The organism is Scytonema sp. NUACC21 (genome assembly GCF_054684315.1).
In genome coordinates, this window is sequence record NZ_BAAFZH010000102.1 from 173,015 (window position 1) to 230,685 (window position 57,671).

General features: G+C 42.5%; 47 protein-coding genes and 3 pseudogenes (2 of these 50 running past the window's edge). 27 read left to right on the forward strand and 23 right to left on the reverse strand.

Going from position 1 to position 57,671, the window contains the following annotated elements; all coding sequences use genetic code 11:
• On the forward strand, positions 1 to 771 hold the 3' portion of the coding sequence (thrC, locus tag ACYRY3_RS34135; RefSeq protein ID WP_460206104.1) for a threonine synthase. The gene continues 321 nt to the left of window position 1, outside the view; the window shows 771 of its 1,092 coding nt (coding positions 322-1,092); its start codon lies beyond the left edge, outside the window; it ends in the stop codon at positions 769 to 771.
• Between the two features lie 47 nt (positions 772 to 818).
• Here thrC and ACYRY3_RS34140 read toward each other — a convergent pair whose 3' ends face one another.
• Positions 819 to 1,268, reverse strand: a complete 450-nt coding sequence (locus ACYRY3_RS34140; RefSeq protein WP_460206105.1) for a hypothetical protein — start codon at positions 1,266 to 1,268, stop codon at positions 819 to 821.
• Positions 1,269 to 1,337: 69 nt separating this feature from the next.
• Between ACYRY3_RS34140 and ACYRY3_RS34145 the strand changes: the two genes are divergently transcribed.
• Complete coding sequence (locus ACYRY3_RS34145) at positions 1,338 to 1,862, forward strand: DUF4112 domain-containing protein (RefSeq protein ID WP_460206106.1); 525 nt, start codon at positions 1,338 to 1,340, stop codon at positions 1,860 to 1,862.
• A 19-nt stretch (positions 1,863 to 1,881) separates the two neighbouring features.
• A complete protein-coding gene (locus tag ACYRY3_RS34150; protein ID WP_460206107.1) occupies positions 1,882 to 2,817 on the forward strand; it encodes an alpha/beta fold hydrolase in 936 nt (311 codons plus the stop codon).
• Positions 2,818 to 3,016: 199 nt separating this feature from the next.
• Here the strand turns inward: ACYRY3_RS34150 and ACYRY3_RS34155 are convergent.
• Both ACYRY3_RS34155 and ACYRY3_RS34160 read right to left on the reverse strand, forming a co-directional pair.
• Positions 3,017 to 3,349: pseudogene (locus ACYRY3_RS34155) on the reverse strand (photosystem II q(b) protein); the annotation flags it as partial.
• 314 nt (positions 3,350 to 3,663) lie between these two features.
• A complete protein-coding gene (locus ACYRY3_RS34160; RefSeq protein ID WP_460206108.1) occupies positions 3,664 to 4,014 on the reverse strand; it encodes a histidine triad nucleotide-binding protein in 351 nt (116 codons plus the stop codon).
• Positions 4,015 to 4,732: 718 nt separating this feature from the next.
• On the opposite strand from ACYRY3_RS34160, the gene ACYRY3_RS34165 reads away from it, so the two are divergent.
• A complete protein-coding gene (locus tag ACYRY3_RS34165; protein WP_460206109.1) occupies positions 4,733 to 6,262 on the forward strand; it encodes a YifB family Mg chelatase-like AAA ATPase in 1,530 nt (509 codons plus the stop codon).
• Positions 6,263 to 6,467: 205 nt separating this feature from the next.
• Here ACYRY3_RS34165 and ACYRY3_RS34170 read toward each other — a convergent pair whose 3' ends face one another.
• On the reverse strand, positions 6,468 to 7,250 hold the full coding sequence (locus ACYRY3_RS34170; protein WP_460206110.1) for an SDR family oxidoreductase: 783 nt from the start codon (positions 7,248 to 7,250) through the stop codon (positions 6,468 to 6,470).
• 240 nt (positions 7,251 to 7,490) lie between these two features.
• On the opposite strand from ACYRY3_RS34170, the gene ACYRY3_RS34175 reads away from it, so the two are divergent.
• Complete coding sequence (locus ACYRY3_RS34175) at positions 7,491 to 8,657, forward strand: PucR family transcriptional regulator (RefSeq protein ID WP_460206111.1); 1,167 nt, start codon at positions 7,491 to 7,493, stop codon at positions 8,655 to 8,657.
• 140 nt (positions 8,658 to 8,797) lie between these two features.
• Here the strand turns inward: ACYRY3_RS34175 and ACYRY3_RS34180 are convergent, their stop codons facing one another.
• Entirely contained in the window at positions 8,798 to 9,457 is a 660-nt protein-coding gene (locus ACYRY3_RS34180) for a hypothetical protein (RefSeq protein WP_460206112.1), read from the reverse strand.
• 449 nt (positions 9,458 to 9,906) lie between these two features.
• A complete protein-coding gene (locus tag ACYRY3_RS34185; protein ID WP_460206113.1) occupies positions 9,907 to 10,083 on the reverse strand; it encodes a hypothetical protein in 177 nt (58 codons plus the stop codon).
• Positions 10,084 to 10,402: 319 nt separating this feature from the next.
• On the opposite strand from ACYRY3_RS34185, the gene ACYRY3_RS34190 reads away from it, so the two are divergent.
• Together ACYRY3_RS34190 and ACYRY3_RS34195 are read left to right on the forward strand one after the other, a co-directional pair.
• Entirely contained in the window at positions 10,403 to 10,642 is a 240-nt protein-coding gene (locus tag ACYRY3_RS34190; protein ID WP_460206114.1) for a hypothetical protein, read from the forward strand.
• Positions 10,630 to 11,073, forward strand: a complete 444-nt coding sequence (locus tag ACYRY3_RS34195; RefSeq protein WP_460206115.1) for a type II toxin-antitoxin system VapC family toxin — start codon at positions 10,630 to 10,632, stop codon at positions 11,071 to 11,073. The genes ACYRY3_RS34190 and ACYRY3_RS34195 overlap by 13 nt, the downstream gene beginning before the upstream one ends.
• Positions 11,074 to 11,147: 74 nt before the next feature.
• On the opposite strand, the gene ACYRY3_RS34200 is transcribed toward ACYRY3_RS34195, so the two are convergent.
• Both ACYRY3_RS34200 and ACYRY3_RS34205 read right to left on the reverse strand, forming a co-directional pair.
• Entirely contained in the window at positions 11,148 to 11,816 is a 669-nt protein-coding gene (locus tag ACYRY3_RS34200) for a response regulator transcription factor (RefSeq protein ID WP_460206116.1), read from the reverse strand.
• 56 nt (positions 11,817 to 11,872) lie between these two features.
• On the reverse strand, positions 11,873 to 13,123 hold the full coding sequence (locus ACYRY3_RS34205; protein WP_460206117.1) for a sensor histidine kinase: 1,251 nt from the start codon (positions 13,121 to 13,123) through the stop codon (positions 11,873 to 11,875).
• A gap of 352 nt (positions 13,124 to 13,475) precedes the next feature.
• Between ACYRY3_RS34205 and ACYRY3_RS34210 the strand changes: the two genes are divergently transcribed.
• From ACYRY3_RS34210 to ACYRY3_RS34220, 3 genes are read left to right on the forward strand one after another with little or no spacing between them, the layout of a single operon-like run.
• Positions 13,476 to 14,924 (forward strand): efflux RND transporter periplasmic adaptor subunit, encoded by a 1,449-nt coding sequence (locus ACYRY3_RS34210; protein WP_460206118.1) that lies wholly within the window; start codon positions 13,476 to 13,478, stop codon positions 14,922 to 14,924.
• 12 nt (positions 14,925 to 14,936) lie between these two features.
• Positions 14,937 to 16,196 carry an ABC transporter permease gene (locus ACYRY3_RS34215; protein ID WP_460206119.1) on the forward strand — a complete coding sequence of 420 codons (1,260 nt, stop codon included), beginning with the start codon at positions 14,937 to 14,939 and terminating at the stop codon, positions 16,194 to 16,196.
• Between the two features lies 1 nt (position 16,197).
• Complete coding sequence (locus tag ACYRY3_RS34220; protein ID WP_460206120.1) at positions 16,198 to 16,884, forward strand: ABC transporter ATP-binding protein; 687 nt, start codon at positions 16,198 to 16,200, stop codon at positions 16,882 to 16,884.
• Between the two features lie 409 nt (positions 16,885 to 17,293).
• Here ACYRY3_RS34220 and ACYRY3_RS34225 read toward each other — a convergent pair whose 3' ends face one another.
• On the reverse strand, positions 17,294 to 17,440 hold the full coding sequence (locus ACYRY3_RS34225) for a DUF302 domain-containing protein (protein ID WP_460206121.1): 147 nt from the start codon (positions 17,438 to 17,440) through the stop codon (positions 17,294 to 17,296).
• Positions 17,441 to 17,947: 507 nt separating this feature from the next.
• Between ACYRY3_RS34225 and ACYRY3_RS34230 the strand changes: the two genes are divergently transcribed.
• The 6 genes from ACYRY3_RS34230 (at position 17,948) to ACYRY3_RS34255 (ending at position 24,689) form a co-directional block, all read left to right on the forward strand.
• A complete protein-coding gene (locus tag ACYRY3_RS34230; protein ID WP_460206122.1) occupies positions 17,948 to 18,328 on the forward strand; it encodes a hypothetical protein in 381 nt (126 codons plus the stop codon).
• Positions 18,329 to 18,473: 145 nt separating this feature from the next.
• On the forward strand, positions 18,474 to 20,099 hold the full coding sequence (locus ACYRY3_RS34235; RefSeq protein WP_460206123.1) for a GMC oxidoreductase: 1,626 nt from the start codon (positions 18,474 to 18,476) through the stop codon (positions 20,097 to 20,099).
• A gap of 48 nt (positions 20,100 to 20,147) precedes the next feature.
• Entirely contained in the window at positions 20,148 to 21,008 is an 861-nt protein-coding gene (locus tag ACYRY3_RS34240) for a hypothetical protein (RefSeq protein ID WP_460206124.1), read from the forward strand.
• Positions 21,009 to 21,812: 804 nt separating this feature from the next.
• Positions 21,813 to 22,052: a DUF7219 family protein gene (locus ACYRY3_RS34245; RefSeq protein WP_460206125.1), complete on the forward strand. Its 240-nt coding sequence runs from the start codon at positions 21,813 to 21,815 to the stop codon at positions 22,050 to 22,052.
• An 873-nt stretch (positions 22,053 to 22,925) separates the two neighbouring features.
• Positions 22,926 to 24,194, forward strand: a complete 1,269-nt coding sequence (locus tag ACYRY3_RS34250; RefSeq protein ID WP_460206126.1) for an EndoU domain-containing protein — start codon at positions 22,926 to 22,928, stop codon at positions 24,192 to 24,194.
• A 165-nt stretch (positions 24,195 to 24,359) separates the two neighbouring features.
• Entirely contained in the window at positions 24,360 to 24,689 is a 330-nt protein-coding gene (locus ACYRY3_RS34255) for a hypothetical protein (RefSeq protein WP_460206127.1), read from the forward strand.
• A 146-nt stretch (positions 24,690 to 24,835) separates the two neighbouring features.
• Here ACYRY3_RS34255 and ACYRY3_RS34260 read toward each other — a convergent pair.
• The 6 genes and pseudogenes from ACYRY3_RS34260 to ACYRY3_RS34285 all read right to left on the reverse strand — a co-directional run.
• Positions 24,836 to 25,273: pseudogene (locus ACYRY3_RS34260) on the reverse strand (IS1634 family transposase); the annotation flags it as partial.
• A 180-nt stretch (positions 25,274 to 25,453) separates the two neighbouring features.
• Positions 25,454 to 26,449, reverse strand: a complete 996-nt coding sequence (locus ACYRY3_RS34265; RefSeq protein WP_460206128.1) for a hypothetical protein — start codon at positions 26,447 to 26,449, stop codon at positions 25,454 to 25,456.
• Positions 26,450 to 26,871: 422 nt separating this feature from the next.
• A complete protein-coding gene (locus ACYRY3_RS34270) occupies positions 26,872 to 28,539 on the reverse strand; it encodes a hypothetical protein (RefSeq protein ID WP_460206129.1) in 1,668 nt (555 codons plus the stop codon).
• 561 nt (positions 28,540 to 29,100) lie between these two features.
• Positions 29,101 to 30,498 (reverse strand): ATP-grasp domain-containing protein, encoded by a 1,398-nt coding sequence (locus ACYRY3_RS34275; protein ID WP_460206130.1) that lies wholly within the window; start codon positions 30,496 to 30,498, stop codon positions 29,101 to 29,103.
• A 266-nt stretch (positions 30,499 to 30,764) separates the two neighbouring features.
• Positions 30,765 to 31,601, reverse strand: a complete 837-nt coding sequence (locus ACYRY3_RS34280; RefSeq protein WP_460206131.1) for an O-methyltransferase — start codon at positions 31,599 to 31,601, stop codon at positions 30,765 to 30,767.
• On the reverse strand, positions 31,601 to 32,836 hold the full coding sequence (locus ACYRY3_RS34285; protein WP_460206132.1) for a sedoheptulose 7-phosphate cyclase: 1,236 nt from the start codon (positions 32,834 to 32,836) through the stop codon (positions 31,601 to 31,603). Before ACYRY3_RS34285 ends, ACYRY3_RS34280 begins: the two co-directional genes overlap by 1 nt.
• A 754-nt stretch (positions 32,837 to 33,590) precedes the next feature.
• Between ACYRY3_RS34285 and ACYRY3_RS34290 the strand changes: the two genes are divergently transcribed.
• The 7 genes from ACYRY3_RS34290 (at position 33,591) to ACYRY3_RS34320 (ending at position 44,770) form a co-directional block, all read left to right on the forward strand.
• Positions 33,591 to 35,069 (forward strand): aromatic ring-hydroxylating dioxygenase subunit alpha, encoded by a 1,479-nt coding sequence (locus ACYRY3_RS34290; RefSeq protein ID WP_460206133.1) that lies wholly within the window; start codon positions 33,591 to 33,593, stop codon positions 35,067 to 35,069.
• A 19-nt stretch (positions 35,070 to 35,088) separates the two neighbouring features.
• A complete protein-coding gene (locus tag ACYRY3_RS34295) occupies positions 35,089 to 35,628 on the forward strand; it encodes a GAF domain-containing protein (protein WP_460206134.1) in 540 nt (179 codons plus the stop codon).
• Between the two features lie 302 nt (positions 35,629 to 35,930).
• Positions 35,931 to 37,421, forward strand: a complete 1,491-nt coding sequence (locus ACYRY3_RS34300) for a C1q-like domain-containing protein (protein ID WP_460206136.1) — start codon at positions 35,931 to 35,933, stop codon at positions 37,419 to 37,421.
• Between the two features lie 409 nt (positions 37,422 to 37,830).
• Complete coding sequence (locus tag ACYRY3_RS34305; protein ID WP_460206137.1) at positions 37,831 to 38,025, forward strand: hypothetical protein; 195 nt, start codon at positions 37,831 to 37,833, stop codon at positions 38,023 to 38,025.
• Between the two features lie 939 nt (positions 38,026 to 38,964).
• Complete coding sequence (gene bshC, locus ACYRY3_RS34310) at positions 38,965 to 42,345, forward strand: bacillithiol biosynthesis cysteine-adding enzyme BshC (RefSeq protein ID WP_460206138.1); 3,381 nt, start codon at positions 38,965 to 38,967, stop codon at positions 42,343 to 42,345.
• Positions 42,342 to 43,571 carry a glycosyltransferase gene (locus tag ACYRY3_RS34315; protein ID WP_460206139.1) on the forward strand — a complete coding sequence of 410 codons (1,230 nt, stop codon included), beginning with the start codon at positions 42,342 to 42,344 and terminating at the stop codon, positions 43,569 to 43,571. The genes bshC and ACYRY3_RS34315 overlap by 4 nt, the downstream gene beginning before the upstream one ends.
• Positions 43,568 to 44,770: an MFS transporter gene (locus ACYRY3_RS34320; RefSeq protein ID WP_460206140.1), complete on the forward strand. Its 1,203-nt coding sequence runs from the start codon at positions 43,568 to 43,570 to the stop codon at positions 44,768 to 44,770. Before ACYRY3_RS34315 ends, ACYRY3_RS34320 begins: the two co-directional genes overlap by 4 nt.
• 122 nt (positions 44,771 to 44,892) lie before the next feature.
• Here ACYRY3_RS34320 and ACYRY3_RS34325 read toward each other — a convergent pair whose 3' ends face one another.
• The 4 genes from ACYRY3_RS34325 to ACYRY3_RS34340 form a co-directional block, all read right to left on the reverse strand.
• The gene (locus ACYRY3_RS34325) at positions 44,893 to 46,557 is read right to left on the reverse strand and encodes an iron uptake porin (RefSeq protein WP_460206141.1); all 1,665 of its coding nucleotides are present in this window, start codon (positions 46,555 to 46,557) and stop codon (positions 44,893 to 44,895) included.
• Positions 46,558 to 46,591: 34 nt separating this feature from the next.
• Entirely contained in the window at positions 46,592 to 47,611 is a 1,020-nt protein-coding gene (locus ACYRY3_RS34330; RefSeq protein WP_460206142.1) for a substrate-binding domain-containing protein, read from the reverse strand.
• Positions 47,612 to 47,660: 49 nt separating this feature from the next.
• Positions 47,661 to 48,293: a hypothetical protein gene (locus ACYRY3_RS34335; RefSeq protein ID WP_460206143.1), complete on the reverse strand. Its 633-nt coding sequence runs from the start codon at positions 48,291 to 48,293 to the stop codon at positions 47,661 to 47,663.
• Positions 48,294 to 48,354: 61 nt separating this feature from the next.
• Positions 48,355 to 48,588: a hypothetical protein gene (locus ACYRY3_RS34340; RefSeq protein WP_460206144.1), complete on the reverse strand. Its 234-nt coding sequence runs from the start codon at positions 48,586 to 48,588 to the stop codon at positions 48,355 to 48,357.
• A gap of 595 nt (positions 48,589 to 49,183) precedes the next feature.
• Here ACYRY3_RS34340 and ACYRY3_RS34345 point away from each other — a divergent pair.
• Positions 49,184 to 53,263 (forward strand): two-partner secretion domain-containing protein, encoded by a 4,080-nt coding sequence (locus ACYRY3_RS34345; RefSeq protein WP_460206145.1) that lies wholly within the window; start codon positions 49,184 to 49,186, stop codon positions 53,261 to 53,263.
• A 163-nt stretch (positions 53,264 to 53,426) separates the two neighbouring features.
• On the opposite strand, the gene ACYRY3_RS34350 is transcribed toward ACYRY3_RS34345, so the two are convergent.
• The 4 genes and pseudogenes from ACYRY3_RS34350 to ACYRY3_RS34365 all read right to left on the reverse strand — a co-directional run.
• Positions 53,427 to 53,588, reverse strand: a complete 162-nt coding sequence (locus ACYRY3_RS34350) for a hypothetical protein (RefSeq protein ID WP_460206146.1) — start codon at positions 53,586 to 53,588, stop codon at positions 53,427 to 53,429.
• A gap of 108 nt (positions 53,589 to 53,696) precedes the next feature.
• The gene (locus ACYRY3_RS34355; RefSeq protein ID WP_460206147.1) at positions 53,697 to 54,665 is read right to left on the reverse strand and encodes a hypothetical protein; all 969 of its coding nucleotides are present in this window, start codon (positions 54,663 to 54,665) and stop codon (positions 53,697 to 53,699) included.
• A gap of 33 nt (positions 54,666 to 54,698) precedes the next feature.
• Positions 54,699 to 55,028, reverse strand: a complete 330-nt coding sequence (locus ACYRY3_RS34360) for a 4Fe-4S ferredoxin (protein WP_460206148.1) — start codon at positions 55,026 to 55,028, stop codon at positions 54,699 to 54,701.
• A pseudogene (locus tag ACYRY3_RS34365) lies at positions 55,003 to 55,485 on the reverse strand (FAD-dependent oxidoreductase); the annotation flags it as partial. The pseudogene ACYRY3_RS34365 and the gene ACYRY3_RS34360, both read right to left, overlap by 26 nt.
• A 197-nt stretch (positions 55,486 to 55,682) precedes the next feature.
• Here ACYRY3_RS34365 and ACYRY3_RS34370 point away from each other — a divergent pair.
• From ACYRY3_RS34370 to ACYRY3_RS34380, 3 genes are all read left to right on the forward strand, one after another.
• A complete protein-coding gene (locus tag ACYRY3_RS34370) occupies positions 55,683 to 56,585 on the forward strand; it encodes a class I SAM-dependent methyltransferase (protein WP_460206149.1) in 903 nt (300 codons plus the stop codon).
• A 127-nt stretch (positions 56,586 to 56,712) separates the two neighbouring features.
• A complete protein-coding gene (locus tag ACYRY3_RS34375) occupies positions 56,713 to 56,967 on the forward strand; it encodes a potassium-transporting ATPase subunit F (protein WP_460206150.1) in 255 nt (84 codons plus the stop codon).
• A gap of 437 nt (positions 56,968 to 57,404) precedes the next feature.
• On the forward strand, positions 57,405 to 57,671 hold the 5' end (the start) of the coding sequence (locus tag ACYRY3_RS34380; protein ID WP_460206151.1) for a fatty acyl-AMP ligase. It continues 1,503 nt past the right edge of the window; the window shows 267 of its 1,770 coding nt (coding positions 1-267); it begins with the start codon at positions 57,405 to 57,407; its stop codon lies beyond the right edge, outside the window.

Sequence of the window (57,671 nt, forward strand, 5' to 3'; positions counted from 1 at the left end):
TATGCCAGACGTGGAGGAATGCGTGCTTTTGTGATAATTCCAGATGGCTACGTAGCACTAGGCAAATTAGCACAAGCATTGTTGTACGGGGCGGAAGTCCTGGCAATTAAGGGGAATTTTGACCAAGCTTTGGAAATCGTGCGTGAAATGGCCGAAAGCTATCCAATTACTTTGGTGAATTCGGTCAATCCTTACCGCCTAGAAGGGCAGAAAACCGGCGCATTTGAAATTGTTGATAGCTTGGGTGATACCCCAGACTGGCTTTGTATCCCAGTAGGTAATGCGGGCAATATCACTGCGTATTGGATGGGATTTTGTCAATATCATCAAGATGGAAAATGCACTCGCCTCCCCCGGATGATGGGTTTCCAAGCGGCAGGTGCAGCACCTTTAGTGAACGGTCAACCCGTAACACATCCAGAGACAATAGCAACAGCGATTCGTATAGGGAATCCCGCAAGTTGGGAGAAAGCAGTCGCTGTACAGCAAGCTAGTATGGGAAGTTTCCATGCTGTCACCGATATAGAAATTCTTGATGCTTATCGACTTTTGGCATCAGAAGAAGGGATTTTCTGCGAACCCGCTAGTGCCGCTTCCGTTGCCGGGTTGTTACAGGTGAAGGACCAAGTGCCCGCAGGGGCGACAGTTGTTTGTGTCCTGACCGGCAACGGTCTCAAAGACCCCGACACAGCTATTAAACATAGTTCCAGCCAATTTAAACAAGGTATTGAACCGGAACTCGGATCTGTAGCTGAAGCAATGGGATTTTAAAAAGGATGAAGTATGAAGGATGAAGTATGAAGTAAATTTTTTATCCTTTATCCTTTCTCTTTGTCCCTTGTCAGTCTGTCGATAGCATCTCCTAGGGCAGTTGTCAAGCTTTTCCGTGTCTGAGCATGGTTGTCTTGCTCTGTTTTTAAAGCTTGAATTACGCGATCGCGTTCTTTGATTGCGGCAATGAGTTGGGTTTTTAACTCCTCGACAGATTCGATTTGTTCGACTTCTTGCTGAATGGCAGTTGTGGCTGTTGGGTCGTCAAGTAATTCTTCTTGAATACCCTTGATTTGCTGTAGTTGTATTTTGAAAGACTCTATAGTTTGTTTTGCCATCTGAGCATCGGAACGACGCTGCTCTGCTTCGGTATTGTAAAGCTTACGCCATTTTTCTGCACTTTCCCAACCCGCATCGCGTTCTGCTTGGAGTTCTGCAATCTGTTGTTTGAGTGCTTTGATTTCGGCTAGCCACTGTGGTGTTAATTCTTGAGTCATAGGAGTTAATTTTAAAACCCTGGGCTTATATTAAGAGATTGGAAGTAGAATAGAAATGCGATCGCACCAATGTCTCAGCCTCCTCAGTACCCTGCCATGAATTCTGACGCCAAAGCACCTACTTTAAAACGGCTGCGTCAGCTAAGTCGCATCATGGATAAAGCTATTACCGTTCCAGGAACCCAGATCGGTATTGGTCTAGATCCCATTTTAGGATTTATTCCGGTTGGCGGTGATTTTTTGGGAATTATGTTTTCGGCATACATAGTCCTAGAAGCAGCACGTTTGGGTGCATCAACTGCCACGATCGGCAGAATGGTTCTGAATATAATCATAGATGGATTATTAGGTGCTATACCCTTAGTAGGAGACTTGTTCGATTTTGCCTGGACAGCTAATGAGTACAACATTAAACTACTGGAAGATTACTTAAAGTTTCCCAGGCAGAGGACAAGCACAGACAAGTGGTTCGTATTGGCGGTTTTAATTGTATTGTTCATTGTCACTATTGGACTAGTCGCATTTACCGTGATACTTATGAGACTGCTTGGAACGTTGCTTGAAACACTACTGAGATTCTTAACTGGCAGTTAAATAAGTTACGACAAAATTAATGAAAGATTGGTGGCAAGAGACTTTCCCTCAAGGTCGGCAAAGTCTAATCATTACTGATGCTAGTGGATACCCCGTACAAATTGCATATGGTGAAAAAGGCACGGGTAAACCCCTGTTTTTACTACACGGTGTTGGTAGTTGGAGTTACAATTGGCGTCACAGCATTGATGCATTATCCAAACATTTTCGAGTTATCTGCTTTGATGCGAAAGGTTATGGTTTTTCGGAAAAACCAGTATCTCGTAAAGAACACAATGGGCATCAAATGATTGAGTTAGAGAGAATTATTTTTTCCCTGTGTGATGAACCGGTTGTTATCGTAGCAGAATCATTAGGTGCATTAATTGCTCTTGCGCTTGCTGCAAAAAAACCCCAATTAATAGCGCGGCTCATTGTATTAAATGTTCCTATTTTTGCACAACGGTTACCTCATTGGGGAATGTGGTTGCTTTCCCAATTGCCTTTAGAAATAGTGCAAGCAATTGACTCATCACGTCTGGCACTCTTATTTGCGCCACTAGTTAGAGAAATTATGGCTATAGAAAGACGTGGGGTTCTGTTTGACCCATCCATATTAACGCAGGAAGATGTTTACTGGATAACTTACCCTTATATTGAGCTTCCCGGTACTTTTGCAAAGGTAGCCGAAGAGTTAAAAATTGCAGCACGGGAAATTGAGCATTTACAAACTAATAAACCCAGTTTGCTCGCTAACATTCAAAATAACCTTAGTACTATCAGATGTCCCACACTTATTTTATGGGGGGAACAAGATACTTGGTTCCCTGTTAGCGATGGTAAAAAACTGTATCAACATCTTCCTAATGCAAGGCTACAAATTCTGACTAACTGCTGTCATGATGCATCTTCTGGTGCTTCAAAAGCTGTAAATGCAGCGATTATTGAGTTTTTGCAGGATACAAATTTCGTTTAGCTATAAAAAAGTTTAGCTATAAAAAAAGAGAGTGGGAGCAAGCATACCAGTCGCTTTAAATGCTCCCACTTATAATTTGTCGCTAAAGCATCAGGAATACGCGCTCGAACGCTGTCAATTATTTAGAATGTGTTTCTGCATTTTTTGTAGAAAGTGTATCACAAATTATTCGATATGTGATACACCCTGATAACAACTATGGACCACCGTTGTACAACCACTCATCTAAGGAAGCCGCTTCCCAGATGGGGTAGAAGTGAAGACCAATCGCGTTGGAGGAAGGTACAACTGCACCGGAGATGATGTTGTTGCCGTAAATTAAGGAACCTGCAACGGGCTCGCGAATACCGTCAATGTCTACTGGAGGTGCAGCAATGAAGGCGATGATGAAGCAGATGGTTGCGGAAAGCAGGGTAGGGATCATCAATACGCCGAACCAACCGATATATATACGGTTTTCGGTGGAGGTGATCCAGCTGCAGAACCGCTCCCAAGCATTGGCGCTTTCGCGACGCTGTAAGGTTGTGGTCATAATTGTTATGAGTGCTTAATTTCTGAAAACTTTCCTGAAATCTCACGTAGGTGTGTTCACCTACGCTGCTTCTACATTAAAAGCCAAATAGACATTTGTAAATGATTTGTAAAGGTATTTTAATTTAAATATTTTTATATGTAATATTTAATTTACTTATCAATAAACAGCTAGAAGCAGGTAAGTCGGCGTACAGTAAGGGTTGTTAGTGGTTAGTGGTTAGCGGGGGTGGACAGATATCTTGTGGGGTGGGCGTCCTCGCCCGCCCAAACAAACTTAATTGAATTGCAAACCGCTATTTTGTCAATGATGAATCAACCAGGAGGCCATGCCATTTGGCGTCCGCCTAGAACGTGTACGTGTAAGTGGAACACCGTTTGACCGGCGTCAGCATCGGTGTTTATGACAACACGATAGCCATTAGTTAGCCCTGCTTCTTCAGCAATACGTTTGGCAGTTAACAAAAGATGTCCCAATAGGGCAGCATCTCCAGACTCGGCATCAGCTAATTTGGGTATTGGTTTTTTAGGAATGACGAGGATATGAACGGGCGCTTGGGGATTCACATCTTTGAAGGCAAGCGCTAAATCATCTTCATAAACAATGTTGGCGGGAATTTCCCTACGAATGATTTTGCTGAAAATCGTCTCTGTTGTTTCACTCATGGCAATTGACTAGTTCTTCTGCTAGAGATTTTGTCATGTTTCGTACACTGCAATAAGTTTACAGTCAATGCCTGCTCTGTTCTTGCTACTCTCGACAAAGCAATTCCAATTGAAATAGAGCTATTGAAATCTCAACTCATTAGACTTATCCGACAAAGAATAATGTAGAGACGTGACATGGCACGTCTTTGCAAGGGTTGCAAATAAAACATAATTATGGTGGTTTGCAATGAAGGCGATCGCTGACTACTTCATATGCACCTTGCATTTGATATATTAGGGTAATTGTCTGGTCGATTGCCCAAGCGCATTCCAGTCTACGCAATTTTCCTGCAGCACAAGTGTCCTTATATATTTCGGGTGAAGCAATCTTTATTGAAGATAAGGCTTAAATGCTGAGCAACAACTGCTAAGCATTTCTAACCTTTTGAAGTTAGAAGTAGAAGCTTGAAAAATTTTTCTAAAATTTAGCCATATTAGTATGGGGATTTTGGTAGCTTCTAAGCAAGTTAGTGCTGAGTTGTTGGGAGATTATCTTTTCTGAGGAAGATTTCTCTGGATGGTAGCCTTCGACCCGACTCGTTGCTGATGTCCTGCCCATCCCATTGAAAAAATAACCGTATTTTTACTTAATGAATTTCCATTGCATTTGGGCATACTAAATGACGAAATGTAATAAATTTTCAAACAATTCTAAATAACTGTTATAAGGAATATTATGCTGGCTAGAGTCTGGAGCGCGTCAATTGTCGGCATCGACGCAGTTAAGGTGGGCGTTGAAGTGGATGTGTCAGGAGGATTGCCGGGAATTGTCATTTTGGGGCTTCCAGATGCAGCCGTTCAAGAAGGAAAAGAAAGGGTTAAGGCAACACTAAAGAATACTGGTTTTGCTTTTCCAATTAGGAAGATTGTTATTAATCTGACACCTGCGGATTTACGCAAGGAAGGTCCCTGTTTTGATTTACCCATTAGTGTGGGGATTTTGGCAGCTTCTGACCAAGTGAGTGCTGAGTTGTTGGGAGATTATCTTTTTTTGGGGGAGGTTTCTTTGGATGGTAGCCTCCTTCCTGTTGCTGGTGTCTTACCCATTGCAGCTGCTGCCCACCAAATGGGCATTGCAGGTTTAGTTGTCCCTGCTGATAATGCACAAGAAGCTGCTCTAGTTGAAGGATTGCCAGTTTATGGGTTTAAACATCTGTCTGAGGTGACTCATTTTTTAAACAATCCGAAGCGATATCAACCCGTACAGTTAGGTGACATTCTAGAGACATTGCATGCTCCTTCTCCACAAGCAGATTTGAAAGATGTGAAAGGACAAGCTCATGCTCGCCGTGCTTTGGAAATTGCCGCAGCTGGTGGGCATAATTTAATTTTTGTGGGTCCGCCAGGAAGTGGCAAGACGATGCTGGCACGTCGTTTGCCAGGAATTCTACCAGCAATGCAATTTCAGGAAGCTTTGGAGGTGACTCGGATTCATTCAGTAGCTGGCTTATTAAAAAATAGGGGATCGTTGGTGCGCGATCGCCCTTTCCGCAGCCCCCACCACTCCGCCTCCGGTCCTTCTCTTGTAGGTGGTGGTAATTTCCCTCGTCCTGGAGAGATTTCCTTAGCACATAAAGGTATTCTTTTCTTAGATGAATTAACAGAATTTAAAAGAGATGTTTTAGAATTTTTACGGCAACCTTTAGAAGATGGACAAGTCACAATTTCCCGTACCAGACAATCAACGATTTTTCCCGCTCAGTTTACTCTAGTTGCCAGTACAAATCCCTGCCCTTGCGGTTATTACGGTGACACTATCCAAAATTGTACCTGTTCCCCAAGGCAAAGAGAACTTTATTGGGCGAAACTTTCGGGTCCTTTAATGGACAGAATTGACTTACAAGTTGCGGTGAATCGTTTGAAAGCAGAAGAGATTACCCAACAATCAACAGGAGAATCATCAGCATTAGTTAGAGAAAGAGTACAACAGGCACGGGATATCGCAGAGCGTAGATTTAAAGATGAAGCCAATTTATCTTGCAATGCACAGATGCAAAGCAAACATCTTCATAAATGGTGCAAGTTGGATGATAGCAGCCTTAATTTGTTGGAAGGAGCAATTAGAAAATTGGGTTTATCTGCAAGAGCAAGCGATCGCATTCTTAAAGTAGCACGCACTATCGCTGATTTATCAGGCGATGATGACCTAAAACCTTACCATGTTGCTGAAGCAATCCAGTATCGTACAATAGATAGAATGCAGTAAATATTTCATTCTTTTATAGATGAGTAGGAGCCCGAACTTTATGGAAAGCAACACTTTAAAAACATCACAAAATACAGATTTAAAGGTTAATATTGTGCTGGAAACCAAAGAGGATGGTAGTGCGATCGCATCTATTTTGGAACTTCCACAGTGAGGTATGTAGAGACGCGCCATGGCGCGTCTGTTAGTTATTCAGAATCTTTGCCTAAGCTTTCAGCAACGATTCTCCCCCATCAATCCAAACCTCAGTACCGGTGATATGACTTGATGCATCGGATGCTAAAAAGAATGCTAACTGTGCCACTTGCTCAGAGGTTCCCGGTTTACCATCAGTTAGAGGAATCTTTCCTTCAGGAAACTCAACAGGTTCTTGAATGTGTTCTAAATCCCTTCTTTGAGTATTTTCTTCAATACTTGTTTCAATTGCCCCAGGGCAAATGACATTAACACGAATGCGATGTTTGGCTAATTCCAAGGCAACCATTTTGGTAAAAGCAACTTGTGCAGCTTTTGAGCAGGAATATGCAGTTGCACCAGTGTTGCTAAAGGTGCGCGTGCCATTAACGGATGAGGTAATAATGACAGAACCGCCCTGCTTCTTTAAATAAGGCACTGCATATTTGACTGTGAGGAATGTTCCTTTCAAATTGACGTTTATTGTTTTATCCCATTCTTCTGGTGATAATTCCTCAATAGGTGCCCACACACCATTTATGCCAGCGTTTGCAAACACAATATCCAAACGTCCCCACTTATCTACCAATTCCTTGGTAATTTGTTGCATTTCTTCTGGCTGTGAAATATCAGCAATTAATGGTATCGCTTCACCATTATTCTTTTGAATTTCAGCAACAGTGTCTTCTAGTTCATCTTTTGTCCGACCTAATGCGCCAACCTTTGCACCTTCTTTAGCAAACAACTTTGCTGCTGCTTTAGCTATACCTGAACCTGCCCCCGTGATCAGAGCTACTTTACCTGCTAGTTGCATAAATAATTCTATTTTTATGACAACTGCTGTCTAACATGAAAAGCATTGCTATTTCATATTGCTAATGGTAGAAATATTTTCTCTATCTATTTATATAGTAATTTATTACTAGAAAATCAAAACTAAGTATTGAAAACTACTTCATTCATACTCTGTCGTAAGAGTGATGATTTTATAGCATGGTTCCTCGATACTGCTTTCGATATGACAGCACTAGCCCCTGCTTGGAAGCACGAATAAATGACAGCTTTATTAACTACTAATGCACAATTTGAGCGAGTTGCTAAAATTATCGCGGAAAGAGTGGCACAGCTATTGTGTGCGTCAGTTTTTGTTATTGACCAGCATGCGATCGCAATAGCTAGTAGTAATCCCAAGCTAGTCGGGCTTTCCTTTGACCGTATTTGTGGAAAACTAGCTCTCAACTACTTACGAGTCCCATTTACCTTTGATACACAAGTGGGTGAAGTCATTATTGGCAAATCTGTTAATGGAGAAGAAGTTTCTCCTCGTTTAGCACAGGGAATAGTGGAATTGGTGGTGAATCAAGCAACAGTCATTGATGCATTGCCCAACCAACACCAATTCAAAAATAAGTTTATCTCCGACTTACTCCACGGATTGATAGACGAAGCAACGGTCTTACAATACACCAAACTTTTGGGCTTAGACCTAACACCTCCCCGTGCCGTGATTTTAATTGATGCAAGCGATTACATTTTGGGATTCTCGGAGGCTCAAATACGGCGACGGGTTGCTTTAGTAATAGGTAGCGTTGTCAATTTTTTCCATCTACCTAGCGATACAATTTGTGCCTACCTTGGTGATGGTGAGGTAGCTGTCCTCAAAGCAAGTGATACAAAAAACTTGGGGAGTTGGGCAAATCAGGGTGATGTACCGGAACAATGTAGTTCTTCTTGGGCAAATTTGACAGCCTTGAAGCGAGCTGCTGAGGCATTATTGAAGCAGTTGCGTTCCGACACCGATACGTCAATTAGTATTGGAGTAGGTCGCTATCACCCAGGAATTCGAGGGCTTGCCCAGTCCTACAGAGACGCACGGGCTGCTTTGTCTCTGGGGTGTCGCTTTCACGATCGCAACCAAGTTCATTGCTTGGATGGATTGGGAATTGCAGCTTTTATTGGTGTTGCAGACGAGCAAACCAAAATTGAACTAGCAACGCACCTCTTAAGCCCCCTCAACCACGAACCGGAATTGCTTGCGACATTAGATGCTTTCTTTGCGGAAGACTGTTGTCCCTCTTCCACAGCCAGTCGGATTTCGATTCACCGCAATACTCTCAGTTACCGTTTAGACAAGATTACCTCACTCACCGGTCTTGACCCACGTTGCTTTGACAATGCGGTGCAGATTCGCTTGGCTTTGCTCATGGGAAGATTGCGATGATGGCGTAACAACATATCGAAGTAAATCGGAGTAAACCCTAAGATATACAATTGTTCAAAAGTTTCGCGGTCTGATTGACGGTAGTAACTGAATCACCTTTCCCCTACAACTTTGGCTTATTTACCTGAAAATTACTGTAACTATAGCGTTCTCGGTTGCCTGCACAGAAAGCTAACTCCCATTGCGCCCATACCTATGAGCGCCGCTGTGTTGCTTGGTTCTGGAACTCTCTGAATTGAAGGAACTTGAATTATACCGCTCACTCTCACAGCCCCTCTAACACTGCTAGTTGGATCTACTAAAAGATTACCGACTTGATAAACTTCAGAACTAGTCAATGTGCCAGTCGCACCTTCAAATAAACCTTCACCACCAGTAATATTGACAGTATTCGAGGCTGTAGTGGTTAAAGTCGTCAAATCAACAACTCCAGTACCGTTTTCAACGCTATAAAATAACTTATTTTCCCCCAATCCAAATAATGTGACGCCACCCACTGGCAACCCTGCTAAGCCAAATGTTTCTGGATTAGTGCTAAAACGGAAAGAACCAGTGGTTAAATCAGTTTCGTTGTAAAGTAGAACACTTGCTTTGGTCAAACCAAAGGGTGCATTATTACTTTCCCCTGAGGCGATATTTGCCGTTATACCCTCAGTAATGAAGCTACTAACACTAGACACTGCGTCATAAGTAGTGTCAAAGGTGTAAGTTGTTTGCCCTACTGCCCTTTGTACATTTAACCCAAAACCTGTCAGTGTGAAAGCTACACCAAGTAGCTTAGCAGTGGATAAGCGAAGCATAATTCACCTAACTTAATTGTGGAAAATACTGAAACCTTTTCCTGTAAAATACACCAAAATGTGATTTTTGACCAGCCAGGTAGCTCTGAGTTTGAGCATGCATAATTTTATAAGGAAGTATCTTTAACAAATCACCCGACTAGACGAAGCTAAAGCCATGCCACGTACAGTATCTTATACTCTTACTGGCATATTGTATGGGGGTATTACTGAAGAATTGTTCTCGTTGAGCAGGTTATTTTAAAATTGTGCTCCGAACATTATTTACCACTTAGAACACTAGCTGAATTACTGGGACGAGAACCAGACAGCATTCGGAACCACTATGTAAACCCAATGTTGGAGAGAAGCTTATTGAAACTGCGGTACCCTGAACAACTGAGCCATCCTCAACAGGCATACAGAACAGTATCTTTAACAAAAACAGAGCTTAATATCGATTCACCCAACTAGAAGAAGCTACTGAATTTTTCAGAGGAATCGCATTCGGACGCGATCATCTTCAATGACACTGAAATGTCCAGCCCAGTCAGTTCGAGATGCAATAGCGATCGCCACTTTTTGAGCAACACCTGCACCTGAAGGCGCACAGGTAATACTCGTGCCTCAAGCGGAACTGATATCAAAGCGCAGTCCAACAAGGAGCTCTTTCTTATAATTAATTGGAAGAAGCACAACTCTTTATTGACCAGCAATCATCAGCAGTTAAGGTATTGACTGTTTAGAGGTTAGTTAGAGAAAACGTAACGCCTTGGTTCTCCAAGTCGGGTACAATGCAATACGGTTCAGATAAGACCAGAACCCCGATTGGGAACACAACATAAAGACGCGCCATGGCGCGTCTCTACAACGTGATTATTTACACATCAGCCTTAACTAAACCGTATTGGGGTATAATGGCGGAAATCAATGAAGACCTGCTAACTGGATAAAGTTAGATAAATTATGCAACCTGCTTTACACATTACAACCCAGATTTTACCAGGAAACAAGATAGAAATTCAAATCCCAGAAGCGAAAGTTGGCGATACAGTCGATTTATTTGTCATCTTAGCTGACAAAGCACCATCAAAACGGAGTTCTGTTCTAGAGATAATAGAACAAATCCGTAGTAAACGCCCGTTTAGAACCACCGAGAATATAGATAGACAACTGCAAGAGGAACGGGATTCATGGGAAAGCTAGTACTTCCCTCATCTGGCATTGTCTATGTAGACACATCAGTCTTGATTTATACTATAGAGGGTCATCCTGATTATTATTCACTACTCCAACCCTTATGGTTGAAATTTCAATTAGGTGAAATTGAAATTGTTAGCAGTGAACTCATAATTCTGGAAGTGTTAGTCTTGCCATTGAGAAATGGAGATGCATCTCTCATTGCAGACTATGAACAACTGCTCTTTTCATCAGAAATACAATTAATTCCTATCAGCCAATATGTGCTAAGAGAAGCCGCAAATTTCAGGGCTACCACGAATCTTAAAACACCCGATGCTATTCATGCTGCTACAGCCTTGTCTGTAAATTGTACCCCATTTCTGACTAACGATAAAGGCTTTCGTCATGTTGTTGATTTACCCGTTGTTGTCCTCAGTGAAGTCTTGGCATCTTGAACTGTAGGTTACTTGTGAGCAGACAAAATCAAAGATGCTAAAGTGAATTTGTTTATTAGTGTTCAGAAGCGATATTATATTTCTAACTGCGGTAAAAACGTACTTGCGAATAAAGCAGCTTGAGTGCGATCGCGCAAATTGAGTTGACTCAAAATACTTGTCACGTGATTTCTCACAGTCCGTTCGGAAATATAAAGTTCATGAGCAATTTCACGGTTGCTATACCCCATTGCAATTAAGCGCAACACCTCTTTTTCTCTAGGAGAAAGTTTCGTGATTTCTGCTGGAACAGCTGACGGTACGGTTACCGTTTCTTGAGGGAAAGCAAACGCTTTTTCAAACAGTCCCGGTCCCATGTGGGTATAACCTTGATAAACGACACGAATAGCTGTTGCTAACTCATCAAGCGGTGTATGCTTCAAAACATAACCTCTTGCCCCATAACGCATTGCTTGCGTTACATATTCATCGTCATCAAATGTTGTCAGCACCAAAACTCTAACTTCTGGAAAACGTTGGGAAAAAATCTGAGTTGCTGCCACACCATCCATCACGGGCATTCTCACATCCATCAGCACAACATCAGGCTGCATCGACGTTCCGTACAGTGCTACCATAGCGTCAACCGCACGTTGACCATTCTCAGCATCTCCTACCACTTGCAAATCGGGTTTTGATTCCAGCAAGCTTTTAAGACCCTGACGAATAATCACTTGGTCGTCTACTAGTAACAGACGAATCATTGGCAGATAGAAGCAGGCTTACGTAAATAATTATACCAACATCTGCGATGCTAATTTCAAATGCGTGCTGCAGTTTCGGAAGTTATCACAGCAGAATTGATTGTGGGAATGATGACTTGAATTCGACATCCCTTTCCTGGTAGGCTGAAGATATGGAAAGTTCCACCCAATGCCGCAGATCGTTCTCGCATACCCTGAAGCCCAAACCCAGTGGTATTTTGTTCTGGATTAAAGCCTCTGCCATTATCTTCTACAAGCAAGTTTAGCTGTCCGGCTTGGGACTGTAGTTGAACGGTTACCTGGGTTGCTGCACTGTGTTTTGATATATTGGTGAGTGCTTCTTGTAAGATGCGATAGATAGTAATACTTATTTCAGGGGTTAAAGGAGATGTCAGATTAATTTTCCAATCTGGGGTAAGATTGTTTGTGTTGCGGAAGTCTTGAATGAGATGGCTAACTGCGTTTTCTAGGGTTCTACCCCGTAAAGGATCGGCTCGAAGTGTTGCGACTGAACGAGAAACTTCTTGCAGGGCTTGGTAAGCTAGCTGTTTCGCTTCTTTGACAAACTCTATTGCTCTATCCACATTTGACGGCAATAACAATAAAGCATTTTCTAATTGAATGGTTTGTGCTGTTAAGGCGTGTCCTAAAGAATCGTGAATTTCGCGGGCAATGCGGTTTCGCTCTTGTAAGGTTGCTTGGTTTTCAATTCGTAAAGCATATTGGCGGAGTTGTTCGTGAGCGATTGCCAGTTCTTGTCGGCTTTTACGTTCTGACAAAACAGCATTTACTAACATCAATACAAATGCTAAAGTAAGTGCAAAAGTAATAGCATTATTGAGTATTAAGCTGGCTGTGTTAGTGGCAATTTGTTCTGCTATTGGTTTTGGTTGTCCAACAAGAATTCTTAGGAATATAATCGATCTACTTCTTAAGATGATTATGTAAAGGTATGATATGTAAACGAAACCGGCTACAATCAAACGACCCGATATCTTAAACATTTGGCAACTGCGAATAAGCGCAATTAAACCAAGCATGGGAATAAAGCGAATATGATGATTGAGGAATGCTGGTAGGGCAACAATCCCTAATTCTACAGCTGTATAAATGACTTTGTAACTGAGCCTTTTGGTTGGAAGTTTCAAACCCATCACCCCAAAAAAGGCAATACTCACGATAGTTAACCAAGGGGAAGCCTTTAATGGATAGATTGGCGGCAGCAGGAGCGCAGTTAAGGTACTCATGCCCAATAGCAGCCATTCCAGGTATAGCAGTAAGCGCAGGGGAGGGAGTGAGCGTGACATGAGGATAATACAATAATCGACACTGCTGATTCTTAAAGTAGTTTAGTCTGCGATCGCATACCAGGGCTTGATGACTCATTATTGTCCGTAAGAACCATGACAAAAGTCACAAAGCTGTAGTTACTTTTTTCCCAATATTTTTGGGAGTTTTGCTCCATGCGATCTATAAGGTTACCCCCCTACCATAATCAATGAACAGTCATCAGTTATCAGTTATCACGTGTCAGCGGTCACTGTTCACTGGTCCCTGTTCACTGATAAAGTGTCTCATGCTCCATCTCCCTGGTCCCAAGCAAATGAGGGCTTGGGAGTTTCTTAAATTAATTGTTAGAGTACAGGATATTGTTACAGGATGACAGAAGTGAAGGAAGCATCTGGTTTGGAAAGCAACGTGCAGCCCTGGAAAGAAGCTGATTCTGTCAAGGGTGGCGTAAAAATCAGAATACCAAAATGGTTGGTAGGATTCCTGATTTTAGGTCTTCTCATTGGAGGAGGCTATTTGGGGGTACGCCAAATAATGATGACACAGCGTCAGGAATCCCAGCGTCGCATACAATCTGCACCTGTTGAACGAACAAATCTTCCTGTCACGATTTCAGCTAACGGCACTATAAAGCCAGAGCGAGCGATTAACGTCAGCCCGAAAACTTCAGGTGTTCTCAAGGAACTCCTTGTGAAGGAGGGCGAACGCGTTCAGCAAGGACAAATCATCGCCTATATGGACGACTCCAACCTGCGAGGACAACTCACCCAAGCAAAGGGGGAATTGGCAAACGCTCAGGCAAACCTGCGGCTGGTGTTGGCAGGTAACCGCAATGAAGATATTGCCAAAGCCCAAGCTGATGTCAACAGGAACGAAGCTCTACTTCTCCAGGCACAATCCCGGCTGGACTTGGCATCATCTCGGGTTCGGCGGTTGCAGGGTCCGGTGTCAGAAGGAGCAGTTGCTCGCGATTCCTTGGACGAAGCTTTAACTGAAGAACGGAATGCTAAAGATAATTTGGAACAGGTAAAAGCTAGCATTGCTGTGGCAAGACAAGAATTTGCCAAGCAGAGAAACGGCTCACGACCGGAAGAAATTGAACAGGCAAAAGCCCAAGTGCTAGCGGCTCAGGGACGTTTGCAGACAATACAAGAACAAATCAACGATACAGTTATTCGCGCTCCCTTTACGGGAGTGGTTACGCGTAAGTTTGCCGACCCCGGTGCCTTTGTTGCCCCCACCACAGCAGGAAGTGATGTTTCTTCGGCAACTTCTTCTTCTATTCTGTCACTCGCGTCTCGAAATGAAGTGACGGCAAAAGTTGCTGAAACCAATATTTCCCAAATCAAATTAGGACAATCGGTTAGTATTCAGGCAGATGCGTATCCGGAAAAAACTTTTACGGGAAAGGTTACCCAAATTGCTGCTCAATCTACCGTAGACCAAAATGTGACAAATTTTGAAGTCAAAACCTCCGTTTCCGACCCGCAAAATCTACTCCGGGCAGGGATGAACGCAAACGTAGATTTTAAGGTGGGGCTGTTAGATAACGCGTTAGTCATTCCTACAGTTGCGATCGTGCGGCAAGAAAATTCCAGTGGAGTCATGGTGTTATCAGGGGAAGGTGACAGAAAAAGACCAAAATTCCGACCAATTACCACTGGGGTCACAGTGGGTAATAAAACTGTAGTTCGCTCTGGGGTGCGTGAGGGCGAGCAAGTCTTGCTGAGTTTTCCCCCAGGAGCACGTCCTCAAGGGATGACTCCTAGGATGATGCCTTTCGGCGGCGGACCTGGCGGCTCAAGGCGTATGCGCTAGGAGGGGATTCCAATGGCAAAATCTATTCGACCAACTAAAGTTTCGATAGTTGAAATTCTATCAATGGCATTAGAAGCCCTTTGGAGCAATCGCCTCCGCACGGGGCTCACCATGATGGGAGTGATTATTGGTATCACCTCTGTCATTGCCGTTACTTCAGTGGGGCAGGGTATCCAGAAAGCAACGGAACTCCAGATTCAATCCCTGGGTTCTAATGTCATGCTAGTTCTGGCAGGATTTGCTCGTTCTGGGGGTATCAGTCAGGGTGTCGGTACGGCATCAACTCTCACCTGGGAGGATGCACAGGCGATCGCGCAACAAGTAACCGCTGCTCAATCTGTCACAGCTTACCTACAGCGAGGAGTGCAAGTGGTTTATGAAGGACAGAATATTTCCAGCACGGTTCTAGGTACCGATTTAAATTATCCAGAAGTGAGAAACGTCTACCCTCAAGAAGGGCAGTACTTTACTCAGGAAGATTTAGATAGCGCCAAACCTGTTGTTGTCCTGGGTAGTAAGGTACGGGACGATTTGTTTGGTATTGGGGGATCAGCGATTGGTGCAAGTATTCGCATTCAGGGGGGACGCTACACAGTTATTGGGGTGATGGAGTCGAAGGGTGCATCGGGTGCTCAAAACCTGGACGATCAGATGTACATTCCACTAACAAATATGTCTGCTCGAATCGTTGGTAATAATGCTCTTAACGGCACTGCTATTAACGGTGTATGGGTGAAAACTCAAGGTGAGGCGCAGTTGGATGCTGCTCAGTTCCAAGTGACGAACTTGCTTCGCATCCGTCATAATATCTACCCACCTCAACCAGATGACTTTCGCATTATCAATCAGGTTGACATCATTAATACTTTTACTAGTGTTGTGGGACTGTTCACTGTTCTCGTGGGAGCAATAGCTGGTATTTCCCTGGTCGTTGGGGGCATTGGTATCGCTAACATTATGCTAGTTTCAGTGGTGGAACGAACTCGGGAAATTGGCATCCGCAAAGCGGTAGGAGCAACTAAGAGTGCTATTCTAAGCCAGTTTCTGACTGAAGCAGTGGCAGTTGCTATTGTCGGTGGAGCAATTGGTATTGGTTTTGGCATTTGCCTGACCTTTGCAGCTGCTAACGTGTTTAAATTTCCGTTTATTGTGTCCTTCTGGGCAATTGTCGCTGGATTTGGAGTCTCCTTTGTCACTGGACTGCTGGCAGGGGTGATTCCAGCCCGTAACGCTGCTCGACTCGATCCAATTAATGCTTTGCGGAGTGATTAATATGGCAACGATGATTTGGATGGAAGGCATTACCAAAACCTACCGTTTGGGTGAGACTGAGATGCCAATTCTCAAAGGGATTGACCTAACTATAGAAGAAGGTGAATATGTTGCCATCATGGGGATGTCCGGTTCAGGTAAGTCTACCCTCATGAACATTATGGGTTGTTTGGATCGTTCCACCAGTGGGTACTATGTTTTAGAGGGTCAGAATTTAACGACGCTCAACGATGACGAGTTAGCATTTATCCGCAATCAGCGCATTGGCTTTGTGTTTCAGCAATTTAATTTGCTGCCTCGCGCTACGGCTGTGGAAAATGTGATGCTGCCTATGGTATATGCGGGTGTTCCGAAACATCAACGGCAGAAGCGGGCGATCGCAGCTTTGACAAGAGTTGGGCTAGCAGAAAGATTATACAACCGCCCCAATCAACTTTCTGGCGGACAGCAGCAAAGAGTCGCTATTGCCCGTGCCTTAGTGAATCGTCCTGCTTTAGTGCTTGCGGACGAACCAACAGGAGCCTTAGACAGCCAAACTTCTCAAGAAGTGATGGATTTATTGAGTGAATTAAATCGTCAAGGTATCACAATTGTGATTGTCACCCACGAACCTGATGTTGCAGCACAAACTCAAAGAGTCATTCACGTTAAGGATGGATTGATTGTTTCACCTGTTGGCAAAGCTTAGTTTAATCCTAAAGTTCCTACTTAGTAGTTAGGCTTTAATAAAACTATCTTTGTTAAGAAATACAAAAGATAGCTAGTACTTTGGCTATATTTGTGTATTGAGACGGCTTGGGGTTGGATGGAAAAATGATACTGTTTGGGTGTGTGGCTACACTAATGCGTTTCGGCATTGGTTATGTTTACACTCTCTGGTTTTATCGTAAGCGATTACGCAAACTTGATGTTATTGAGCAACGAATCTATTATCCTTGAATTTGTCATCTTCCAGAAGCCCTCAGTTAACCTAACAATACTCAACTAGCCCATTGCGCTGCTGTAGTTGCCAGTTCTTCAAGCTTTCGATCGAGCATTTGGGCAACTGCGGAAATTTTCTCGTTTTGGAATTGGTTCAGAAGAGACGATGGTTTGTCCTAGGTGATTTGAGTCCTTCCCTTTTGATCCTCGTATACAAAGAGTCGCAGGGGGACATAAAGCCCGACCCCTAAATTCTGTTCGAGCATTTGTTTGGCGATTAAGGGATTTCCAATCACATAGAGCTTAGCCTTGACGATACTCATGACTTGACTAACGCCCAAGCTTTTAAACTACCGCGTGTACGCGGTAGTTAGTTAGCACCGAGATGGCTGCCTTCGGTACGCCCCTGTAATTAGTTTGTTGTCGGGTTGGCTCCCAACGCGAATGTCAGTAGTTTTCGGTCTACTGACGTCGTCTAGTCGCCTAAAGATTGACTTTATAAATGGTCTCTAAGACAAAACACGAATGGGGGAGCATACCCGCACTATATAGTTCTGCATTGCAGTGATATCCAGTATGTAACAGAAAGTACATGAACCGTTGTTAGAAAATTTATCTTTTTTCTAGTGTTTTGTATCCAATATATATTATGATAATCATCATATAAAAAACATAACGATAATGCAAGCGCACAAAGTTGTTGTGAGGAATATAACCTTTGATCTTTTTGGTGACCCGAGCAAGGTTCTCCGAATCTCGAAAGCACCTATCCCAAATCCGGGTTCAAAAGAAATCCGCATCAAGCTTGTAAAGCGACTGATTCATTCGGCGTGTATCTCGGTATAGGTTTACCCTCTCTAAGGGGAAGATTTACTTACGATGCAACTACAGGTTTGGTTAGACTAGATTACAATCCGGTAGACGAGAAATTTTTAAAAGCTGCGGAATTTGCTTACAGATTAATTGATAGAAAAAACGCTACTTCGACAAGGCAATCAGAAACAAATATCGCTTTAGGTAGTATTCCGCGATGCAAAAACAAAATTACAGCTGAAGTAAGTGATACTATTACTGCTCCTCCTTTAGGAGGAGCAGTAATAGGAAAAGCTTGCGATCTCTATGGTCGAGTTATCGGCTATATGTTGTTGATGGTTCTATTATTCCCTGCTCTACCGCTTGCAAAAATCCCTCTTTCACCATTGCAGCTTTAGCAGAACGTTGTATGGAACGGATTCTTGCAGAAGATATTGCATAACTCATCAACTGAAAACTGTTTTCAAAAAGTTTTTGCAACAGAACCTTGTCACTACTTAATTTCAAGTGATTCGAATCACTATTTAGTAAGGAGTAAAATCTATGTTTCGTAGGTCTTATGGACGGCGACGTTTTCTTCAAAGTTCTGCTGTATTTTCTGGTAGTCTAATGGCTTCAGTATTCAATAATCGCATTACTAGAGCCAATGATGAGCCTGGAAAAGATGAGTTTGTAAAAGCTATTATTATTGGTAGTGGTTTTGGTGGTGCTGTTGCAGCTTTGCGTTTAGGACAAGCTGGTATTAATACAGTACTGCTAGAACGCGGTCGTCGTTGGCCTATTACACCTGCCCAAAATACTTTTGCTACTTTCCAAAATCCTGACGGCCGATCCGCTTGGCTGAGTCCAACGACTTATGATGGAGTTCCTGTAGATATATTTACAGGAGTTTTAGAGCGTAAAGATGAAAATGGAATTTCTGTTTTATGTGGTGCTGGAGTTGGAGGAAGCTCTTTAGTTTACAATGCGATTACTTATCAGCCCGTTCGTGAAGTATTTTACAGGGCTTGGCCTAACTCGCCGATTAACTACGATGAGTTGGATCAAGTTTACTATCCTCGCGTTCGTTCAATGTTAAAAGCATCGCCACTTCCCGAAGATATTCTAGCTACGGATTATTATGCGTCAGCACGGTTAGTTCTTCAGCAAGCGGCTACTGCAGGAATACCCAGCCGTTTGGTAGATATAGCTGTTGATTGGGATATAGTGCGCCAAGAAATAGCTGGAACTAAAGTTGCTTCTGCTATTAATGGTGAACATTGGTATGGCATCAATAGTGGAGCTAAAAACAGCCTAGATCGTAACTATTTAACTCAAGCAGAGCAGACTGGATTGGTGGAAATTCTCCCTCTACATATAGCAACAGCAATTACTGAAGTCCCCGACCAAGGGTATCGTGTTTCATACAACCAGATTAATGAAATTGGAGAAACGATTGCTAGTAAAACTCTTACCTGCCGTTATTTATTTTTGGCAGCTGGTTCTATGGGAACTTCTGCACTTTTGGTCAAAGCTAAAGCGACGGGCACATTGCCTAGACTAAATGACCAAATCGGCAAAAGTTGGGGCACTAATGGAGACACTTTTGCCGATCGTTCAGGTTTACCCGTCTTGAATAGTCAGAAAGGAGGTCCAGCAACTACCGTTGTTGAACACCTAGATAACCCTCTCGGCCCAGTTATCCTAACGTTTGGTCCAGCACCAGGGACTTTGCCTGATGGAATCTTAAGATCTCTTGCTATGGGTATCCCTTCTGATACTGGAAATTTTGAATATGATGCAGCTACAAGTTCAGTTAAACTGTTTTGGCCTGCCGATACCCCAGGGAATAAAAGAGTCCAGGAAAGTGTACACTTCACCTGTAAAATCCTCGATAGAAAAAATACTACTTTCTCCTCTATGCCCCAGACGGAAGTCGGAGCGGGTATGTTATTAGTCAAGAATAAGTCTTCATCCCAAGTAGATGGTGGTCTAACTGCTCATCCCTTGGGAGGCGCAGTTCTTGGCAAAGCCTGCGACTCCTACGGGCGGATAATAGGATATCAGGGGCTTTATGTTGTCGATAGTGCACTTATTCCTGGCTCTACAGGATGTGTTAATCCTTCCTTGACCATCGCGGCTATAGCAGAACGCTGTATGGAACGGATTATTGCAGAGGATTTTTCGTAAGTTAATAAAGTTTTTTGTTCCTTCTATTCTCTCTACAAGGAGTTCAATATGCTGAAAAAATACTTAGGCAAGCAAGAAAGACTATTCATGTCTGTAATAGCAGCGACTTGTATTCCAGCCTATATAGGAAGCGCAACTCCACTCGCAAAAGCTGCTTTAATCACGCCAATAGATAATAATTCGATTGTTGCCTTTGATACTAATTCCTCAGATGGTGCTTTCCTCTGGCTTGTCGATGACGTGAATCACTTATTTCAGAGTTCATTATGGTATCGCCTGGGCTCAGAATCTAGAGAGAGATCTGTTAGTACTCTTAATTTGATTAACTTTAACCAGCCAACTAATAATCAGTTTGATGTCACATATGCTAGCACAGACTTTGAAATCACGCGTGCTTTCTTACTAGATGGAGGCTCAGAGGGCGGTGGCACATCCAGCCTGCTCGAAACTGTTACAATCACGAATACCAGTGCTAACCCGTTAGATTTTCATCTGTTTAATCACACCGACTTTGACCTAACTGAGACAAGTGACGATGACACTGTAGAAATTAGTAGCAATACGGTTAAGCAGTCAGATGCGTTTACCTCCGCTACGGAAGTTGTCACTCCACTACCAAGAAACTATGAAGTGAATAATTTTTTTAATATCTTAGACGCTCTAGAAGATGATGCTCCTACCACATTAACTAACTTGTCTAACTCCTTGGCCGAAGACGTTGCATATGCCTTCCAGTGGAATGAAACTCTTAATCCAAGTGAATCGTTTTCCGTTAAAATTAACAAATCCATTGCACCAGTTGCATCTGTTCCTGAACCATCAATAACACTAAGCCTCTTAGGTCTTATTAGTTTAATGATACTCTGGTGGTTGCGTATAGTGCTGAGAGGAGTACGTGAACTGGAGTAATCCAGAGTAATTCGGAGCAATTCTCGCAAATAACATCCGCGAACAAAAAAAGTGTGTAACTTATCTAGCACAGTCCAATAGTAAACTGTGGGTTCGCGCATTTATATGTACTTGAAAACATATAAATTACCAAAAAGCTTACAGAGCTTGAACTTCACGCTGTAAACATTGTCTACAAAGTTAGAAAAACTTATATAGTACTTAATTAGGACTCAATGCCTAAGTCTGGTTGCGCTTATTAATACGTTAAAGACTTGTACTGGATATGTAATGTCTAACGAAGTATATAACAAGCTTATACTACGTTGATTACATCAAATAGTGGACATTGTAAAGTACGTAAGTAAGTCGGTACGAAAAAACGTAACTGGTAAGGGTCGTCCTTAGTCATTTGTCATTTGTGAGTCCAGAGAAAGTCAGCGGGTTTTCCACGCCCTGGGGACTGGCCTATAGCCCTTGCGGGCATAGCCTGCGGCAACGCGGAGCGTCTCCGTAAGGAGATACCCGGAGGGTCATTTGTAAGGGTTTCAGCTGCGTTTACATTTTGTAATGTATTTCTGTTGATTCACACTGACTTACTTATAAGCGCATGAACCCACATATTTTAACAATCTTTTTAGAATGCTGTCTGCAAGGCATTTTACTGCTGTATATTAAACAATCGTAATTTTTAGTACAACACAAGAGGCTGATTTTAGAGTGGGGAGTTTATGTTACCTGTAAATTTGGGCATTCTAAATAATACTCAGAGGCACCAAAAGCCACTTTGGTGCTGTTTTTAATAATATACAGGGAGTAGCAAGTATGAAAAGTGATTTTATTTATCCTCACAGATCCTATCATGGTGTACCAACTCCAGAAAACCTCAAGTTTGACGATATGTTGCAAAATTTTACACAACGTGTTGATTACATTGTGGGATTGGAAACCAACGGCAAAGTTCCAACAATTGAAGCTTTTGAACGAATTCAATCTTTGTGGGAACAATTGGAGAGATCTAAAAAGGAACTGGGAATTGGAAAACCCGGTTCGACTAATGACTAGTAGAAAAACAATTAGAGAAGCGACTGCATGCTGTGTAGGGAAACTATACTAATTCACAGTGTTCTTCCTATCAAAAGGAAAGCGGGAGAAAGTCCGCACTCTTCTAGTTCAAAAACAAAATTAGACAATCGCCCCCTGATGGTTCAACACCAATAGGGGGCTTCTTGTTACTTGGGTTGACGGAAGATTTTTTAACAGTCATACCATTTCATGAAAAAGATGATACTTATTGTTAGTGTAGACACGCGCTGTTTGAAGCGTCTCTACTTATTATGATTGACGTGAAACAGTATTACAATAAATCCGGTTTATAAACCCCTTTCTTATGAAACCGCAAAGACGAGCCAGTGCGTTGGACGGGTTCCCCGGCTTGTTCGCGTAGCGTCTTTGCAAGGAGAACCACCTGGCGTCGCAAAGAGCGCGTATAGCCCTAGCGGGAATAGCCTACGGCAAGAGCCCAAAGGGCATAGCCTATCGGCAACGCGAAGCGCCTCGAAGAGAAGACAAAAAAGATAAAGGGGGTAGCTAACCCAGATTTGATATCACAACAATTTTTTCTCTATTTAAACAGGTTATTAGTTAACAAATAGTTAATATTTAGTTAAATTTGCAAAAAAAATCTTTTGCAATACATAATGTTGTTATAGTTAAATGTTTCCTTAATGAAGCATTTGCTAAAATTTAACTTTTTATATTATTTACAATAGTAGTGCATCGTTGGTATCGTATCAACTTGGAGTATCCAGCGGTTCAAAACTGATTTTTTGCTCTTAATTGATTGATTTAGAAATGAATTAAACGTAATTAATCCAGTCTTAAACTGTCACGTGTTATTTCAAGTAGTTCCCAATCAACTATCTAACCCTGTTAAGTATGTTCAAGTTATCTTTACCTTTCAAGATTGCAGGAGGAGCAGCCTTACTCTTGGTCTTCTTTTCCTCTAAGGCGAATAGCGCCACAATTTCAGAGGGATTTGAGACGGGTACGAAAGGAAGTTATGCAGCAGGTGATGTCAACCTCAGTACAGGTCTTTGGAATTTGAATGACGCCCTGATTGGCAATCTTTCAACAGATGCCAGGAATGGATCGCAATCTGCCCGTATTCGCAATAACGGTAGGGTGACGATGAAATTCGATCGCACCACAGGGGCTGGTACAATTACGATCCAACACGCTAAGTTTGGTTCTGATGCCAGTACAACTTGGGAAGTGTGGTGTTCGACCAACAGTGGCTCTTCATGGACACAAATAGGTTCAACAATTACGTCAAGCTCTACAACACTGCAAACAGCCACTTTTACACCGAATATTTCTGGCACAGTTCGTTGTGAAGTCCGCAAGACTGATGGAACTTCAAATAGAACGAACATTGATGATATTACCATCACCGATTACGGTTCTTCTGCTCCTCCTTCCCTACCTTCCGGTTCCGTACCGTTCTTTGACAATATCAACAATCCCGTATCTGGTCTGGCATACGGTAGCCCAGCTGATGTTACACCTCCAGCCCCAGCCCTTAACAGCTTTGACACAGCAGTCGTGGATCTTTGTGGAGCACCGGGAACAACTGTTTCTCGCAATAGCTTCCAATCTATGATGCAGAACAATGCTACTGTCCTAGCAAATATTAAGGCTTCTGTAGGAGGATTTCTGGTTCTAGGTCGCACTTCCGACGCCCAGTTCTTAGAAGACTTAACTAATGTCTGGTTTAATGCAGAGGGCTTTGAGCACATCTTCTGCGGGGAACCTGTTCAAGGTGGTTCCATAGGCGGGCTGCACTTTGTTGGTCGCTATGTAGAGCTTCAGGACAAAGGCTTAGCGGGACGGCTAGACAATAATGCATCCAGAGAAGAGGTTATTCCTGAGACAGTTTACACTATGGGTGTTGTGATGAAAGTAGGCACTGGTACTGCTCAGTCCAGTATCAAGGGCTATCCCTACACTCTTAATGCTGAAGAGATTCTGTCAAAAGCAACTTTAGGTTACAAGAACAATCCCAATACCAGTTCTACCAACCAAGCTTGCCACCTGAGTGTCACTGATGAAGGTAAATCTTTTACAGCCGTATTTGTCAGAAGGGATGGAGGTATCCGCACCTTCTATCCTGATGCGACTCCTGGTAGCAACCCCAACTGTAACTAGTAAGCTAATGACTGTATATCTTGCAGCTTTTTTGATGAAGACTGTTATTTGTCCTTTGTCGTTTATGTTGCCAAGAACTGCATTTTGCAGGTAAATGAAGTACATGGGTAGGGGCGTAAGGCATTACGCCCTTACAACTATTTACTATATATTTTGTAGCTTCCTATGTTTGAATGCCAAGTGGAACTTCTTTCCCTTCTGGAAGAGGATGGAGAAACAATTTATTTTTTGGTAGGACAGTACAGTTTTGACCCTGAACTAAACATTGGTGAAGAAGTTTGGATTAACTGTGAAGTAGGAGGTGAACTATATTACCTCAAAACTAAAGTAATAGAACGCAGGAAGGAAATTTATCCCAAGGGTTCTCATTCACGAAAAAAAGATGAAAGTCTTTTTTTGCTAAGAATTTTTGTTGAAGCCGAAGATAGGGAGAAATTGCTGGCAATTCAAGATTTTTTAGAGCGTGTTTGTGAATTTACAACTAGAGGTGAATAGATATCTCTCTTCTCATATCTTGCACCACCGTTTCCCAAGCGAAAATAATAGGCCCAAAAGCTTATTTTTACGTAGGGTGGGCACCGCCCACCACCCCTTTATTGAGAAGGTGCAAGATGTCAGTCTTCATATATAGCGCTTCTCACTTGAATCACATACAGCGAAATCATATCATCATTACTAAGAGACTTTTCATCCAAAACATTTGTTCCCAGCATAAAACGTTCAGCACTTGTATAAGCTGCTTTAATGGCTTTTATCTTCTCGCATCATGTGGTATTTACTTGATAAGCAATGTCTTTCTTATTCTTTGATTGCTTCTCTAAGCAATTAATGTTTTCAATTTGATGATATTTTAATTGTTTATTTAAGCTATTTACAAATTTAACAGCCTCTTCCTGTGACTTAAAGTTTGCTGATAGCAGTTTTTTGAGCTTATCTAATGCGCTAATTTTTGACTTAAATATCCTTTTTTCTAATTGCTGTAAATCAGATTCTTTTCTTTCCGTACTTTCTATAACTAACCATCTCTGTTCAACTCCACCATAATTACTTTTTCTTACTGCATAATAATATCCAGGTAATATGCCCTGGACTAACTTTTTCTTGTGCCTCTTGACCGACTAAACTAATGAACTTGTGACATTTAGGGTGCGGAATGTGGGTTTAATGATGTCTAAAGAAGAATTCGATCGGCAAATGGAAATTTGGAGGGAGCTTATAGAGTAATAATAAGAGCTATTTAATCCATGAATTACTGGGAATTAAGCCAAATAGCTTTCAGCTAGCATCATAAAGTTCACATTTTTCAATTGAATATAGCTATCCATGAAAGTCGCACCCTCCTCTAGTAAGTCCGACTTACTAGGTCGATAGCTAGGAAGCCAGAAACTACTGCGAATACTTGGATTGCTGAATCGCTCATGCTTACGTTCTAAAGTTTTTTGAAGTAAGTGTTCATAGACAAACTGTTTACGCACACTTCTGCGTTTAATGTCTTCAATATTGTTGCGATCGCACAAGTATTCAAAAGTTAGATATTTGATATCGATCGCATCAAAAAATTCTTCATATTGATTAAAGACTTGTTGAATAAAGTTATCAAATTGGTTCTTTATATCTTTACTGCCATTCCGATCAATACAGTAATATCGAAGAAGTGAGTGGGTAAAAACATTACCTGTAGGATCGTTATAGCGGAGACCAAAAATTATACCTAAAGGCTGAAGAATTTCTTGGTTAAATTTATTCCAATCTGTAATATGTTTTTCTAGTGCTAGATAAAAGATGTGATTAAAGTAGCACATCTTATGAAGGTAGTCGGAATCAAACTGTTCAGAAATTTTCCAGAATGAGTAGAAGTTGTTGGGTAAACGAGCATCAATGATTAATCTTCCTCGTTTATCTTTTTGATATAATTTTTGTAACTTTTCAATAGCATGGTCAAACGATTGACCAATATAGCCAACTTTTGGTTCTTCAATATCAATACCAGTGATGATGGTTTGATATCCATAATCATTCCATTTAGTGTAAGAAGACACAGTATAAGTCTTTTCGGCTTGGATTTGACTGTCAACAGACGCTAGTACGATCGCATCAGGAATCAATTGAGAACCATTTATCTGTAATGCGTTGGATAGGTTAATGACTTTAGCGGATGATTCGGCTCTTTCCAATGTTCGAGAATGTAGATACCGAGCATCCAAATACAGTAGTAAAGAGGGGTTAGTTACTCGTACCAAATGGGTTAGACACATTGATTCCCAAACACTATGAAAATTCTTAATCCCCCAAATCTCACCGTCTTCAGCCTGATGCCAGTTCCCGTAAAGAAATAGCTCAATCGCTTCGTAATACTGCCAGTAGTCACCTCACGGCAACTACCAATTTTTGTGGGCTTTTATTGCTGAATCAAGGGTTTTAATTTAATCCTAAGTTATAAAATAACATCAATTTTTCTTGGTGCAAGATATAAGTTTATCTAACAGGGCATCCTGAGAATTTGTATTAGCGATAACCAATCGCCTTGCCAAAAAAGTTGACAGTTTCATCCAGCAAGCGGGTTTCATTTAATTGAAAGCTGCCAAAAATGCTGCACGATCGCTCCAACATCATAATATGATTGTCCGTTAGTGTTGAGGTTCTTTTACAGCCCTTGCAGCTTTTTTGATGAAGACCGTTATTTGTACGACTTGACACATTCTGCCTGGAGTACAATCAATATCTCAGTCTCTGCTACAGAACAACGCTTGATTGTGCTGACTAAAGCTGGGGTAATTCCCTGCTCTAGTTTGGCTAAAATATCTTCTGCTGTGAGCCGCCACTGCGTCAACCAAGGATTCGTGTTGATATATTCAGGTGTAAATGCTGTACGCTCCAGCATGAAAAAATCTACGCCATACTTCTGAATAAAATCTTGAACTTCTGCCAAGTCTGGAGTGTACTGAGCGCGAATAAGATCGCTCGCTCGTTGGCTCATTTGATGGTTATAGTTGACGTGGTAAGGAACTGCATATTCCCAGCCAACTAAGATAGAGCGCTGGGAGAATGTTGGCAGGTTATCTGCTTCGGGTGACAGGGAGGCAATAAGAATATCTTTAGGTTGTTCCCGAAAAAACTCATACACTACTGGTGCTTTACCTACGACGTAATTGCTATTTGGGAAATGTGACAATAACAGGGGATAAAAGACGAGAATAGATCCTAATAAAACTGTTGACCCCAAGGCTAAAATCTGTCGTCTTTCTGGAAATTGAGTTTTCTGCTTGCAAAAGCGAAAAACTGCATCCAACATCACTGCGATCGCTATTGAGGCAGCCAGAATAATGACAAACTTGATTGTATACCGGGTGTAGCGGGCGGGAGCGAAGAGTTTGTAAAGCGTGAAATGGGCAGCAAAAAACATCCCCAAGGATACCAGTGCAATCTTTGGTAAAAGTTTAATGTTGCTGGTAATTTGTTTAACTAAGGGAAAGCGTTTGGGATAGCGCAGCAGTATCGGTAATAATAACCCAATTGAAGATAGTGGGTGTTCTAAGATATTTGGCAGAAGACCGCTGTGCTGTCCTAATAGCCAAAACTGAAAGGGATTATCATCAAAAAAAGGTATGCGTCCTGTTTCAGCAAATTCTGGCAATGCTTGAACTGCATTTGCTGTGACTACAAAGCCATACTTAGTAGAACTCAATACATAAGGTAGCATCATAATCAAGGCAAGCCCTAACCCAGCAACGGCTAACACATAATCTTGGCGATTCCGGGATAGACGGGGGAGCTTTTCTTGCCAGTGCCATACATTCAAGATTAAGATTCCGGCTAAGAGAAATAACAACGGCGGGTAAAACAATCCAGAAAGAGCGATCGCCCCCAAACATGGAAGTGTATTTCGTCGCAGCAAATAGTACACAAACGCTAGGAACAGTAGATAAATAAAAGCTCTGGGTGTAGCAGAGACTAAATCATCTCTCATTAACAAATTTTGATTGAACAACAGCGTGGTAATGAATCCTACGACTGGGACTGGCAATATCTGCATACAAACAGCAAAACAATAGCCTGTTGTCAGCACAAGCAACAAGGCTGGAAGGAATTTACTTGCGTCCAGAGGATTGATACCTACAAATGCTATGAGTCGATAAAGAGCAGCATACCCAAATGGTGTTACAGATTTAAAATAGTCGGCAGTCAAATCATTTGGCAGCAAGTCTGGCTCTAAAAATTTTTGCATCCAAGATACATACACCCGTGCATCGTCTTGTACTACATAAGCGCTACTAAATGCCTGCTTTAGCCCTAAAAGACTGTAAATCATTGCCAAAGTCAAACTTAAACTGAACCAAAATATCATCTGAGATTTAAGCCTTTTGGTAGATAAAAAGAATTGCAGGTGTGCGATCGACATAAGTACAGTAAGAAAATCCTAGTTATTTATTTGCTGATGTTCTTATACAGAATATCGCGGCTAAATCTCCAGGATTCACCCTATATGTAAAAACTAAGAAACTTCTAAGGAATTGATAAGAAATTATTAGCAAAGCCCTTTCAAGGCAAAGTTTTACAAATGCACAAAAACGTCTATTTGTACAGTATGCAAGCCCTAAAATTCTAAATTTTCCCAGATGGTACTTGCTAGGTTGAATTAATTCACAGCATTTTAACGAGAAGTGAAAATACTTGCTTTTTACTTTTATGAAGCAAAATTCCTGAATATTGGTAAAGGGGAAGTAGGGGCAACCTCCTCCATCTAAAATACAACTATAGGATTATTATTTGATTTTTGAAATACACGTAGGGGAGCCACCCTCGTGCGCGGGTCAATGACCAATGACAAATGACCAATGACCAATGACCAATGACAAATGACCAATGACCAATGACCAATGACAAATGACCAATGACCAATGACAATTCAATCCCCACCAAATTCAACAAGTTTCCCGATATTAAAATCTATCCTCTTCCAGCCTCTAAGTTGCCGTAGGTTATTTAACAGTAATAAAGGGATCTGCCAGTGATGTACCATTAAAAACGGCAATGGGTCATGCAACTTGTAGATAGCATCAGTTCCTCTGAAGATGTTTCTTATCCAAGTTTGGAGTTGAGCAAAAGAACGAATTCCAGTCAACCGCCAAACTTCGTGATACAACCAATATGTGGGCTTGCTACTTGGAAGGGGCTGTAAAGGTTCGGCTAGAGGTTCTGTCTCTAAATAAGCATCGCTCACTTGAGGATGGTTGTAAAACATCGTAATTGCCGAATGTGTTCGGGGGTTACACTCAATAGCGTAAACCTTACCGTCATCGGCTTGAATGAAGTCAAAGGAAACTTGTCCGGTGATTCCCAGTTCCTTAACAAAATGTCTCACCCATTGTTGAATTTCAGGATGTTCGACATTCTCATAATTAACTTGAAAGGCAGAAGAATCCGAACAACAGTGCAGCCGCAACTCTCCATTCCTCACTGTACTGTGGGTGCAGAATTCTTTACCAGGAATAAACTCTTGCAGAATCCAGGGCTTTTCTGGGCTAATTGGCAAACTCCTTACAAATGCTTCTGTTTCTTCAGGTGTATCACAAGGAAGCTTGGTCAAATCCAGGCGGCGCACTGAGTCGTAGGGGATACTTTTAAGAATATACTTGTGAGTTTCTTTAGAAAAGTCGAAATTCAGAACTTGCTCTGGGTTTGTAATTTTAAATGATTTTGGTACCGATAAACCAAAAGCCCTCGCTGTCTCGCTAAAAGCGAATTTATCATCCAGCATTTTAGTTACATCGGCATCAAAGTGAAAAACCTCACAGTACTGTGACAGAGCAGGTTTGGCAACAGAGTCGTAGTAACTTCCTACAGGGCTGGTGACAGGAACATAAACATCAATGTTTTCTCGCTTAACAATATCCAGTAAAGCTTGAATATACCCCTCTGGGTCGTGTTGCGGATTGGGAGTGGTGTAGAAGCAAGAAACTGCATTAGAAAATCGGTGTCCCGATAACCAATACTTGTGGATTTCGATGAGAACAACTCTGTGTCCCGCAGCATGAAATGAACGCGCAAGTTGTAACGCTTTTGTCATTTTGCCACCGCCAATCAGGATATTTTTGCGATGTGCAGTTGCAGGTTGTTCTTGACTAAAAAGACGGATGAAGGAACCCCAAATCAAAGAGAGAAACACAAGAACTGCGTTAACAGGTAACACTAACAATAGTAATGTTAGAGTGCCTAAGTTCTGGAAGATGGCGAGAAAACGCTTTTTAACAGAAATGGGCGATGTTGCAGGTTTTGCGGATGAAAAGGAAATGGATTGTGTCATGATAAGTAAGTCGGTAAGAAAAAACGTAACTGGTAAGGGTCGTCCTCAGTCATTTGTCATTGGTCATTTGTAAGGGTTTTAGATGCATTTACATTTTGTAACGTATTTCTGTTTATTCACACCGACTTACTTAATTTGTTATCGGTTAGTGGTTAGTGGTTATTGTTTGATAGTGCTTACCACTAACGACTAACCACTAACTACTAACAACTCACTACTAACGACGAACGACTAACTACTAACCACTACCTACTAACAACAGATTGTTATGGTAATCGTCGGATGATGGTTAACCCATCTCGCAATGGCAACAGTACTTGTTCCACGCGTGGGTCAGCAGCGACGGTGCGGTTAAATTGGTCGATCGCTTCACCATTGGGAGTACGATGTTCGGATGGGAGATAGACTTGTCCTTGAAGTAAAGTGTTGTCTACGCAGATAAAGCCCCCAGGAACTAGCAAATTTGTATCCAATAGGGTTTGAAAGTACTTTACGTATTCTTTTTTATCTGCATCTACGAACACAAAATCAAATGTTTCTCCCGCATCTGCTAACCTTTGCAGTGTCTCTAGTGCCGCACCCACTTCTACACGAATTTTTGACCCGTGGGGAGATGCTTGGAAAGCAGTTTTTCCAAACTCTGCGGTGTAAGGATCGACTTCACAAGCAACTAATATGCCATCAGCAGGTAGTGCTTCTGCCATTGCTAAGGCAGAATAGCCAGTGAACATACCGATTTCCAGTATCTTCTTGGCTTTGGTCATGTACACAAACATCTTAAGAGTTTGTCCTTCCACATGACCGGACAGCATTTCCTGTTCTAGTTCCCGCACGGTGGTGCCTTCATGGAACCGTTGACGCCAAGCTTCAAAAGCAGTTTTCTTCGCTAATGTTGCTAACGCAGGCGACTCACTCGTGGTGCATTCTTCTAGGTAGGGATCTAAACCTGCTGCCAAACGCCATGCCAAATCAAGGTTTGCCGCTTGCTGGTTGGGTATTTGCCGATCCAAGGTTTGTAAAATGGTTTCTAGCTGTTTGGCTAAAATCCCTAAGGGGGTGACAGGTCTGGCAATTGGTTTTTCTGCAACTTCAGGCTGAGACATTAAATTTCACTCCCAACAGCTTCTGGCTTGTAAGCGTCTGGATACACTTCTACTCCATCACCACCACGGGGATAAGTTTGGCACAGAAGTTTGTGTTCTGATATGCCAGCCGCCAGTTCCTCGCGAGTTAGGTCGTTCATGAAGAAGCAGGTGCCTATCGGTCTGGGCATTGCAGCCCTTAGCAAACCGTCTCTTGTTAAGATAATAGATTGAGTTGCATGCCACATCAGTTCTTCGTCCATCAAGGGATGATCGAGGGCTAGTCCAAGGCGACTCATTAAACTGAGAATGCGATCGCGTTCTTCAGTTGTAATATAACCCCGTTGTGCTGCCATTGTTGCCGATAAAGCCATGTCAATGTTCACAGCATGACCGTGGAAGATGGGGATGCGGGGTGCAAGTTCCAGAGTAGGACTCCAAGTGTGACCGTAAGCGATAACGCGATCGAGGTCTAGTTCCTGTAAGTTTGGAACTTCCAACTCCAACATGGTCTTGATAGCTTCATAGGTTACTTTGTGCGCCACATCTTTAACTTCTGGCTTAGCATCAATGTAACCAAAGTGAGTCCGGAGCAATTCATCGCCGTACTCATCCAACAAATCAAAAACCTCTTTATTAGCAACCACAGCGATTTTTACGAGTTCCGCCATCCCATTGCGGACTTGTGCTGTAGGCAAAGTTTGCAGGAAGGAAAAATCAAGGAAAACTTTTTTGGAAGCGTGATATGCACCTAAGCGATTTTTCAGCTTTTTATGGTTAACAGCGACTTTAATAGCAACACTCGCATCAATCAAACCAATGAGAGTGGTGGGAATGCGAATGTAGTTGGAACTGCGACGGTAAGCTGAACAGGCAAAACCTGCAACGTCTGTAATTAACCCACCGCCTACAACCAACACAGGTTCTTTCCGAACCAACTTAAAGTCGGCAAAAGCGTCTATAATCTTCTCAAATGATTCTATATTCTTATTTGGCTCAGTAATGGTAATGGAAAAAACTGTGAGGTCAATGCCGTAATACTTGAAATACTGCTGAATTTGGCTGCCATATAGCCTATTCACATTTGTATCTACGATCGCCAGACAGCGTCCAAAATCTTTGTAGACCTCTGCTAACTCCGTATTTTTAATTGAGAACACCCCATCTACATAAATCAAGTCATACTCAATCTTCTCGTAAGCTTCTACATGAAAAGCGGTTTCAGTAGCTTCAAACTTTGTTTCTACGGTACTCATTCTTTTTGACCTTAAGTTGACAATATCCCCTAATTCCATTAGAGGACTCTTCACAAGACGAGGGAAACTCTGCACACTTGGGAAAGCCCAGGCTTCCTTTGAGCCAATGACCCAAAAGTTACCCGCAACGGATTTGGAAAACCCAGGTCACGCTGACCTCTTCCCCAAATTTGGCTTCGAGTTTGCTTGTGTGTTTTTGAACTGAATCTGCTGAGCCTGTTGCTGAGTCAAACTTGCTTACATTAGGTTATGGTCTGTCTGTTGCAGAAATCTCCCAAGGTAAGAACGGGGTTAATAGTGGTTGAGCAGCCAATATATCTTGACCTTTTTAAAAAATATCATATTTTCTACAATTAACTTAAAGATTTACTTATTTTTCTTTAGGCTTTACGTAATTTTTCTTTTTTGTTTCCAAACATAAGCATTATGGAAAAAGAAAAGTTAAATTTGTTACTTCTTTTAGATCGTTGGTACATTAGCCCCCTATTAGGAGTAAAAACAGTTTCTAGAAGTTATGCCAGTAAAAACTCCGTCTTTCCAAGAAACAGAAACTGGTTTGTGTGGGATGCCTGTACCAATTGACTGAAATTTACATAGTCAGCCATGCAATTTAATACATATCTATCCAAAGACATAGAACCAAAAAGACAGGAGATAACACTCGTCAATTGGCACAATAGTGATGGTGTTAGTGTGGAAATTGGACGGCGTCAATGAAAAATGCTTAGAATATCTTAACACATTGTTAACTATCATGAAGACCACTGAGATAACAATTCAAACGGCGGAAAAAAAGGTGTTGACAGACATTCATAACCCCGAAACATCAGCCATTGCAGAGGATGCCGAAATAGATCAAATTCCCGCAGGAGGTATTGACCCAGATCGATTCGACTGGAAAGAGGCTTGGTATCCAGTACATTACGTTCGAGACCTCGATAAGTCAAAGCCAACACCTTTGACGTTACTTGGCAGAAATATAGTTATTTGGTGGGATAAAAAAACAGAATCCTGGATTGTCTTCGAGGATAGATGCCCTCACCGTCTTGTACCTCTATCTGAAGGTAGAATTACAGAGGATGGATTGTTAGAATGCCCATATCACGGTTGGGTGTTCTCAGGCTCTGGCAAATGCGATCGCATACCACAACAAGTCGAGAGAAGAAAAGCAGAAAATTCTAAGAGAGCTTGTGCCATATCACTACCTGCGATCGCTCGACAGGGGCTTTTATTCGTCTACCCCGGTAATCCAAACAATGCGCCAAAAGTCCAAGTCCCCATTATTGAGGCATTAGACGAATCTCCCGATGAGTGGATCTGCTTGGATACCTTTCGAGACCTTCCATACGATGCTCTCACACTCTTGGAGAATGTGCTTGACACCAGTCATGTGTCCTACACACACCACCGTTCTGTAGGAAACAGAGCAAATGCCGGACCCGTGGAACTAGAAGTGGTTGAATCTGGAAGACAGGGTTTCAAAGGGTTATGGAAAGAAGGTCCCCGACGTGGAACCTTAGGACAGCAGGATACAACTTTTATCGCACCGGGTTTGATGTGGCACGATTTGACGTCAAAACAATTTGGCAGAACCTTAACCGTGGTCTATGCTACCCCCATTCGTAAAGGCGAGTGCCGAATCCTAGCCCGTTTTCCTTTTCAGTTTTCTTCTAAAATACCTGCTTTATTTATCAAGCTGACACCGCGCTGGTACTCTCATATTGGGCAAAACTCTGTCTTAGAAGATGACCAAATTTTCTTGCACCATCAGGAACGATATTTTGAAGAAGCTGGTGGTAGCCCTAACTTTGCTAAAGCATTCTACCTCCCAACTAAGGCAGATTACTTTATATCTAAGTTGCGCCAATGGGTAACATATTATAATGCTGAGACTTTTCCAGGAGAAACCTTATCGCCAGCTTTATCAAGAGAAAAGCTGCTAGATAGATATCATTCCCATACAGTGAAGTGCGCCAGTTGCTCTAAAGCACTCGCCAGTATTCAAAGGCTGAGGATGGGGATTGCGATCGCGACAGCAATCAGTTGGGCAGCTATACCGCTTCTAGTTTTCTTCCAAGGCAAAACAACATTATACGCAGCAGCTGTTTCAATAGCGTTTTTGGTATTGGGGGCGGCATGGTTGAGACTGGGCAAGCTAGAGAAGGAATTTTACCAGGGTCGGGATATACCTCCGCGCAACCTACCGGAAAAAAGAGGTCAGAAATCAAAGTAAACTTTTTTACATTAATTGTATGTTGAACTCAACTTTACCAAAAGCTATTCAAGATATCCTAGAAAAACACAGTGAACCAGATGCAGTCTTCACTGCTTTGCTTCCCGTACTTGGGGAAGTCTTGCAGTGCGATCGCTGTTTCCTCTACCTCAGGAATCCAAAAACTAAGCTTTGGAAAATTCCCTATTGCTGGCGGCGAAACCAAGAAATTCCAGATATGACAATACCAGATTGGGAAAGCGAACCAGCATCCCTCCCAGAAAAAGACCCTCTATTTGCCGCAGCCCTGCGAACAGACCCCTCTGTTTATGTAGAAGATGTAGAAACAGCCAGTCCAGAAGTGGTTAACCGAGAGTTTGAGCGCAAAAATTTGGGACATAGGGCGTTAATTCACTCACACTTAGTTTGGAACGGTGAGCTGTGGGGCATTTTGCAACCGTGCGTATTTGGTAGGAAACGAGAGTGGTCAGCCTTCGACCGCGCTGTCGTCACCGAACTAGAGAACAAACTAGCACCTTTAGCGGCTGCTTACATCAAAGAAACGAGCGTCGGCAAATAACCCAGCTATTGGGGTCGCCCGTAGCGACCCTGACCCTTGCCATCAGCGGTTTCAAGCACTAGAACTTAATATAAACTTTTAACACATATCGAATACTTTCATTAAAAGTGTCACCTAAATTTAAATAAAAGCCCCTACTAAAAAAATTCTATTTTTGATTTTTTATAGATAAATTTTAATATTTATTTATAACAGAAAATATTAAAATCAAAACCTTATATTAAGTATTTTCACGGTGTGCAACAGAAATTTTGCAAAGTAGTTTTGATACAGATGCTAAATAAAAATACAAGAAATTAAAGATGTCCTTTTTTGACGATATAAGTGACGGATTTAGTGATGCAATTAGTGGCATTAATGAAGTAATTGATGATATTGGAAATACATTTGATGGCATTGACAATATAACTGACGATATTGGTGACCTCTTTAGATATCCGATCGAAAAGATATTTTCTAGTGTTAGCAGCCTTTTTGATTTTCGCGTAGAAATTGATACTGATTTAAGAGATGATCTCGATCCCCTGATTGTAACACTCTTTGACAAACTGCAGCTCTTTCTTAAAGAGGTATCTTATACAGCTAGTGAGCTAATGTCTAAATCGAAAGAATTAGCGAGAGATTTGATTAACCAAGTTTTACAAGGTCTCTCTAAGTTAAGAGACGAAGTAGAGAAAATGGTTAATAATATTGTTATTAATGTGGGGGAAACAGTAAAGCAAATTATTCAGAAGATTGAGTATGACCTGGTTCAGCCCTTTTTTAAAGAAGTAGATCGACTTAGAAAAGCGCTAATTCAGGATATAAAAGACCTAATCGATCGAGCAGCTAATCGTGCCAATGAAATTCTTGATAAAACAGATTATCTTCTTACTGCCACAATCGATACTTTTAGAAACGATGCATTGAAATTTATAGAGATATTTCAGTGGCCTTGGGATAAAGATCCTTGTAAACATGAGCTTAATATAGAAGGAGTACCAGGACCACAACTAGCAACTGGTGAACTTTATGAACTTCTTAAGTGCCGTAGGTTCAAACGTTTTGACAACGAAAAAGAACTCAAAAGTCTTAAGGTTAGTGTTATACAAACCTTCTATGCCGATCTTCAAGATCAAGCGTGGCATTTAGCTTGTGCAGCAAGAGGGAATATTGCTGGAGCTTCCTCCGCTTTAAGAATTGAAGCTATTGAGGATTGGCTCGAATTTGGACAACTTCATTTATTATGGAATCAATTTAACGAGAATATGACAATACTAGACGCAATTAATCAGCAAATCCAGGAACTTGACAATAAAATTACTCAGTTTCAATCTAAATCATCTCAAATAGAGAGTTTAATTGCTAAGGTGAATAATCTGGAAAATAAGCAGCCTCAAATAATAGTTTTTAGTGTTAGTGGAAAAACACACATATCGGATGGAGATCCAGATGTTTTGCAATACCCAACAACTCATATAAACTTTGGTGAAGCTTGGCAGAACTCCTCATTATTCAAGATACCAGTAACCGGAATATATTTCTTTACTATTTCCTTTGTGAAGGATTCGCTTCTTGAAGGAGGAACAGAAGATGATGTATATATTATACTTCGGAAGAACTTATCTGAAGAAATTGGACGTGCTTGGAGTGGTGAGGCTGCCGGAAAGCGTGATAACGCTACGTATACAGTTTCATTGAAGCTTCAAAAAGGTGACATAATTGATACATTGGCTGCTAGCGACAGTACAATTAAACGACACATTCGTTCCTATCGGTTTACAGGCTACCTTATCGCTGAAATAGGAAACTAGAAAAACTAGGGGTTACTAGCTACTAACACACCACTTATACCCATCTCCTTAAACAAAAAGATTCTAGCCATTTAACTCATGATGGCCTATCTTAGACTTTTATGCAAATGGGATTAGTTGTTAAAGAGTATCTGACAGGCAGTCGCCCTATGGTTATTGGAAACTTCAGTATTTTTTCGTGTCTCAAATGCATTTCATCTAATGTAAGCTATGGGTCTTCAGTACTTGTTATGCTAAACTAACAAGTACTGAAGAGCCTAAGCTATTTTGTTGAAAAGTTTTTAGTATTAATACTTATTAAAAATCGAAACCCCCATTCCTCAGGACGGTTTTCCCCCATTTTGATTGACCCAATCTCACCTCGAATTTAGTCACAATTTAAATATGGTTATTTTTAAAAAGGCGAACTATGTTTCCGTTTTCTTTTTGGTATAACAACTCTTGCTACAGTGGCGAAACGGTCTCTCGTAAAACCCGCCTTGAGCGCAAGCTAAAATTCCTCAAGACTATGCGAGATGATTTGGAGACTAAACTCGCTGGTTTAAATGCTGCTATTAGCAACGTCGAGCAGCAGTTAAATCAGGAAGATGTTACTCAAGTCTAAGGATAGGTAGTGGTTAGTGGTTGGTGGTTAGCGGATAGTGGTTGATACCAATTTAACTACTAACTACTAACCACTAACTCCATAATTTCATCAAAACAGAAATTCTCCACTAGTTCTGAAAGCCTTTGAGCCAAGGCACAATGATTTTGCGGAATTTGCTCGATAAGTTGGAAAATTTGTTCGGCATTGACTTGTAGGGCTGCTTGGTAAAGTTCGCAAATTATCTAGAAATATTTCTCCTGCCAGTACCTGATTGGCTTTGATGACTGTTGTTAAATCCAGTGCTTCAGAACTGCCACTACCCGTTGTTATGCTATCTGTATTTTGACCGGAACTTCTTATTAAATGAGAACCTTGATAATCACAGGCGTGCGATCCTGGTGGTCAATGGCTCTAATCGCTAGGGATTTGTCACTCTCGTGTATTTGACTGTGGCTGGAGTAACCAGGAATCCCTAGGATAGTTTAGTTGTATATCAAGCTACGTAGGTATTTGAATTAAAATAATGTGAAATTTAAGGGTAATAATGTATACCCGACAAAATTATACTGTAACTTTAGCAGTAAGTCTTTGGTGGATTCAACTAGAAAGTGGATGTCGATCGCACTCATTCTCCTGAAACCGATTTTTAGTTGAGAGACGAGCTATTTCAAGCACCTCTACGATATCTATATGTATCATAATTAACTCGAATAGTAAGAAAAGCACGGCTATCGAGAGGATAAAGAGAGTTTGCTACCATGTTGTTTGTGGCACTTGACATTTTGTTGTCATATTCACTCATCAAACTAAAAATAGCAAGAGCTTAAAGGTTCTTAAGGAACTTTCTCTGAGCGTTAACGCCTTACTGTATTGACTCAATTTGTGACACAAATCCGGAGTCAAGAATTTGGTTTTTGCGTTCAATCACTTTACCAATCTCAAGAATGCAACCTTTCTATGAAAGAAGCTATCGAGATGACCCAAAGCATTCCATCTCATGTCACAATTGCTCCTCGCGATCGCTATGATGCCTGGGCTCAATCCTATGATGAGCGCACCGCAAGTTTTGGATGGACAGCACCACAATTTCTACTGGAAGCTGTGACGCATTATGCACCTCCTGCGGGATTTTTGCGCGTGCTTGATGTTGGCGTTGGTACCGGGCAAACAAGTGTCCCATATCTAGAGATAGGAGCTTGTGTCACTGGACTAGATATATCGCCACAAATGCTCTATCACGCTCAATCCAAGTATCCCCAGTTTCACGCCCTCATCGAACATGATTTCAACAAACCACTTGCGGAAACGGGTTTGCAGCCTCAGAGCTTTGATGTGGTGCTTAGCTGTGGAGCGCTTCACTTTGCTGAAGATTTGGAACAAACATTAACAGAGTTGAGATGGGTACTGGCGACAGGTGGGCTGTTGGCATTTACCTATATTCCTCCCCAATCGCGAAAGTTTAGTGCAGCCGCACATCCCCACCATCCGATTGCCGTTGAGCATATGCTACAGCAGCTTGGTTTGACTTTGTTAGACCACGAACCATTTGTAGCTTATTATGATGGGGGCAATTCCCATGACCCTGTGGTGTACCAGCGGATTGTAGCACGCTGTCCTGAACCTGCAGCAACACTACCAGCCGTTTTGCGGGAAATCGATCGCACTGTCTGTGTCGATCGCTCTCGTTTGCTTGATATTGTAAGTCAGCCCCTAATGACAGGTACCCTCTCTACAGAGTGGATTGGCGACCTAAGCAGAATCCGTAGCGAAAATCAAGAGCTAGTCGATAGATTGCGAACCCAACTGGGTATGGGTGAAGTGGTACCAAAAGACCTACCATTGCCTAGAGCCACAGCGGAGTCAGCACGTCAGGGAATGCCAGAATGTGATGTATTGGTGCTCATGCCTCACCCCGATGATGAATCCATCTATACAGGGGGGACAATTGCAGCCTTAACCGAAGCAAAACACCGGGTTCGACTGGTAGTAGGAACGGATGGTGCAGCTGGGCGGGGTGGCGAGCAGTCAACGCTAGTGGAGCAACGGGCTTTGGAGTTGCGCCGTGCAGCCGCTAGTTTGAATATTGAACGGGTTGAGTGCTTGGGACTGCTTGATTTCGGTAAATATCGCGATCGCTCTCGAACCCAACCAACCACAGCAGCTGATGCACTGCGAATTTGGGGGCTCGATTCGACCCTAGCCCTCGTCGTTCGCAGCATCCGTTACCATCGTCCACGGGTACTCTTAACGCTGCATCCAGAGGTCGATCCAAACTACTCGCTCCACGGTCATCATCTGGGGCTGGGAGTCGCTGCATTAGTTGCCTTTCACCTAGCAGCCGACCCTGGATTTATCATTCCGGATGCTCCAAACTTGCTCCCTTGGGCAATTGAGGAGCACCATGCAATGATTCCCTCCCATCACTCTGGTGCCAATATTCTTCGCATTGAAATCGATCGCCAGCGAAAGCTCAAAGCCTTGTATGCTTACGAGACACAGGGCTATTCAACTCAACGCTCGATTGCATGCTTAAAATCAGAAAAGCCTAGTGCAAGCTTTGAGACTGTGCAAGTTTTGCAGGCGCGATGTCGCCAGACTCATCTCACGGCAGCGGTATTGCCCTCTCACCAAAAAGTTCATAGGCTTGGCATTGCTAGAGATTGGCTTTCTACATACAGAACCATACATCAACGTTGTTATCCTAGAGAGGCTTTAGCCAATCTGTTGCGGCGACAGGCTGAGCGCTGGGGGTCATCTCAGGAAACCCTCAACAACATTGAAAAACTTTGCAGCCGTCAAACAGTTGCGATCGTTACCGGACAGCAAGTGGGTATTTTTGGTGGACCCGTTTACACCCTCTACAAAGCACTCGGTGCTGTTCAATTAGCTCGCGAGTTAACAGAACAGGGGATTCCCTCTGTCCCCGTGTTTTGGATGGCAAGCTACGACCACGACCTTGAAGAAGTGCAGCAAGTCGAGGTTTTAGCCAATCAAGCTGAACTAAAAACACTCAGTCTAGGCTTGCCTGTAGCTCAGCGTCCAGTGGGAACAATATTCTTGGGAGAAGGCATTCATACTCTGTTGACGGAGATGGAACAAACACTTAAAGAGCTTCCTTATGGTCGAGAAGCCCTTGTTGCACTCAGGAATGCGTACCGTCCAGATGCCACCTTTGCAGAAGCCTTTGCCCGGTGGTTGAGCTTTTTGACAAATCAATTAGGGCTCATCGTCCTCGATCCGTCTACTCGTGAGTTTGCCGAACTCGCTCGCGGTTTGATTGCTCGCGAACTCTTCGGAACTCAACGCTCTGGTCAAGCCCTTGACCGCGCACGTCAAGCCCTAGCTGCTGAAGGGCGTTGCGAAACCATCCCAACCGACCGCGATGTGCTTCAGATGTTCTATGTTGATGCTGACGGTACTCGGCGACGCTTGCGTTTGGCTAAGGGAGGCTTTGCATTGCAAAATAGCAATGTTCATCTGACTGAGAATGCAGCACAAAACTTTCTGGAGGAACAGCCCGAAAGGTTTACCCCAAGCGCCCTCTTACGTCCAATCTGCCAAGATGCTGTCTTGCCAACTCTTGCTTATGTGGCGGGACCCACCGAGCAGCAATACTTTGCTCAACTCCGGGAGGTTTATAGCTGGGCAGGAATTCCCATGCCCGCGATTGTTGCACGCCCCTCGTTCGTAGTCTTAGATAATACCACATCCAAACAACTGGAAAGTGCAGGTGGTGCGATCGCATTATTGTCCGGTGATGACGCAAGCAGCAAGTTAGGGCGGGGTGGTTTAACCGAATCGGTTCGTCTGATTTGTGACGAGTTAAATGGGTTGCAAAGGCAATGTTTTGCATTACGAACATCAGCTATAGAAGGTCAATTTGTGGGAGATGGGGCAATTGCCCTAAAACACGGTATCGAGCAATGGCTATCTAAAGCTGAGTTGGTTCTGAAATCTTGGGGAGCAAAACGTCCATTGGAAGCACTTGCACGAGCCAAGGCTGACTTACCTCCACTGATTGCAACCATGTGCTCTGATTTGCAGAGATCCGGCAGCCGTAGCGGTTTGCCTCCCACTCGTAATTTGGGAACCCTGACTCAAGCGTTAGCTAACCTAGAACGCACCTACATACGCGAAGGGCGGCGACAGAATGCCTCTGGTGTGACTGCCTTTGCCTGTATAAGCCCTAAAGGTAAACCTCAAGAACGCCATTTGAGCATTGCCGAACTCATCGCAACACACGATTTTTCAATCGTATCACACCTTATGCCTATCTCGTGTCCCGATTGCAATGAGACACGATTGCTTACCGTCCACCATTCACAAACAAGCTCATGAAGTCGTCATTTGCCACTGTTACTCACATTGCTCAACGCTTCAATAGCTCTGCATATGAAATTACCCCAAATCTCCCCTCGCTACAGGTAGGGTTTTTATCCCTGGGTGGTTTGGGAGGAAGCGGCAAAGTAGCAACAGAAGTTGCCAAAGGGCTGGCTGTTGCAGGGGCTAAGGTGTTTGTACTCACTAGCCCCGAGCCCCAGTGGGGAGCCGATCGCGATCCATTGCTTCATTACGTACCGGTGAAGGCTCCAAGGACACCTACTGCCCCAGACCCCAGTTGGATTTTGCCTTTAGCTGGTGAAATTATTGCTCAGGTTGAAGCTCACAAAATTAAGGTTTTGAATGTGCATTATGCGGTGGGGCTGGTTGAAGCCGCCTTACTTGCTCGCCAGGAGCTAGCAGCCCGCAATCAAAATTTATCAGTTTGCCTGACGCTACACGGAAGTGACGTCACTGGGTTTGGACGCGATGTGAACTATGGTGTTCAATTACGAGAGTGCATTGCAAAGTGCGATCGCGTGACTGCTGTTTCTTATTGGCTGGCAGATAGAGCCGTTGAGATTTTACGTCTGCAAAAGCGCCCAACAGTCATCCACAATTCTGTCGATGTCGAAGTCTTTCGCCCCTTTCGGATGGAAGTTGCGCCACGCTCTAAATGTCTGAATTTGTGTCACGTATCTAACTTTCGTTCTGTCAAGCGACCTCTAGATGCGATTGAAGTCTTGGCTCGCGTCCGGGGAGCAGGTGTCAACGCCCAACTTTTCATGGTTGGAGATGGTCCTCTGGCTGCACGGGTTCGCGAGTATGCCTTGGAATTAAATGTTGCAAATGAGGTGGTGTTTTTGGGCGCGGCTTCCCCAAACCAACTCGTCCACTGGCTCGGTGTCAGCGATATTTTACTGGTAACAAGTGAGTCTGAGTCGTTTTGTTTGGCTGCACTCGAAGCAATGGCATGTGGTGTACCCGTGGTTGGTACTTATTGTGGGGGATTAGAAGAAGTCATAGCGGAACTGGGAACAGATTTACCTGAGAAAGTACTCTCCGAGATAGGGGATACCGCTACAATGGCATCTAAAATTGTACAAATGTTCAATCATCCCCTGACTTATAAGATGATACGAGATCGCCTCCTTTCTATGATTCAGTTTCGCTTCTCCCGTTCTACCCAATTGCAAACTTACGGTTATCTATTAAGCGAGCTGCAACGGGAGGTTGGGGAATGAACCAGGGCAAACGCCAGCCTCCGGTTGTGCTAGTTCTTTTGGCATTGTGGCTGATGGTTCTAGCTTCAAGTTCTCAAGCGACAATTGTTGCTCCCATCCTCCCACGCATTGGTGAAGCCTTGGGAATTTCTGAAGCGTTGCAAGGAACTTTAGTGACTGGCTATGCGATCGCTTTGAGTGCGTTTGCGATCGTCATTGGCCCTATTTCCGACCGTTTGGGAAGACGACCCGTACTTTTAGCAGGAACGAGTTCAATGGCGGTGATGCTAGCAATGCACGGGTTTGCCAACGATTTTATCTCATTGCTTTGCGTTCGTATCGGTGCTGGTGTATCTGGAGGTATTTTAACGGGTGTCGCAGTTGCCTATGTGGGAGATTACTTTCCCTACGAGCGCCGTGGATGGGCAAATGGGTGGGTGATGAGCGGCTTTGCATTTGGACAAGTTGTCGGTATCCCAATGGGGACAATTTTGGCTGAGCGATACGGCTTTCGCGCCCCTTTCTTGCTGTTTGCGATCGTTGCGGCAGTCTCTTTTTTGCTAGTGTTTACTGTTATACCGCAACCGCCAACCAAACGCTCTGGGGAACGCTTGTCTGTTAAGAATGCCCTCAAAGGTTACCGGGAACTGTTACGGGAGCCAACGGTTGTGAGTGCGGGGTTTGCTTATGCAACTATGTTGTTTGCAGTCTCAACCTTTGTTGTCTTCTTCCCTACTTGGCTGGAAAAGGAAATTGGAATAGAACCCACTGCAACTGCAATGCTTTTTATGGTGGGAGGGCTTGCTAACATCGTCTTTGGACCCCAAGCAGGTCGCTGGTCCGATCGCATTGGTCGCAAACCTGTCATTGTTGGCTCTTGTTTGGTTTCTGCGGTTTTGTTTGCAGTGACTCCTTTCGTTGTGTTTGATATGTTGTCTGCTTACGTTGTTTTCTTTTTTACTATGATGCTCCTTGCTTTGCGATTGAGCCCACTGCAAGCACTCCTCACTGCTCTGGTTCCCGATTATCGTCGCGGTTCTCTGATGAGTTTGGTGGTAGCGATCGGGCAGATTGGCGGTGGGCTTGGTGGTGTTATTGCAGGGGTTGTTTATGCACAAGTTGGCTATTTAGGCAATGCTATTTTATCAGCGTTGGCGATCGCTATAACTGGAGTTGTGATTCTATCAAGTCTCTCTGAACCGTCTCAACGCCATTGCTGAAATAGTGAAGATGGTGGAAGTTTTTGCAATCGTACTCAGTCTTGAGCCTCGATCCAGTCAACCAATTCCTCGGTACAATCAATCTCGTCCTGTGGAACAAGTTGTGCATGACTTTCTCAAGTCTAAAATGTAAAGAAGGTTCGCATCAATCCAATCCAAATTGTATCGTTTGCTGCATTATGTTCTGGATTAGTAATGAGCAAAAACCCAGGAGTGATAAAGATTCTGTCATTCACCGGGTAGCGATAGGATAGCTCCACGTGTAAAGAAGTATCCTCGTCTGCTCGCTCGAAAATATCATTACTTGTTACCTTTGGAGGCATACCAAAGACAAAACTTAACTGACTACCTAATTTGCCTAAATCTACTAAGGATGCGGTAATCGCCCAACTCCAAATATCTGCGTGAGAACCTTGGGAGCCGTTAATACTACTAAGACTGGGTGGACCTTCAGCTCGAGCGTTAAAATAGCTAGTCCAACCTCCTAGAGTCAATTTATCGCTCAATTTGTAAGTGAATTGTAAGCCAAAAGCGTTGGAGGAAGTCGCCGTACTGCCACCAAATGGTAATTGAGCGAATATGCTACCCTTATTCCCAGTGACATTAATGGTTGAACCTGGTTCTGGAGCATAGTAACGACCGTAGGTAAAAGCAATTCCTAATTTGTCAGATGGAGTATAGGTTAACTGAGTTAACAGGGTATATTGACCGTTAAATAATCCTTCACCTGGATTGCTGCCAGAAGAAGTTAAGTAACTCACACCACCAGCAAATTGGTCTGTGAAATTATAGTAGATTATCCCACCCGTACCAAAAGCAAATGAGTAGATAGGACTTTGTGCACCAAAATTGGAAAATGAACTAACAGGATTAAGAGGAGGAAAAATACGTGTGGGAAAGTCTGCAGTAGGTGCGATCGCAACTATCCCCCGATCTCCTAGGGGAAATTCATAAAAGAGTGAGCCTAGCCTGACATCGTTGTTAGTATCAATGGCTCCTGATATCTGAGTCATATTTGTACCAGTGACATCACTGCCGAAACCGTTAACGTTCCCTGCAATAATGTTAGTCCGTAAGCGGTCTTTTCCTGTAAAACTGGTATCGAAGTTAAGAATTACCTGTGCTGATAGGGTAAAATTTTCATTTATGTCTTCTGTAGAATTTTGACCCCTAGAAGCTGCCTTTTCGTCTCCAAAAGCGTTAATTAAATTCAAATCTACTACACCCTGGAGAACTGTAGTCGTGCTAAACTGATTCTCTTTGATAAAGCTTACTTCTTGTTCTAAGTTGTCTATTCGACTAGAAAGTGTTTTCCGTTCTGTAGCAAATTCTTCTTGGAGCCTTTGGATAACTGCTAAGTCTTCTTGACTAACAAATCTATTTTCCAAACTATAAATTTGACGTCCAAATTTTTGCAAACAATTATTTAGAATATCTGCAAATTCGTAACGACTCAGCGCACGATTACCCTCGAAAACTCCTGACGCAGAAGCAGGAATACAACGATATTGTTCTATCAAGTTTCGCAGCGCATCATAAGCCCAATCCCCAGGACTAACATCTCGCAATTGTTCGACATTTATAACGTCATTGCTAAATTGCTCTGAAGGCGGTCGTGATTGACTATACAGTTGGAATTGGGGAGTAGCTTCAGAGATTGTTTGGTCAGGCTGAAACGATGCTGAGGTATCTGTAGGATTAGCTTGCGCCCAAACTGGATGTAATATTAACAAGTTATAACCAAGTATGACTGATGTTAGTGATGATAACACACCCAATTTATTCATATTTTGTTTTTTTCCAAATTAAACAATAGACAATTTAGAAAGGACGAACCCTCATTTCATTCTTGGCAGTTTCAACTATTTTCTTGGTAATATCGTCGGGGATTTTGGTGTATTCTAACTCCCGATTCAATTTTTGACCCTCAGTTAGAATCCATATCAATAGATTCCTATTGCTTTGAACAAGAGCTTCATTAGGATATATTTTATGAAATAGTAACCAACTCAAACTCACCAAAGGGTACCCATCTTTTGGATCGATGATGTCTTCAGTCTTAAAGTCATCGTTAAACTTGATATTAGCGAGAGCTTTTTCTGTTTCTGTTAAAGTTGGTGCAACGTAACGACCAGCCCGATTTTCAATCTTAGCTGTAGACAGATTGTTTTTACGCGCAAAACTAGTTTGGACATAGCCAATAGCCCCATCTACTCTTCGCACTTCTCCAGCTATTGCACTATCTTCAGGAAAAGCTGCGAAGACTCGAAATCCCCAATTCGGTTTCCTGCTAGCCTCTATTTTGCCATCAGTAATTTCTCGTAAATATTTAGTAAGAACAAAGCTAGTACCGCTACTCTCAGCGTTCACTACAACTTGAATCTTTCTGTTAGGAAAGCGAGGATTAACTTGTTGCCAATTGCTAATCTGACCTGTAAATATTTTTGCTAAGGTCTCACGCGGTAACTTAACATCAACGCTTGCATTTTTCAAATTGTATACAATAGCTATCGAACCTCCCCCAGTTGGTACCATCAGCAAACCGTCCTCTATTTGATTTTGCTCAATCGGGGTAGGGATTAAGCTAGTACCAGCAAAGTCTATAGATTTATTAGCAAATAACCGAATACCACCACTAATGCCAACAACAGTATATTTAAACTTTTCACCTGTTTGCTGCTCATATTCTTTGCTGTAACGTTGATAAAGAGGTTCCGCAAAAGAATCCCCAGCCCCCCTTAGTAATTCAGCAGCCGTAGAATTAGTGGTGAAAGCAATTGTTGTTAATGTTACTGTAGCAACAATAACTCTTTGCCAGTTACTGATTGTCAATGTCTTCATAGCTCTGTATTATCAAAGCACATATTGTTATCTTTCTTGGTTTCAATTCCTAACGTATTCTTCGGTAAATGATGACTTTATTTGCATCCGTAGGGACTTCTAACCAAAAATCTGGAATGACAAATTGATAGACAAATTCTCCAAGTCGGGTGCTCCGCCAAGTACTGATAATCTGAGCATCAGCTGTCCATCTTTTTAGAGCTTTGATAACAGTCTCAGGAACTGCACTAGCATCTATTTGCTCATCAACTTGAATAATATTTCCACTGGAAGTCACTTGTACTTCTACTTCAAAACCTTGTTGGTTTTTTCCTCTAACTTTGTAGAAGAGGGAACCATCTGGCTTCAGTTCAGTTCGGGCTAAGTTAAAGTCAGCACCTGAGACTGTCTTTGCTGAAGCCATCACCGGAGGGGGTACTTCTTGAAGGGGTATTTCTCGTTCTATTCCCGCTAGGTTTTGGGCTATTAATATGTTTTCTTCAAGAGTTAAAGATAGTTGAGGTTCCAGAAACCCAGTTTCTCCAAGAAACCGGGTTTCTAATTTGTTTCGCTTATCTTCTTGAAGAAACCTGGTTTCTAATTTTCCACCCTCCGAATCATATTGAGATTGAGCCTGAACAGGAAAGTGATAAATGAATGAAGTACAAACAGCCATTCCTGTCATAATTAATATTTTCAGCATAGTTTTGTGTATAACATCATTGCTTTTTGGTTTTCAGCCGTCAGCTATCAGCTTTCAGCCATCAATCTATTTCAATAGTTATAATACCATTTTGGACATTAACAACTTTAACCAACTCATCATCAAGTGAACTTTTGGTTCTCTCAGTTAAACGCTCAATAGCTTTTAGAACGATTCCAACAATAAGCCGTCTCAATACCTGTGCTAGTGTCAAGATAACGAGCACAGTCACAATTTTGGTAATGAGGATACCGGAGTAATTGATACCTTTTATGGCATTCCAAACTGCTTCCATAGTTACCTAGAGGGATTAAGTTTTTTTACAGAATAAGGCTTTGAGTAGAGGACAGATATGGATCTTTGTTGTAAAGTACTGACTTTACTATCTAGATATTGAGTATAATACTTCATACTGTAGATAGATAATAAAGAAAAAAAAGTAAAATTATTGTTCTGTCACAGGAGAGGGAACATAGCTGCCCTCTATCCTATAGCCATTGATGGGCGAGACGTACTACTATCTACTAACGGGCATCTCGCCCGTACCACAAGACAGGAGATGCCAGGAGACTTTTTTACTTGGAAGTCCCTGATTGAGCTTGACAAAGAATTAACCCGAACCACTGCTGGGAGTCTGTCCAGGTTTTCAACAGCAGCCTGCACGTAGGATATAAAAAATTGCATTTATAACCGAAGCGCATCTCAACTTGACGACGCTATCTACGTTTGCGCTGGCGCTCTCGTAATCCTAATTTTTACTTCTGGGTATTTGTACAGGTAGGACTGACTGACATTCTTAATATTAAGATTGAAAAAATTCAGGACAACATCTCTAGTCAAATCCTCTATATTTTGAACATTAATACAAGTCTCCAGATATTTAGATAACAATGACATTACGACAGGATTGGCTACAGCTGTTCGTTTTCTGCAGCCCGCTTGTACTAACAGGAACATCTGTTTCCGCCCAAATTATTCCTGACAATACTATGGGCGCAGAAAGCTCTCTGATTAACCCTAACGTTCAAATTCAAGGTGCAACAGGAGATAGTATCTCTGGTGGTGCTCAACGTGGAAGTAACCTCTTTCACAGCTTCAGTCAATTCAACGTCAGTGATGGACAAAGGGTCTATTTTGTCAATCCTATTGGCGTAAAAAATATTCTGACACGGGTAACAGGTGAACAAGGTTCAAATATTTTTGGAACTTTGGGAGTTGAGGGAAGTGCAAATCTGTTCTTGCTCAATCCCAATGGAATTTTGTTTGGTCCGAATGCACGGTTGGATGTCGGTGGATCGTTTGTAGGAACAACTGCAAACACCTTTCGCTTTGGAGAACAGGGCGTTTTTAGCGCTACAAATCCAGAAGCACCACCATTACTCACTGTTAATCCCTCAGCGTTTTTATTTAATCAACTTAACCCAAAAGCAATCACCAATCAATCTGTAGCAAGTGCAGGTGTCAATCCTGCAGGTGAAAACGTTACAGGTTTAAGAGTTCCAGATGGTAAGAGTTTATTGCTTGTGGGTGGCAATATCAATATTGATGGTGGTTCCTTGAGGACTTACGGTGGTCGCATTGAGCTAGCAGGATTGGCAGCACCGGGAGCGATCGGGCTAAATTTAACAGATAACATCTTAAGCCTGGGTGTTAATAATGAAGCCCCTCGCGCCGATATCTCCCTGACGAATGCAGCCGAGGTAAATGTCCGTGGCGCGGATGGTGGTAGTATTGCTATCAATGCTCAAAACCTTACTCTTGGAGGAGAAAGTAAAGTCAGGGCGGGGATAGATAGGGGATTGGGTACGCCTCAAAGCAAAGCAGGAGATATTAACATCAATGCCACAGGGACAACAACTCTAACCAACACCAGCTTTATTGCCAATGTTCCCCAACCAACATCTATTGGGAATAGTGGCAATATTAATATCACGACTGGTTCGCTGACATTGCTTGATGGCAGTGCTCTAAATACCAATAACTTTGGGCAGGGGGATGGTGGTAACGTTAATCTTAACATTCGCGATCGCCTGACTATAGCAGGAGTAGACCGAGACGGACTCGGCAGTGCAATTCTCAGTGGCGTACAATCAGAAGCATTAGGTAACGGCGGTAATATTAATATCGCGGCTGGCTCGGTGTCCTTAACCGATGGTGCTTTTTTGGATGCTAGCATCTCTGGTCGAGGGAGTGCGGGCAGTATCTTCATACGAGCTAGGGATTCCATTTTGCTCTCAAATAGCTATATTTACAGCAACGTGGAATCAGGAGGAATCGGCAATGTTGGTAATATTAACGTGGCTGCTTTTTCACTCACCTTAAAAGATGGCACTCAACTGCAAACTTTATTGCGTAGTGGTAATTCCGACTTACCTGCAGGTCGTGGAGTTACGGGCAATATCAACATTGATGTTCTTGGTCAGGTAAATATCACTGGGCAGAAAAATGGGTTTAGTAGTGGCTTTTTTAGCTCTGTAGGAACTGGTGCAGTAGGTAATAGCGGTAACATTAATATCAGGGCGGGTTCGCTATCTTTGATTGATAATGCTATAGTTAGAGCGGACAATTCCGGTCAGGGGAATGCAGGTAATATATCCGTTCAGGTTGTTGATTCAGTTTCCCTTCAAAATAGCAGTATTTACAGTTCTGTGGGAATTTCTAGTGTTGGCAATGGCGGTGACATCGATATCCAAGCAAAGTCTGTATCTCTCATACAAGGTTCTGAACTCAACTCTCAAGTACAAGGACAAGGGAATGCAGGTAATATTAACATCAAAGCCAGCGAAACGATCGCCTTAGATGGTAGGCATAATGAAATATTTAGTCGGATTATTAGTGCTTTCGGTTCCACGGGTGAGGGACAAGCGGGAGACATTGCGATCTCAACAGGTTCTCTCAGGGTAACTAATGGAGCTTTTATCAGTAGCAGCACTTCAGGCAGAGGTAATGCAGGTAATATGACGATTGATGCTCGTGATGCGATCGCCTTTGACAGTGGTAGTTATGCTAGCAGTTCGGTGTTTCCATCGGGTAGGGGTATAGGAGGAAATATCCAGATAACAACCGGAGCGCTTTTATTAACTAATGGTGGTAACATATCTGCCAACGTTGCTGGGCTAGGTGACGCAGGCAATATCACCATTAATGCCCGTGATACTGTTAAATTGGATGGCATAGATAACATTGCGATTGGAGGCATTCAAAGCAGGTTCTTAACTACTGGCATAGGCAACGGGGGAGAAATTCGACTGACAACTGGGTCACTTTTTGTGACTAATGGGGCTCAAATTAATGCTGATACATTTGGGCAGGGAAATGGCGGCAATATCACAATCAATGCCCAGGATACAGTACTTTTTGAAGGTACGGGAAAGAGCCATTTGGCAACTCGTGAAGAAAATAGCTTCTCCAGCGCAGCTAGCAGTACAGTTGGAGGTAGTGGCGTAGGCAAAGGTGGAAATCTTCGCATCAATGCAAAAGCACTGTTCCTAAGAAATGGGGGTCTGCTTAATGCAAACAGTTTTGGGCGAGGAGATGGTGGCGACATTACTATTGATGTCAGCGATACAATTAGCTTTGATGGAGTAGGTAGTAACGATTTGCAAAGCGGTGCAACCAGCATAGGAAATCAAGGCAATGGAGGTGATATTCAACTGACAACTGGAGGAACCCTCTCTTTGACAAATGGTGGTACGCTATCTAGCTTTGGGCAAGCCAACGCGGGTAATATCACCATTAATGCCCGTGATGTTGTTAATTTTGATGGTGTAAGTAGTAATGGACTTCCAAGTGGTGCTAGAAGCTTTCTATCTGCTGGAGGGTCTACTGGTAGAGGAGGGAATATCGGGATAAAAACTGGGTCACTTTTTGTAACTAATGGTGCTCAAATTAATGTTGGTACATTAGGACAGGGAAATGGTGGCGATATCATTATTGATGCTCGTGACGCTATTAGATTTGACGGTATCGGTAACAGTAAACAATTCAGCGGTGCCTACAGTACAGTAGAATCTACTGGCGTAGGGAATGCGGGTAATATTCAATTAACAACTGATTCTTTATCTTTAAGCAATGGCGCTCTAGTTACTGTTAGCAGTTTAGGAAAAGGAAATGCTGGAAATTTGAGCATTGTAGCTCGAAAAGTAAATGTAACAGATCGGTCGGTGGCGACAGTAAGCAACCTGGGAGTAGGCGATGCTGGTAACTTAGAGATGAGGGCTTTTGCTATCAATTTGTCCGATGGGGGAACACTCACGGCGGAATCGGTATCTGGTAGAGGTGGAGACATTAGGCTAGAAGCAGGAAATTTACTGCTATTGCGTCGTAACAGCAAAATATCTGCAATTAGTGGGACTACTCAAACTGCTGGGCTGGATGGCAATATCAACATCAACACTCAATTTTTAGTTGCGCTTCCTAGTGAAAATAGTGACATTGTAGCGACTGGCTTTGGGCGAAGTCCTGGAAGCAACATCAGAATTAATGCACGAGGAATTTTTGGCACTCAATTTCGACAACAACCAACCCCAGAGAGTGACATTGTAGCCACTGGAGATGTGGCATTGAATGTACTTGATGTTGACCCCAAACTAGAATTAGTAGAGCTTCCTGTCAATTTAGTTGATGCCTCTACACAAATTGATACTCGCTGCAGTCTTGGTAGCAAGCAAATAGCTGGTTCTTTTACTGTCACGGGACGCGGTAGCTTCCCCCCCAATCCCCTCGAACCATTGGCTGGTAAAGCAGACTTGAATGTCTTAGCGACTTTAGATTCTGAAAGTTCTACTTTTGGTGTGACTGGGGAAGGAGACAAGGAGATTGGAGGACAACAAGATCCTGAGAATGAGGAAATTATCGAAGCATCTAGCTGGGTAAAAACTGCAGATGGCAATATTGTGTTGGTTGCCTCTGTACCTCAAGCAGCCCGGTCAGTTTCCATAACCCCCGGTGTCTGTTCTGTTTCTCAATAATTATGGCGGTGTGTATGGAAGTAAGATTTGGCTTAAATCACCTCACTAAATAAATCTAAACAAACAAGCAGACAACTTTAAGTGTATAGCACTACATTCAGCGAATGACATACAAGAAATGCAAGCAAACATCAACCAAATACTTGAATACCTGTTTTGGCAGTCACAGAACGGTAGTAACTAGTACACTCGAAACAGCTCCACGATTTGCTGTTTCAGTATAAATTGAGTCAACTTCTTCATAAATTCTAACTACTTGATTTTCTCCTTTCATTAATATGCGATCGCTTGAGGTATGGGGTATGATGTCCCCTACCTCTTCCATAACCCCTCATTCGTGATTCTGTCTCGTTAGAGAAGCTGGTAACCTTGCGGTATATCAAAAAATTTAAATCATCTAAAGCTCTGACCGCAGTTTGTTCATAACGACTATCTAACCAACAATCACCCAGTAAAAACCATCAGGTGCTACTAACCCAAATGAAGGTTCGTTAAACTCATTCTTGACAATGGGTGTAACATGGGTAGCGTTGCTATTAGAGACACGTTGGTGAAAGTCTTGAATATTTTCAACTTGATATGTGAATAAGCTCAAACCTTGCGAACCTGGTTGGGAGCATTCCCGTCGATCTGGTGTAGAGTAAGAGGGAGTATAAATTTGCAAGACGCCTGCAATGTCTTTTGGGGAAGAAAACGCCGATAGATAAAACTCTTGGCCTTCTTCAAGCATTAATGTTTGCCGTGTTGAGGGATTTTGATAGCCCGAACGCTTACCATTGATTTCACTAGGTATAAGTCCAAAAACTTCTGTGTAAAAAGAAGTCAAATGATGGTCGTTATTCACTAAACTCGAGTGAGTTCCTTCGCTAACTTTTAAGGGAGAATTAAGAGCGATCGCTCCATAACCGGGACGAGTATAGTTGTATCTTTGAAAAAAAGCTTGCCGTGTTTCCCTACCAATGACGAACATTTCTCGCACACCAACAAAGCGATCGTACAAGCCTGTCCCTTGATTGCCAAAACCTTCAATAGCACGGATTGGTTCGGTATAAACCCAATCACTACCGTTAGCGTTGTCATCAGTAAAAGCATCAGCAAGGGTATAAATATCTTGCGTGAGGGAAGCAAACCAACGACTTCCCACAACCATCGGCAATGTTTTCTCTAAACCCGAGTTACGTAGTTGCGTCCATAACATTACCCGCACCAAGCCGTGTGTTGCAGAATCGCCATTTTGCAATCGCCATGAAGTTAACTCTGCTGAATGCTGATACAATACCTCTGCTTGCTTTGCACTCAATTGCCCCTGCTGAATTTGCCGATAACCAAACTCAGCCCAATATTTCAGGGTGGTGGTAGCATCTATTGTGCCAATGCAATTTTCAAAAATTCCACTAATCATTTAGAAAGAGCCAATGAGTGTTAAAAGAACTGCTCAACTTTGATAGGGGCGCGGCAAATGGCGAAGTTTATGAGCTGTATCCAATTCACTATTATTTTTTCTGCCATATCCCCACCCTAATATGCGACGATATTCTCCCATTATGCCACTTTCAATTAAATCATCCTCATTGACTGTAACATCGGTATGAGATTCAGGGGCAACATAGAGTGCATCAGCAGGACAATATGCCTCACATACGAAACAAGTTTGACAGTCTTCTTTTCTAGCAATTGAAGGTGGTTGATTGGGTACAGAATCAAAAACATTGGTAGGACAAACTTGGACGCACAGATAACAGTTCGCGGGCTGTGACAAAATCATATCGCCGCCACGCTTCATCAGAGTTATCAAAATCAATAACGGAGTAAAGTAAGGGTAGGGCGCTAGCACGGTCAATAAGTGGCAATCGTTTAAATTGGGTGTAGAGAAAGGTTCCCAACGGTGTTGGGAGTCGCGGCAAATCCTGAAAAATTGGCGATTCAACTTCTAACCCATAGGGCGAGTATTGTGATGAACGAGTCCAGGTGGTAAAGGGGTTAATTCCCAGTTCATTTATTAAAGCAAAGATATTTCTGTATGGATACCAAAAGCCGTGAATACCCGCTTCTACGGAACGTCCTGCTGATGTTTTCCAACCAGCCACCAATCCACCAGGATAGGAACCAGCTTCCAGAAGTGTCACGTTGTACCCTTGCTTTGCCAAGTGGTAGGTTGCTCCTAAACCAGCCCAACCCGCACCAACAACTACCACCCGTTTACCATGTGCCACTTCTGCCATACCCGCCTCCGTTTTTGTCTAAAATCCAGTTTGACATCTTCCCGCTAATAAAATTAGGGGGTATAGTGAGGTTTTATTGTGAAAATACTGACAAGCTAAATCTAAGGCAAAAGCTATCGCTGGAAACGTACTTGCGGGTAATATTGACTTCGGAGTATAACCGAGAACATATTATGCCTTGGTTAGGAGCAATCAGAATGAGTCCATCAGTAAATGCCAAAATCAGTTTCAATGACTTTCAACTTAGGGATGGCATTTATTTTCCCAAAGACTACGAGGATTTGAACAGTACAGAACACAAACAAAGATGGGACAGAATTGGCAAAACCTACTATGGTTCCCAAAAGATTGAGCAAGCAGAAGAGACATCGCCACTCAAACAAGATTACACTCTTCTAACAGGAAGACCGGGCGGTACCTGGACTAAATTTCCCCTCAACAAATCTGTTGATTCTATTCTTGAACTGGGTTCTGGTTATGGTCGCATCCCATTATTCCTATCAAAAGAAAAGAACTTGCAATGTCGGAAATATTACGGTATCGACATTTCTGAGCCTCTATTGCGACGTTTGCTCAAGTGCAAACAGGAATATGATTTTTTCCCTGGAGCAGAATTCCATATTATTTGTGCATCGGCTGAACTATTGCCTCTAAAAGATAATTCTGTAGACTTAGTTATTTCTAATTGCGTATTTATGCATATACCAGAAGCGCAAATTAGAACCCTTATGGTAGAAATATCTCGCGTACTCAAACCAGGTGGAGTTTTTGTTTTCAATCATTCCTTCCACAATAAAGCTTGTCCCTCTCATAAAATTCATAATTTTATAAGAAGCCTAAGCCCTGCGAAAAACCCAGTGTATCTCAGACAATACACTGCGGCTGAAATTCAAGAGATGTTAACTGCTTCTGGGTTAAAAGTGAAGTGCCCGCAATACACTGTGGAACCCACACAAGAGTATGCTATTATACCGGAAACCATCAAAGGCATCCGAGTTCCTTTTGCTAAAGCAATTAACAGTCGTATCAAACCCTCATCAGCGTCTATGAGAGAAACTTTGGCTTACGGCTTTAGCGCATACAGCACTCAATTGGGTTAAACTCTTTTGACTAAATTTTAGTAGCGTGTGTAGCTTAAAATGTTGCGCGGTGGTGCGTCATGGGCTAGCTTCCCAACGCACCCTACTAACCACTAACCACTAACCCCCAACCACTAACCACCACCCAATGTCCTCACATAAAATTTCTGCTCAAACAAAAGAAGCAGTCATCGAAATCTTGTCTGAATGGCGGAGGCAAAAATTACCGGTGTATCTGTTCGGTGCAATGTGCTTTAATCTTGTAGTTGCGCCTGTAGTTTACGCCGCCACCGCTCAAACCCTATCCCGAACCCAATCTTGGGCTTTGGGATTATTAGGATTGGTGACGCTAGGTCTTGCGGTTTATTTGTTGTTCGTTATGTTTGTACCTGAAAGGTTCTAAGGGTACCAGTAAGGTTTGACGATTGTTAATAATTTCTTCCACAGCTGACTTTCAAATATATTCATCTTAATTTTCGAGTATCTTCTTAATAGATGGGGGGTAAGCCGTTATTCTAAACTGCTTAATAAATATTAATAAATATATTTTATAAGGAAAAATTATAAATAAAAGAGAGAATTAAAGGTCTAATTGATTGGCTAAAAACTGGATAAAAATGTGTTTTGAATCAAATTCTCTGCTGTTAGGATTGATAAAGATAAGTGAACAATACAGGGATTTTAAAAAATCCTACTCGTGTTAATATCCATAACGAAAGTTCGGGGTTTAATGGTTGATTGCCGATCGTTCTCCAACATTCAAATTATGATGGCTCTACCCGCCCTTACTGTCCTTTGTTTGTACCATCTTAGGTTACTGAAGGAAGTGGAGATGATGTTATGATAAATAGCTCAATTTCTTTTGAAAGTGAAAGACCTTTACATCAAGTTTCTACGTTTATAGATATTTTGCGCGAGCGAGCGATGAGTCAACCTGACTCAACTGCCTATATTTTTTTGAATTACGATGAGGAAGAATCTGAATCCAGACTGACTTATGGGGTATTGGAACAAACAGCAAGGGCGATCGCTGCTTATCTCCAATCCTTAAGAGCCAGTGGCGAGCGTGCTTTGCTGTTATATCCACCAGGTTTAGAATTCATTAGC

Bases quoted from the DNA above. Each gene is read 5' to 3' on its own strand.
- ACYRY3_RS34255 (WP_460206127.1), top strand. From the start codon at position 24,360: ATGTTTGAATGCCAAGTGGAACTTCTTTCCCTTCTGGAAGAGGATGGA.
- ACYRY3_RS34220 (WP_460206120.1), top strand. From the start codon at position 16,198: ATGGCAACGATGATTTGGATGGAAGGCATTACCAAAACCTACCGTTTG.
- ACYRY3_RS34190 (WP_460206114.1), top strand. From the start codon at position 10,403: ATGCAACCTGCTTTACACATTACAACCCAGATTTTACCAGGAAACAAG.
- ACYRY3_RS34270 (WP_460206129.1), bottom strand. From the start codon at position 28,539: ATGATATTTTGGTTCAGTTTAAGTTTGACTTTGGCAATGATTTACAGT.
- bshC (WP_460206138.1), top strand. From the start codon at position 38,965: ATGAAAGAAGCTATCGAGATGACCCAAAGCATTCCATCTCATGTCACA.
- ACYRY3_RS34295 (WP_460206134.1), top strand. From the start codon at position 35,089: ATGTTGAACTCAACTTTACCAAAAGCTATTCAAGATATCCTAGAAAAA.
- ACYRY3_RS34305 (WP_460206137.1), top strand. From the start codon at position 37,831: ATGTTTCCGTTTTCTTTTTGGTATAACAACTCTTGCTACAGTGGCGAA.
- ACYRY3_RS34335 (WP_460206143.1), bottom strand. From the start codon at position 48,293: ATGCTGAAAATATTAATTATGACAGGAATGGCTGTTTGTACTTCATTC.
- ACYRY3_RS34340 (WP_460206144.1), bottom strand. From the start codon at position 48,588: ATGGAAGCAGTTTGGAATGCCATAAAAGGTATCAATTACTCCGGTATC.
- ACYRY3_RS34210 (WP_460206118.1), top strand. From the start codon at position 13,476: ATGACAGAAGTGAAGGAAGCATCTGGTTTGGAAAGCAACGTGCAGCCC.
- ACYRY3_RS34235 (WP_460206123.1), top strand. From the start codon at position 18,474: ATGTTTCGTAGGTCTTATGGACGGCGACGTTTTCTTCAAAGTTCTGCT.
- ACYRY3_RS34360 (WP_460206148.1), bottom strand. From the start codon at position 55,028: ATGATTTTGTCACAGCCCGCGAACTGTTATCTGTGCGTCCAAGTTTGT.
- ACYRY3_RS34240 (WP_460206124.1), top strand. From the start codon at position 20,148: ATGCTGAAAAAATACTTAGGCAAGCAAGAAAGACTATTCATGTCTGTA.
- ACYRY3_RS34290 (WP_460206133.1), top strand. From the start codon at position 33,591: ATGAAGACCACTGAGATAACAATTCAAACGGCGGAAAAAAAGGTGTTG.
- ACYRY3_RS34165 (WP_460206109.1), top strand. From the start codon at position 4,733: ATGCTGGCTAGAGTCTGGAGCGCGTCAATTGTCGGCATCGACGCAGTT.
- ACYRY3_RS34375 (WP_460206150.1), top strand. From the start codon at position 56,713: ATGTCCTCACATAAAATTTCTGCTCAAACAAAAGAAGCAGTCATCGAA.
- ACYRY3_RS34180 (WP_460206112.1), bottom strand. From the start codon at position 9,457: ATGCTTCGCTTATCCACTGCTAAGCTACTTGGTGTAGCTTTCACACTG.
- ACYRY3_RS34225 (WP_460206121.1), bottom strand. From the start codon at position 17,440: ATGAGTATCGTCAAGGCTAAGCTCTATGTGATTGGAAATCCCTTAATC.
- ACYRY3_RS34245 (WP_460206125.1), top strand. From the start codon at position 21,813: ATGAAAAGTGATTTTATTTATCCTCACAGATCCTATCATGGTGTACCA.
- ACYRY3_RS34300 (WP_460206136.1), top strand. From the start codon at position 35,931: ATGTCCTTTTTTGACGATATAAGTGACGGATTTAGTGATGCAATTAGT.
- ACYRY3_RS34285 (WP_460206132.1), bottom strand. From the start codon at position 32,836: ATGAGTACCGTAGAAACAAAGTTTGAAGCTACTGAAACCGCTTTTCAT.
- ACYRY3_RS34350 (WP_460206146.1), bottom strand. From the start codon at position 53,588: ATGGAAGAGGTAGGGGACATCATACCCCATACCTCAAGCGATCGCATA.
- ACYRY3_RS34140 (WP_460206105.1), bottom strand. From the start codon at position 1,268: ATGACTCAAGAATTAACACCACAGTGGCTAGCCGAAATCAAAGCACTC.
- ACYRY3_RS34265 (WP_460206128.1), bottom strand. From the start codon at position 26,449: ATGTGTCTAACCCATTTGGTACGAGTAACTAACCCCTCTTTACTACTG.
- ACYRY3_RS34160 (WP_460206108.1), bottom strand. From the start codon at position 4,014: ATGAGTGAAACAACAGAGACGATTTTCAGCAAAATCATTCGTAGGGAA.
- ACYRY3_RS34205 (WP_460206117.1), bottom strand. From the start codon at position 13,123: ATGTCACGCTCACTCCCTCCCCTGCGCTTACTGCTATACCTGGAATGG.
- ACYRY3_RS34170 (WP_460206110.1), bottom strand. From the start codon at position 7,250: ATGCAACTAGCAGGTAAAGTAGCTCTGATCACGGGGGCAGGTTCAGGT.
- ACYRY3_RS34355 (WP_460206147.1), bottom strand. From the start codon at position 54,665: ATGATTAGTGGAATTTTTGAAAATTGCATTGGCACAATAGATGCTACC.
- ACYRY3_RS34370 (WP_460206149.1), top strand. From the start codon at position 55,683: ATGAGTCCATCAGTAAATGCCAAAATCAGTTTCAATGACTTTCAACTT.
- ACYRY3_RS34175 (WP_460206111.1), top strand. From the start codon at position 7,491: ATGACAGCTTTATTAACTACTAATGCACAATTTGAGCGAGTTGCTAAA.
- ACYRY3_RS34280 (WP_460206131.1), bottom strand. From the start codon at position 31,601: ATGTCTCAGCCTGAAGTTGCAGAAAAACCAATTGCCAGACCTGTCACC.
- ACYRY3_RS34250 (WP_460206126.1), top strand. From the start codon at position 22,926: ATGTTCAAGTTATCTTTACCTTTCAAGATTGCAGGAGGAGCAGCCTTA.
- ACYRY3_RS34150 (WP_460206107.1), top strand. From the start codon at position 1,882: ATGAAAGATTGGTGGCAAGAGACTTTCCCTCAAGGTCGGCAAAGTCTA.
- ACYRY3_RS34275 (WP_460206130.1), bottom strand. From the start codon at position 30,498: ATGACACAATCCATTTCCTTTTCATCCGCAAAACCTGCAACATCGCCC.
- ACYRY3_RS34325 (WP_460206141.1), bottom strand. From the start codon at position 46,557: ATGAATAAATTGGGTGTGTTATCATCACTAACATCAGTCATACTTGGT.
- ACYRY3_RS34330 (WP_460206142.1), bottom strand. From the start codon at position 47,611: ATGAAGACATTGACAATCAGTAACTGGCAAAGAGTTATTGTTGCTACA.
- ACYRY3_RS34145 (WP_460206106.1), top strand. From the start codon at position 1,338: ATGTCTCAGCCTCCTCAGTACCCTGCCATGAATTCTGACGCCAAAGCA.
- ACYRY3_RS34200 (WP_460206116.1), bottom strand. From the start codon at position 11,816: ATGATTCGTCTGTTACTAGTAGACGACCAAGTGATTATTCGTCAGGGT.
- ACYRY3_RS34195 (WP_460206115.1), top strand. From the start codon at position 10,630: ATGGGAAAGCTAGTACTTCCCTCATCTGGCATTGTCTATGTAGACACA.
- ACYRY3_RS34315 (WP_460206139.1), top strand. From the start codon at position 42,342: ATGAAGTCGTCATTTGCCACTGTTACTCACATTGCTCAACGCTTCAAT.
- ACYRY3_RS34320 (WP_460206140.1), top strand. From the start codon at position 43,568: ATGAACCAGGGCAAACGCCAGCCTCCGGTTGTGCTAGTTCTTTTGGCA.
- ACYRY3_RS34215 (WP_460206119.1), top strand. From the start codon at position 14,937: ATGGCAAAATCTATTCGACCAACTAAAGTTTCGATAGTTGAAATTCTA.
- ACYRY3_RS34345 (WP_460206145.1), top strand. From the start codon at position 49,184: ATGACATTACGACAGGATTGGCTACAGCTGTTCGTTTTCTGCAGCCCG.